At 59.9% G+C, this 54,606-nt stretch carries 57 protein-coding genes and 1 pseudogene (1 of these 58 only partly in view); 25 read left to right on the top strand and 33 right to left on the bottom strand.

What is annotated here, in order from left to right; all coding sequences use genetic code 11:
* The 6 genes from CDA63_RS02380 to CDA63_RS02355 form a co-directional block, all read left to right on the top strand.
* Positions 1–633, top strand: partial view of a CotH kinase family protein gene (locus tag CDA63_RS02380; protein WP_088462848.1) — the 3' end only. 1,077 nt of this gene lie to the left of the window's left edge; the window shows 633 of its 1,710 coding nt (coding positions 1,078–1,710); the start codon falls outside the window, past its left edge; it ends in the stop codon at positions 631–633.
* 508 nt (positions 634–1,141) lie between these two features.
* Positions 1,142–3,523, top strand: a complete 2,382-nt coding sequence (locus CDA63_RS02375) for a ribonucleoside-diphosphate reductase subunit alpha (protein ID WP_088462847.1) — start codon at positions 1,142–1,144, stop codon at positions 3,521–3,523.
* An 82-nt stretch (positions 3,524–3,605) separates the two neighbouring features.
* Positions 3,606–4,514: a TIR domain-containing protein gene (locus CDA63_RS02370; protein ID WP_088462846.1), complete on the top strand. Its 909-nt coding sequence runs from the start codon at positions 3,606–3,608 to the stop codon at positions 4,512–4,514.
* Between the two features lie 17 nt (positions 4,515–4,531).
* On the top strand, positions 4,532–5,230 hold the full coding sequence (locus tag CDA63_RS02365) for an adenylate/guanylate cyclase domain-containing protein (RefSeq protein ID WP_088462845.1): 699 nt from the start codon (positions 4,532–4,534) through the stop codon (positions 5,228–5,230).
* Between the two features lie 342 nt (positions 5,231–5,572).
* Complete coding sequence (locus CDA63_RS02360; RefSeq protein WP_088462844.1) at positions 5,573–5,974, top strand: hypothetical protein; 402 nt, start codon at positions 5,573–5,575, stop codon at positions 5,972–5,974.
* 423 nt (positions 5,975–6,397) lie between these two features.
* Entirely contained in the window at positions 6,398–6,622 is a 225-nt protein-coding gene (locus CDA63_RS02355; RefSeq protein WP_126546696.1) for a hypothetical protein, read from the top strand.
* Between the two features lie 216 nt (positions 6,623–6,838).
* On the opposite strand, the gene CDA63_RS02350 is transcribed toward CDA63_RS02355, so the two are convergent.
* From CDA63_RS02350 to CDA63_RS02290, 13 genes are all read right to left on the bottom strand, one after another.
* Positions 6,839–7,255, bottom strand: coding sequence for a hypothetical protein (locus CDA63_RS02350; RefSeq protein ID WP_088462842.1), 417 nt, complete (start codon positions 7,253–7,255; stop codon positions 6,839–6,841).
* A 258-nt stretch (positions 7,256–7,513) separates the two neighbouring features.
* On the bottom strand, positions 7,514–7,831 hold the full coding sequence (locus CDA63_RS02345) for a hypothetical protein (RefSeq protein WP_126546695.1): 318 nt from the start codon (positions 7,829–7,831) through the stop codon (positions 7,514–7,516).
* A gap of 186 nt (positions 7,832–8,017) precedes the next feature.
* A complete protein-coding gene (locus tag CDA63_RS02340; RefSeq protein ID WP_088462840.1) occupies positions 8,018–9,547 on the bottom strand; it encodes a bifunctional GNAT family N-acetyltransferase/carbon-nitrogen hydrolase family protein in 1,530 nt (509 codons plus the stop codon).
* A 245-nt stretch (positions 9,548–9,792) separates the two neighbouring features.
* Complete coding sequence (locus tag CDA63_RS02335; protein ID WP_088462839.1) at positions 9,793–10,098, bottom strand: hypothetical protein; 306 nt, start codon at positions 10,096–10,098, stop codon at positions 9,793–9,795.
* 310 nt (positions 10,099–10,408) lie between these two features.
* The gene (locus CDA63_RS02330; protein ID WP_088462838.1) at positions 10,409–10,822 is read right to left on the bottom strand and encodes a hypothetical protein; all 414 of its coding nucleotides are present in this window, start codon (positions 10,820–10,822) and stop codon (positions 10,409–10,411) included.
* Between the two features lie 88 nt (positions 10,823–10,910).
* Complete coding sequence (locus tag CDA63_RS02325; protein ID WP_126546694.1) at positions 10,911–11,207, bottom strand: hypothetical protein; 297 nt, start codon at positions 11,205–11,207, stop codon at positions 10,911–10,913.
* Positions 11,208–11,299: 92 nt separating this feature from the next.
* Positions 11,300–11,680: a hypothetical protein gene (locus CDA63_RS02320; RefSeq protein WP_088462836.1), complete on the bottom strand. Its 381-nt coding sequence runs from the start codon at positions 11,678–11,680 to the stop codon at positions 11,300–11,302.
* Between the two features lie 113 nt (positions 11,681–11,793).
* Entirely contained in the window at positions 11,794–12,525 is a 732-nt protein-coding gene (locus tag CDA63_RS02315) for a hypothetical protein (protein WP_088462835.1), read from the bottom strand.
* 105 nt (positions 12,526–12,630) lie between these two features.
* Positions 12,631–14,025, bottom strand: a complete 1,395-nt coding sequence (locus CDA63_RS02310) for a M56 family metallopeptidase (protein WP_088462834.1) — start codon at positions 14,023–14,025, stop codon at positions 12,631–12,633.
* Positions 14,022–14,408 carry a BlaI/MecI/CopY family transcriptional regulator gene (locus CDA63_RS02305; protein ID WP_088462833.1) on the bottom strand — a complete coding sequence of 129 codons (387 nt, stop codon included), beginning with the start codon at positions 14,406–14,408 and terminating at the stop codon, positions 14,022–14,024. The genes CDA63_RS02310 and CDA63_RS02305 overlap by 4 nt, the downstream gene beginning before the upstream one ends.
* Positions 14,409–14,615: 207 nt before the next feature.
* Positions 14,616–16,730, bottom strand: coding sequence for a M13 family metallopeptidase (locus tag CDA63_RS02300; RefSeq protein WP_088462832.1), 2,115 nt, complete (start codon positions 16,728–16,730; stop codon positions 14,616–14,618).
* A 213-nt stretch (positions 16,731–16,943) separates the two neighbouring features.
* Entirely contained in the window at positions 16,944–19,043 is a 2,100-nt protein-coding gene (locus CDA63_RS02295) for a M13 family metallopeptidase (protein WP_088462831.1), read from the bottom strand.
* A gap of 184 nt (positions 19,044–19,227) precedes the next feature.
* Complete coding sequence (locus tag CDA63_RS02290; RefSeq protein WP_088462830.1) at positions 19,228–20,292, bottom strand: NADH:flavin oxidoreductase/NADH oxidase; 1,065 nt, start codon at positions 20,290–20,292, stop codon at positions 19,228–19,230.
* A 162-nt stretch (positions 20,293–20,454) separates the two neighbouring features.
* On the opposite strand from CDA63_RS02290, the gene CDA63_RS02285 reads away from it, so the two are divergent.
* From CDA63_RS02285 to CDA63_RS02265, 5 genes are all read left to right on the top strand, one after another.
* Positions 20,455–21,312, top strand: a complete 858-nt coding sequence (locus tag CDA63_RS02285) for a pirin family protein (RefSeq protein ID WP_088462829.1) — start codon at positions 20,455–20,457, stop codon at positions 21,310–21,312.
* A 153-nt stretch (positions 21,313–21,465) separates the two neighbouring features.
* Complete coding sequence (locus tag CDA63_RS02280) at positions 21,466–21,930, top strand: Rrf2 family transcriptional regulator (protein ID WP_088462828.1); 465 nt, start codon at positions 21,466–21,468, stop codon at positions 21,928–21,930.
* A gap of 169 nt (positions 21,931–22,099) precedes the next feature.
* Positions 22,100–22,630, top strand: a complete 531-nt coding sequence (locus tag CDA63_RS02275; protein WP_088462827.1) for an efflux RND transporter periplasmic adaptor subunit — start codon at positions 22,100–22,102, stop codon at positions 22,628–22,630.
* A 39-nt stretch (positions 22,631–22,669) separates the two neighbouring features.
* Positions 22,670–22,930: a phosphopantetheine-binding protein gene (locus CDA63_RS02270; RefSeq protein ID WP_088462826.1), complete on the top strand. Its 261-nt coding sequence runs from the start codon at positions 22,670–22,672 to the stop codon at positions 22,928–22,930.
* A gap of 82 nt (positions 22,931–23,012) precedes the next feature.
* Entirely contained in the window at positions 23,013–23,582 is a 570-nt protein-coding gene (locus tag CDA63_RS02265) for a GNAT family N-acetyltransferase (RefSeq protein ID WP_088462825.1), read from the top strand.
* A gap of 57 nt (positions 23,583–23,639) precedes the next feature.
* On the opposite strand, the gene CDA63_RS02260 is transcribed toward CDA63_RS02265, so the two are convergent.
* Together CDA63_RS02260 and CDA63_RS02255 are read right to left on the bottom strand one after the other, a co-directional pair.
* On the bottom strand, positions 23,640–24,407 hold the full coding sequence (locus CDA63_RS02260; RefSeq protein ID WP_165768164.1) for a PPK2 family polyphosphate kinase: 768 nt from the start codon (positions 24,405–24,407) through the stop codon (positions 23,640–23,642).
* A gap of 156 nt (positions 24,408–24,563) precedes the next feature.
* Entirely contained in the window at positions 24,564–25,223 is a 660-nt protein-coding gene (locus CDA63_RS02255) for a hypothetical protein (protein WP_088462824.1), read from the bottom strand.
* A 236-nt stretch (positions 25,224–25,459) separates the two neighbouring features.
* Here CDA63_RS02255 and CDA63_RS02250 point away from each other — a divergent pair, with 236 nt between their 5' ends.
* Positions 25,460–25,840 carry an Hsp20/alpha crystallin family protein gene (locus tag CDA63_RS02250; RefSeq protein ID WP_088462823.1) on the top strand — a complete coding sequence of 127 codons (381 nt, stop codon included), beginning with the start codon at positions 25,460–25,462 and terminating at the stop codon, positions 25,838–25,840.
* Positions 25,841–25,950: 110 nt separating this feature from the next.
* Here CDA63_RS02250 and CDA63_RS02245 read toward each other — a convergent pair whose 3' ends face one another.
* Together CDA63_RS02245 and CDA63_RS02240 are read right to left on the bottom strand one after the other, a co-directional pair.
* The gene (locus tag CDA63_RS02245) at positions 25,951–26,274 is read right to left on the bottom strand and encodes a hypothetical protein (RefSeq protein WP_088462822.1); all 324 of its coding nucleotides are present in this window, start codon (positions 26,272–26,274) and stop codon (positions 25,951–25,953) included.
* A gap of 93 nt (positions 26,275–26,367) precedes the next feature.
* Positions 26,368–26,652, bottom strand: coding sequence for a VF530 family protein (locus CDA63_RS02240; protein WP_088462821.1), 285 nt, complete (start codon positions 26,650–26,652; stop codon positions 26,368–26,370).
* A gap of 131 nt (positions 26,653–26,783) precedes the next feature.
* Here CDA63_RS02240 and CDA63_RS02235 point away from each other — a divergent pair, with 131 nt between their 5' ends.
* The 3 genes from CDA63_RS02235 (at position 26,784) to CDA63_RS02225 (ending at position 28,324) form a co-directional block, all read left to right on the top strand.
* Positions 26,784–27,623 (top strand): glycoside hydrolase family 25 protein, encoded by an 840-nt coding sequence (locus tag CDA63_RS02235; RefSeq protein WP_088462820.1) that lies wholly within the window; start codon positions 26,784–26,786, stop codon positions 27,621–27,623.
* A 67-nt stretch (positions 27,624–27,690) separates the two neighbouring features.
* Complete coding sequence (locus CDA63_RS02230; protein ID WP_088462819.1) at positions 27,691–28,080, top strand: septal ring lytic transglycosylase RlpA family protein; 390 nt, start codon at positions 27,691–27,693, stop codon at positions 28,078–28,080.
* Positions 28,081–28,129: 49 nt separating this feature from the next.
* On the top strand, positions 28,130–28,324 hold the full coding sequence (locus CDA63_RS02225) for a hypothetical protein (protein WP_088462818.1): 195 nt from the start codon (positions 28,130–28,132) through the stop codon (positions 28,322–28,324).
* Between the two features lie 85 nt (positions 28,325–28,409).
* Here the strand turns inward: CDA63_RS02225 and CDA63_RS02220 are convergent, their stop codons facing one another.
* Positions 28,410–28,820 (bottom strand): DUF6799 domain-containing protein, encoded by a 411-nt coding sequence (locus CDA63_RS02220; RefSeq protein ID WP_088462817.1) that lies wholly within the window; start codon positions 28,818–28,820, stop codon positions 28,410–28,412.
* Positions 28,821–28,989: 169 nt separating this feature from the next.
* Here CDA63_RS02220 and CDA63_RS02215 point away from each other — a divergent pair, with 169 nt between their 5' ends.
* The 3 genes from CDA63_RS02215 to CDA63_RS21710 all read left to right on the top strand — a co-directional run bounded on the left by CDA63_RS02215 (position 28,990) and on the right by CDA63_RS21710 (position 32,069).
* A complete protein-coding gene (locus tag CDA63_RS02215; RefSeq protein WP_088462816.1) occupies positions 28,990–29,916 on the top strand; it encodes a DnaJ C-terminal domain-containing protein in 927 nt (308 codons plus the stop codon).
* A 45-nt stretch (positions 29,917–29,961) separates the two neighbouring features.
* Positions 29,962–30,288 carry a chaperone modulator CbpM gene (locus tag CDA63_RS02210; RefSeq protein WP_088462815.1) on the top strand — a complete coding sequence of 109 codons (327 nt, stop codon included), beginning with the start codon at positions 29,962–29,964 and terminating at the stop codon, positions 30,286–30,288.
* Between the two features lie 197 nt (positions 30,289–30,485).
* Complete coding sequence (locus CDA63_RS21710; RefSeq protein ID WP_088462814.1) at positions 30,486–32,069, top strand: OmpA family protein; 1,584 nt, start codon at positions 30,486–30,488, stop codon at positions 32,067–32,069.
* A gap of 467 nt (positions 32,070–32,536) precedes the next feature.
* Here the strand turns inward: CDA63_RS21710 and CDA63_RS02200 are convergent, their stop codons facing one another.
* From CDA63_RS02200 to CDA63_RS02175, 6 genes are all read right to left on the bottom strand, one after another.
* Positions 32,537–33,268: a ZIP family metal transporter gene (locus CDA63_RS02200; protein ID WP_088462813.1), complete on the bottom strand. Its 732-nt coding sequence runs from the start codon at positions 33,266–33,268 to the stop codon at positions 32,537–32,539.
* Positions 33,269–33,398: 130 nt separating this feature from the next.
* Positions 33,399–34,139: an SAM-dependent methyltransferase gene (locus CDA63_RS02195; protein WP_088462812.1), complete on the bottom strand. Its 741-nt coding sequence runs from the start codon at positions 34,137–34,139 to the stop codon at positions 33,399–33,401.
* Between the two features lie 174 nt (positions 34,140–34,313).
* Positions 34,314–34,739, bottom strand: a complete 426-nt coding sequence (locus CDA63_RS02190) for a hypothetical protein (RefSeq protein WP_088462811.1) — start codon at positions 34,737–34,739, stop codon at positions 34,314–34,316.
* Between the two features lie 69 nt (positions 34,740–34,808).
* A complete protein-coding gene (locus CDA63_RS02185) occupies positions 34,809–35,420 on the bottom strand; it encodes a hypothetical protein (RefSeq protein WP_088462810.1) in 612 nt (203 codons plus the stop codon).
* A 125-nt stretch (positions 35,421–35,545) separates the two neighbouring features.
* Positions 35,546–36,406 carry a carboxylating nicotinate-nucleotide diphosphorylase gene (gene nadC, locus CDA63_RS02180; RefSeq protein WP_088462809.1) on the bottom strand — a complete coding sequence of 287 codons (861 nt, stop codon included), beginning with the start codon at positions 36,404–36,406 and terminating at the stop codon, positions 35,546–35,548.
* Between the two features lie 137 nt (positions 36,407–36,543).
* On the bottom strand, positions 36,544–36,942 hold the full coding sequence (locus tag CDA63_RS02175; RefSeq protein WP_088462808.1) for a DUF4783 domain-containing protein: 399 nt from the start codon (positions 36,940–36,942) through the stop codon (positions 36,544–36,546).
* A 146-nt stretch (positions 36,943–37,088) separates the two neighbouring features.
* On the opposite strand from CDA63_RS02175, the gene gpmI reads away from it, so the two are divergent.
* Both gpmI and CDA63_RS02165 read left to right on the top strand, forming a co-directional pair.
* A complete protein-coding gene (gene gpmI, locus CDA63_RS02170) occupies positions 37,089–38,642 on the top strand; it encodes a 2,3-bisphosphoglycerate-independent phosphoglycerate mutase (RefSeq protein WP_088462807.1) in 1,554 nt (517 codons plus the stop codon).
* Entirely contained in the window at positions 38,635–39,210 is a 576-nt protein-coding gene (locus tag CDA63_RS02165) for a hypothetical protein (RefSeq protein WP_088462806.1), read from the top strand. The genes gpmI and CDA63_RS02165 overlap by 8 nt, the downstream gene beginning before the upstream one ends.
* Before the next feature lie 141 nt (positions 39,211–39,351).
* Here the strand turns inward: CDA63_RS02165 and CDA63_RS02160 are convergent, their stop codons facing one another.
* The 3 genes from CDA63_RS02160 to prfA all read right to left on the bottom strand — a co-directional run bounded on the left by CDA63_RS02160 (position 39,352) and on the right by prfA (position 42,647).
* Positions 39,352–39,774, bottom strand: a complete 423-nt coding sequence (locus CDA63_RS02160) for a secondary thiamine-phosphate synthase enzyme YjbQ (protein WP_088462805.1) — start codon at positions 39,772–39,774, stop codon at positions 39,352–39,354.
* A 107-nt stretch (positions 39,775–39,881) separates the two neighbouring features.
* The gene (locus CDA63_RS02155; RefSeq protein WP_088462804.1) at positions 39,882–41,390 is read right to left on the bottom strand and encodes a hypothetical protein; all 1,509 of its coding nucleotides are present in this window, start codon (positions 41,388–41,390) and stop codon (positions 39,882–39,884) included.
* Between the two features lie 186 nt (positions 41,391–41,576).
* Positions 41,577–42,647, bottom strand: a complete 1,071-nt coding sequence (prfA, locus tag CDA63_RS02150; protein WP_088462803.1) for a peptide chain release factor 1 — start codon at positions 42,645–42,647, stop codon at positions 41,577–41,579.
* 171 nt (positions 42,648–42,818) lie between these two features.
* Between prfA and CDA63_RS02145 the strand changes: the two genes are divergently transcribed.
* Together CDA63_RS02145 and CDA63_RS02140 are read left to right on the top strand one after the other, a co-directional pair.
* Positions 42,819–43,511: a c-type heme family protein gene (locus CDA63_RS02145; protein WP_088462802.1), complete on the top strand. Its 693-nt coding sequence runs from the start codon at positions 42,819–42,821 to the stop codon at positions 43,509–43,511.
* 100 nt (positions 43,512–43,611) lie between these two features.
* Entirely contained in the window at positions 43,612–44,895 is a 1,284-nt protein-coding gene (locus CDA63_RS02140; protein ID WP_126546693.1) for a protoporphyrinogen/coproporphyrinogen oxidase, read from the top strand.
* Between the two features lie 32 nt (positions 44,896–44,927).
* Here the strand turns inward: CDA63_RS02140 and CDA63_RS02135 are convergent, their stop codons facing one another.
* From CDA63_RS02135 to CDA63_RS02125, 3 genes are all read right to left on the bottom strand, one after another.
* Positions 44,928–45,698 (bottom strand): exodeoxyribonuclease III, encoded by a 771-nt coding sequence (locus CDA63_RS02135; protein WP_088462801.1) that lies wholly within the window; start codon positions 45,696–45,698, stop codon positions 44,928–44,930.
* 118 nt (positions 45,699–45,816) lie between these two features.
* Positions 45,817–46,179: a hypothetical protein gene (locus CDA63_RS02130; RefSeq protein WP_088462800.1), complete on the bottom strand. Its 363-nt coding sequence runs from the start codon at positions 46,177–46,179 to the stop codon at positions 45,817–45,819.
* A 2-nt stretch (positions 46,180–46,181) separates the two neighbouring features.
* Positions 46,182–46,559, bottom strand: a complete 378-nt coding sequence (locus CDA63_RS02125; RefSeq protein ID WP_088462799.1) for a carboxymuconolactone decarboxylase family protein — start codon at positions 46,557–46,559, stop codon at positions 46,182–46,184.
* Between the two features lie 155 nt (positions 46,560–46,714).
* On the opposite strand from CDA63_RS02125, the gene CDA63_RS02120 reads away from it, so the two are divergent.
* Positions 46,715–47,413, top strand: a complete 699-nt coding sequence (locus CDA63_RS02120; protein ID WP_088462798.1) for a ComF family protein — start codon at positions 46,715–46,717, stop codon at positions 47,411–47,413.
* Positions 47,414–47,582: 169 nt separating this feature from the next.
* Here the strand turns inward: CDA63_RS02120 and gldJ are convergent, their stop codons facing one another.
* From gldJ to CDA63_RS21520, 3 genes and pseudogenes are all read right to left on the bottom strand, one after another.
* Positions 47,583–48,830, bottom strand: coding sequence for a gliding motility lipoprotein GldJ (gldJ, locus tag CDA63_RS02115; RefSeq protein WP_199797479.1), 1,248 nt, complete (start codon positions 48,828–48,830; stop codon positions 47,583–47,585).
* Between the two features lie 68 nt (positions 48,831–48,898).
* Complete coding sequence (locus CDA63_RS21525) at positions 48,899–49,423, bottom strand: PorP/SprF family type IX secretion system membrane protein (protein WP_088462797.1); 525 nt, start codon at positions 49,421–49,423, stop codon at positions 48,899–48,901.
* 82 nt (positions 49,424–49,505) lie between these two features.
* Positions 49,506–49,964: pseudogene (locus tag CDA63_RS21520) on the bottom strand (type IX secretion system membrane protein PorP/SprF); the annotation flags it as partial.
* 273 nt (positions 49,965–50,237) lie between these two features.
* Here CDA63_RS21520 and CDA63_RS02100 point away from each other — a divergent pair.
* Together CDA63_RS02100 and CDA63_RS02095 are read left to right on the top strand one after the other, a co-directional pair.
* Positions 50,238–53,315: an AsmA family protein gene (locus tag CDA63_RS02100; protein WP_088462795.1), complete on the top strand. Its 3,078-nt coding sequence runs from the start codon at positions 50,238–50,240 to the stop codon at positions 53,313–53,315.
* A 114-nt stretch (positions 53,316–53,429) separates the two neighbouring features.
* Positions 53,430–54,284 (top strand): DUF4382 domain-containing protein, encoded by an 855-nt coding sequence (locus CDA63_RS02095; RefSeq protein ID WP_088462794.1) that lies wholly within the window; start codon positions 53,430–53,432, stop codon positions 54,282–54,284.
* Positions 54,285–54,606 lie beyond the last annotated feature (322 nt).

Here is a 54,606-nt window from a genome sequence, read left to right as displayed (position 1 = left end):
CCGTACTTCTATGTACCCTGGGACCTGGATGGGGTATTCGGCACTGACTGGAAAGGAGAGGTATCGACCACGACGGATGACCTGCTGACCAACGGCTTCTACGACCGGCTGTGGCAGGACTGTTCAGCCACGGGCTTCCGGGCCACGCTACGCACCCGCTGGGCCGAATTGCGCCAGAACGTGCTGACGGAAGACCACATTCTGACCAAGTTCCGCACTAACAACAACTATCTGATGCAGAACAGCGTGTACGAGCGTGAGCAGCTGGCCTGGTCCGACTTCCATCCCGTGCCCGACCAGCTGGCTTACACCGCCTCTTGGCTCAGCAGCCGCCTGCGCTATCTCGACGCCACCTTCGGCGCCCCGTGCAGCGTACTCACGGCCAACAGCCCGGCCGCCAACCCGGCGGTGCGCCTGTACCCCAACCCCACCACCGACGCACTGCGCGTGGAGGCCGGCACCGCCGCCACCACCGACTTCTGCCTGCGCGACTTGCGCGGCCAGGTAGTGCTGCAAACCACCCTGCGCGGCCCCCTGCACCAGCTCGATTTGCGCCACCTGCCCAAGGGCCTGTACGTGGCCACCCTGCGCGACGAGCAGCACGTGACCACCGCCCGGGTAATGCTTCAGTAACCAGGCTCAAGACTCAAGTTGCGGAGTAGGCGCTAGAAACTAGCGCCTACTCCGCAACTTGAGTTTGCTATAATGTAAGTGGTGGCTTGAAAATGGGGCCGAGGCTCTGACTTTCACCAGCAACTGACGCCCGGCCCAAAAGCCCGGCCTGCCCGAAACTGCTTCGGGCGGGCCGGGCTTTTTTTGGCTGGTTAGATTAGGCACTGGTTCCTGGCCAATACCACTTCCGCCGCAATCCGCCAACTCTTTTTTGCGGCGCCGCCCCCCTAACATAGCCCTACTGGAATACGGAAAAAGTGCCTGAACTGCACCGTTTTAGGCTTATGTGGAAAACTTCTGAAAAGAAGGTTTGTCCTAAAGGCCAGATAGAAATATCTTCCGGTATCAATGCCTGCGTCCGGTGCCTTGGCCCGGCTGGCTCAACCCGATTCTATGCCTCGGCTGACTGCCTGTAACGGTTAGCCGGGGCTCCTTTCTACTCCCTTCATCACCTCAACCCGCACCGCTTATGTTGGTAATCAAACGCGACGGCCGCCGCGAATCCGTGAAGTTCGATAAAGTAACGGCCCGCATCGAGAAGCTTTGCTACGGGCTCAACATGAACTTCGTGTCGCCGATTGAGGTGGCCAAGAAGGTGATTGATGGCATTTACGACGGCGTAACGACCATCGAGCTCGACAACCTGGCCGCCGAAACGGCCGCCTCGCTCACCACCAAGCACCCCGACTACGCTATTCTGGCCGCCCGCATTGCCGTGAGCAACCTGCACAAGGTGACCAGCAAGTCGTTCAGCAGCACCATGAAGCGGCTGCACACCTACGAAGACCCCAAGACGGGCGAAAACGCCTCCCTCGTGGCCCAGGACGTGTGGGAAATTGTGCACAAGCACGCCGCTACCCTCGATTCGGCCATTATTTACGACCGCGACTACAACTACGACTACTTCGGCTTCAAAACCCTGGAGCGCAGCTACCTGCTGCGCCTCGACGGCAAGGTGGTCGAGCGGCCCCAGCACATGCTTATGCGCGTGGCCGTGGGCATTCATAAGGAAGACATTGCCGCCGCCATCGAAACCTACGAGCTGATGAGCGAGCGGTGGTTTACGCACGCCACGCCTACGCTGTTCAATGCCGGCACGCCTAAGCCCCAGCTTAGCTCCTGCTTCCTGCTTACGATGAAGGACGACTCCATCGATGGCATTTACGACACGCTGAAGAACTGCGCCCTGATTTCGCAGAGCGCCGGCGGCATTGGGCTGGCCGTGCACAACGTGCGCGCCACCGGTAGCTACATTAAAGGCACCAACGGCACCTCCAACGGCCTCGTGCCCATGCTCAAGGTGTTCAACGACACGGCCCGCTACGTAGACCAGGGGGGCGGCAAGCGCAAGGGCGCTTTCGCCATTTACCTGGAGCCCTGGCACGCCGACATCTTCGACTTCCTGGACCTGAAAAAGAACCACGGCAAGGAAGAGATGCGCGCCCGCGACCTGTTTTTCGCCCTCTGGACGCCCGATTTGTTCATGAAGCGGGTGGAAGCCAACGGCGACTGGACGCTGATGTGCCCCCACGAGTGCCCGGGCCTCGATACCAGCCACGGCGCCGAGTTCGAGAAGCTCTACCAGAAGTACGAGCGCGAAGGCAAGGGCCGCAAGACCATCAAGGCCCAGGAGCTGTGGTTCGCCATTCTGGAAAGCCAGACCGAGACCGGCACGCCCTACATGCTGTTCAAGGACGCCGCCAACGGCAAGAGCAACCAGCAGAACCTCGGCACCATCAAGAGCTCCAACCTCTGCACCGAGATTATGGAGTACACCGACGAGAACGAAATTGCGGTCTGCAACCTCGCCTCGCTGGCTTTGCCCCGCTACGTGCGTCCCGACGAGGCCGGTAACCTGTTCTTCGACCACCAGAAGCTCTACGACGTTACCTACCACGCCACGCTGAACCTGAACAAGGTCATCGACATCAACTACTACCCAGTGCCCGAGGCCGAGCGCAGCAACCGCCGCCACCGCCCCATCGGGCTGGGCGTGCAGGGCCTGGCCGATACGTTCATCGCCCTGCGCATGCCCTTCGAGAGCGACGAAGCTAGCGGCCTCAACAAGGACATTTTTGAGACGCTGTACTTCGCGGCCATGACGGCCTCCAAGGACCTGGCCAAGCGCGACGGCCACTACGAAACCTTCCCCGGCTCGCCCCTGAGCGAGGGCAAGTTCCAGTTCGACCTCTGGGGCGTAACGCCCGACTCGGGCCGCTGGGACTGGGACGCGCTGCGCGCCGAGGTGATGGAGTTCGGTGCCCGCAACTCGTTGCTGGTGGCCCCCATGCCCACGGCCAGCACCGCCCAGATTCTGGGCAACAACGAGTCGTTTGAGCCTTACACGAGCAACATTTATGTGCGCCGGGTGCTGAGCGGCGAGTTCATGGTGGTGAACAAGCACCTGCTCAAGGACCTCATCAAGCTCGGCCTCTGGAACGAGCAGATGAAGACGGCCATCATTGCCGCCAACGGTTCGGTGCAGGACATTGCCAGCATCCCGCAGAACATCAAGGACCTCTACAAAACGGTGTGGGAGATTTCCCAGCGCCGCATCATCGACATGTCGGCCGACCGGGGCGCGTACATCTGCCAGAGCCAGAGCCTGAACCTGCACGTGCTGAACGTGAACTTCGGCAAGCTCACCAGCATGCACTTCCACAGCTGGAAGAAGGGCCTGAAAACGGGCATGTACTACCTGCGCACCAAAGCTGCCGCCGACGCCATCAAGTTCACGGTGCAGAAGCAAGCCGCCGAGACCCTGGAGCCGCTCAACGCCATGGCCCAGAACGCCTCAGATATGGCCTGCTCCCTGGACGATCCGGAAGGCTGCGAGGCTTGCGGGTCGTAAGCAAAGTAAATAATAATGGAAGCCATCAAGAACGGAGTATCTATTTCGTTTTTGGTGGCTTCTATTTTAGACAGGTTAAATAATGCTTGAAAAACTCAAGGGGAAAGACGGTAAGCGGCTTACTATTGACTTGTTGCGTCGACAGAAGCTAATAAATGGTTCATTATCTCTTGCTGAGCAGGTATATGAATTAGTAGAGTTAAGAGAGTTTCTGCTTGGCGAAATTTTAATTAAGCAAGATGCAGATGATACTGATATTTTACTAATCTTGTCAGGCTCGGTGAGCATTGAAGTACACGGAAGGGCAGTGGCAACGCGTCAGCACGGACAACATATTGGCGAAATGGCTCTTGTTGACCCTAGCCGGTCTAGGAGTGCTACAGTAATAGCCTCCGAAAAAACAGTATGCGCAATTTTATCAGAATCTGATTTTGCACTTCTTGCCAGTGCTAATAGTGAATTATGGCGTGTCTTAGCAATTGAGCTATCTGACAGGCTTCGTGAAAGAGGAAAGTTTTTAGCTCCTCCTAACGAAACCCCAGAAATATTCATTGGTTGCTCTCGCGAAATGCTAGCAATTGCACAGCAAATTCAACTTGCGCTGAATGGACAACCAATGCTTGTGACTATATGGACTGACAGTTTTTTTCGTGCTTCAAAAACAACAATTGAATCGCTATTAGAAGGATTCAATAAATTCGATTTCGCTATCCTTGTTCTGGGTAAAGAAGATTTGGTAACTAGTCGGTCAAAAACTAAACCAGCTCCGAGAGACAACGTGATATTTGAGCTTGGTATGGCTATGGGTGCATTGTCAAGGGAAAGAACATTCATGGTGTATGAACAAGATTTAGACACTAAAATCCCTTCTGATTTACTTGGTGTGACTCCAATGACATATAGAGAAGGTCCAGCTAATACTTTAGCGTCACGCCTTGCTCCAGTTGCAACACAAATACGTTTAGAAGTAGAAGAAAAAGGCCCTCATTAATCTAAAAAAACCAACTAATGTCACTTTCAACGGAGTTAAAAAAGACAGTAGCTGAATACTTTGCTACAAAATGGGTTACCAGAAATGGTCAGGTAGTACCAGAAGCGGATAAGGTTACACTAGGCAATGATGCAGTAAAACTCAATGGGGTAGTACTTTATGCGGATTTAGCTGAATCCACTAATCTAGTTCGCAATTATTCATCTGAAATTGCAGCAGAAGTATATAAATCATACTTACACTGTGCATCCAAAATCATTCGTAATAACGGCGGAGTTATTACAGCATTTGATGGAGATAGAGTAATGGCTGTTTATATTGGGGAAAACAAAGAAACTAGAGCAATGCGCACTGCTTTAGCTTTAAACTCTGCCGTTATAGACATAATAAATCCCGCTTTATCAAAAGAATACGGCGATAAGGTAAAAGGTTTAGTAATTAAACAAGCTGTTGGCATTGACGTTAGTGACTTATTCATCGCTAAAACCGGCGTAAGGGGGGCGAATGATTTAGTTTGGGTTGGTAATGCTGCTAACCATGCAGCGAAACTATGTGGTTTGAGAACTAGCAATTATGCATCTTGGGTCACTAAAGCGGTTTATGATGTTGCTGCTAATTCTGTTAAAAAATCTACTCCAGATTCCAAAGATATGTGGGAGTCGTCTACGTGGGAGGGGCGTACTGTTTATCGTTCATATTGGCGTTGGGACCAGTAAATTGGCTATTTGTGATTAGCGCTAGTTTAGCGCAACGTAATTAGTGACCAGCCTTAATGTGGATGGTGCACCCCAACTGCCGCCACACGGCAAACCGACACCGCGCCGCCTAGAGAAATCTGGGCGGCGTTTTTCGTACGGGCGGGGAAGGCACAGCCTCTCGACAGGACGCCGCCTGGGTTAGGTAGGCTCCCCTACCCACGAGCCAGCAGTAGCTGAAGAAGCTCCCTGGAGCACCGAACCATTAGCTTCCCAGCCGCTGCCGCCCCCGGTAGCGGCTGGTTGGCGTTTGGGGGCGGTTGCTGCTACCTTGCCGCCGTGCGTTACCGAACTGCTTCCGCTATGTCTTACGCCTGGCCCGTGCGGGTGGTGCTGGCCATCTACTCCGCGTGCTTCCTGATTGGCACCTATACCCACGCGGCGGGCATTTTGCGGCGGGGGCTGCTGGCCTCGCCGGTGCCGGTGGGTATTGGGTTGTTTTGGGACGCCCTGACGCTGCTCGACCCGCTGGCGGCGGTGCTGGTATGGTGGCGGCCGCGCCTGGGCCTACCGCTGGCCGTAGCCATTATGGCGGTTGATATCAGCGTGAACAGCTACGTGTACGTGGCGGGCTACTTCGGGCCGCCGGTAGCGGGACTGGTGCCGCTGAGTTTGCTGGAGCAGGCGCTGTTCGGGCTGTTCGTGTTCGTAACCGCCCCAGGGGTGTATCGGCAGGTGGCGCGGCCCAATGCATTGCCGGGCTAGCAGACAGCCGCCCATCTGGCACGCGGTCAGCGTAGCGCAACTCATGATCTGCTCTGAGGTAAAAGTTGTAATGCTACTGCCGCCAAGCAGCAAGCCTAAACCGTGCCGCCTGGAGAAATCCGGGCGCCGCGGCTTCGTTCGTTCGGCTGGGGAGGCATATCACGCTGAAGCTGTTTAAAGAGTCCAAAAAACGTCATGCTGAGCGAAGGCAGGGCCGGAGCCAAAGCATCGCTACCGCTTCGTTGAACGACTGCTACGAAGCGGTAGCGATGCTTCGACTGCGGCTCTGCCTTCGCTCAGCATGACGGTCTGATTGATTCCGGATTCTAAATAGCTTCACCATGAATTACGCACCTTTCCTAACCGAACGGAGAGGTAGCACGTTAAAAACACTGTCATTCATTTACGCTATACCCCACTACCATGAAACGACTTCTGCCATCCGGCGCTCTACTCCTATTCTTGGCCAGCGCCGCTTTAAGCTCCTGCCAGACCGATACAGCCGACCGGAATTACTACGATGCCAGCACGGAGGCAACGCCTGGCGTAGCCACCCCCCGCGAGTCCGACGGCTTGGCCCCCAACATTGAGTTACCGCCGGATTCCGTGTTTTCGGATACCATTCCGCAGCAGCGGCCGCTGCGTTAGTCACCATTACCGCCTGCCGACGCTCCTGAAGCGTCGGAAGTCTGGCCCGGCCCGCCGGTAGCACGAACGTTTGCGTCGTGCTACCGCGGGGCCGGGTCGTTTATCGGCGCACCAGGCGAATGGAAACACGCGCTTTTTAGCGGGCACTTCGGGGAGCCGCGTTTTTTCGCGGAGCCAGGCCAGTGCCTCGGCGCGGCGGGCGGGAGCGAGCCCCGGCTACGGGCGCTGCTCCCGGAGCCACGCCACGGCCGCACCCTCATCGCCGAAGAAGGCGACGCCGTGCGCCTGGCCGGCGTAGTCTTCGGCGGACACAAAACCGGGGGCAGCCATGATGCTTTCCAGCAGGCTGGGGCTGGTAAGGTAGGCCACCCGCAACCGGCCCCCGAGGCGGCGGGCCATGTCGGGGAAATACTCACGGAGCAGCCACTCCGTAGTGGCCGGGTCGTTGAGGGTGCGGCGGCGGATATCCTGGAGCCAGTAGCTGCACCCGCAGTCCTGGGCCGTGCGGGCCAGGTGCTGGTAGGCAGCCGGCAGCAGAACCGGATCGGGTTGGTAGCCCCAGCGCCCCACCAGCAGGTCGAGGTCGGCGCGGTAGGTGAGTTGGAGCAGATCGGATGTCTGGCTGGGGGTCATAGGCGGGCAAGGAGAAGGCGAAGTTACTCCAACGACAAGGGTTACCGGCCCGGATGCCCCGCGCAACCCCTCGGGGCCGACGGCAACGCAGTGAAGAGCGACACCGACGACGGCACCGTTGAAATGAAGTCGGAAGACGGCGCGAAAACCATCATCAAGTAAGCGGCCGAAACCTCCTCCAAGCCTAAAAAAGCACCGCCCCTACTCGGTTGAGCAGGGGCGGTGCTTTTTAGGGTGAGCCAATTATGGGTGAGCCGGCTATTGGCGGTTGCTACGGCCCCGCTTGCGCAATGGGCGCGTGGCGGGCACGGCGGGCTCCACTTGCACCGAATCGACGGTTACCTGGCCGGAGGGCATATAGGGCATGGCCAGCCGGGCATTGGGTTCCACGATGGGCACTGCCAGCGGTTCGGCCGCTGCCTGGCCGACGCCCGTAGGCAGCACCACCCCCGGCACCGGACTGATGCGCTCGGTAGGCTGGTGGCGGGTAGATGTAACGGGGGCGCGGTTCTGGGCCTGGGCGGCACCGGCACTCAGGCCGGTCAGCAGCAAGGCAAAGGTCAACAATCGGAACATAGGGCAGGGAGTCAGGGTGGAAAAAAGGGCTGGTTCCTAATGCCCGAAAGCACGCCGGCCAGCCGCATTAGTTGTTACGACTGGCCGGGTGGTATAGTTGGTTTTCTGCCGGATAGCAGAATAGAACAGCGTCATGCTGAGCGGAGGCGGAGTCGAAGCATGACGCTGTTCTATTCCTCTCGCTCCTTAGTGCTTGGGCATGAGCTCGGCCGAGCTGAGCTTGTACACGTCGTGGCGGCGGTTGCGCAGGTTTTGCACGCTGCCCTGCTGGCGTACTTTATCGAGGATGGAGAGGTCCACGTCGGTCACCAGAATCATTTCGGTGTTGGGCGTGGCTTCGCTTTTTACGCCGGTGTTGGGGAAGGCAAAGTCGCAGGGCGTAAACACGGCCGACTGGGCGTACTGGATGTCCATGTTCTTGACGCGGGGCAGGTTGCCTACCGAGCCGGCAATGGCCACGTAGCACTCGTTTTCGATGGCCCGGGCCTGCGAGCAGTGCCGCACCCGCGAGTAAGCCGTCTGGGTATCGGTGAGGAAGGGCACGAATAGGATGTCCATGCCCTGGTCGGCCAGCAGGCGGGCCAGCTCTGGGAACTCCGAGTCGTAGCAGATCAGTACGCCCACCCGGCCGCTGTCGGTGTCGAAGGTCTGGAGGCGGGCACCGCCCTTCAGGGCCCAGTACTTAGCCTCGTTGGGCGTGACGTGGATTTTCTCGTAGCGCTCGGTCGTGCCGTTGCGGCGGCAGAGGTAGCCTACGTTCATCAGCTGCCCATCCACGAGCTCGGGCATCGAGCCGGTGATGATGTTGATGTGGTACTTAACGGCCAGCTGGGTAAAGCGGCGCAGGATTTCGGGCGAGAACTGGCTGAGCTTCCGAATAGCATCAATCTCGCTCAGTTCGTTGGTTTCGGCCATCAGGGGGCCGTGGAACAGCTCCGGGAACAGAGCGAAGTCGGCGCGGTAGGCGGCCAGGGCGTCCACGAAGTATTCCACCTGCTGAAACAGGTCGTCGAGGCCGTCGTAGAGGCGCATCTGCCACTGCACCAGGCCCAGGCGCACCTGGGTTTTGGAGGCCACGGCCTGGGCGGGCCGGTCGTGGTAGAGCATATTGTCCCACTCCATGAGCAGGGCGTAGTCGCCGGAGGCATCGTCGCCGGGCAGGTAGCTGCGAATCACGCGCACCGGATGAAAGTCGTTGGCTAGCTGGAAGTTGAGTGCCGGGTCCATAATTTCACGGTTCTTCACCTTCTGCACGTACTCCTTGGGACTGAGCGTGCTCTGGTGCTCGTGGTAGCCAGCAATGCGGGCCCCAAACGTGATGGCGCGCAGGTTGAGCCGCTCACAGAGCTCCTTGCGGGCCTCGTAGAGCCGCCGCGCCAGCCGCCGCCCCCGGAAAGCAGGATCGACGAACACCTCAATGCCGTAAAGCGTATCGGCCGCCGGGTTGTGGGTATTAAAGGTGTAGTCGCCGGTTATCTGCTGGTACGTGTGCTCGTCGGAGAATTTGGCCCGCTCCACGATAATGGCCAAAGCGGCGGCTACTACTTCGCCGTTTACCGTCACCACCAACTGGCCTTCCGGAAACAGGTCGAGCAGCCGGGTAATAGACTCTTGGCGCCAATAGGAGCCCATTTGGGGGTAAGCCCGCAGCATGGCGGCTTTAAACGATTCGTAGTCGTCGGCACGCAGGTGCCGAATCTCAATTACTTCATTCATAAGGGCAAGGGAATTTACTTGACGCTGAGGGGAGGGTTTGCCCCCTCCATACCGCAACCGACCACCGCCAACAGCGGCCGGGAGCCGGAATCAGGGCCTGCACCAGCGGCACAGGATTTTTCATATATAACGATAATACCCGAATGGTTTGTTTTGGTTGTCGCACCGGGTAGCAGAGCCGGCCATAAAGCCACGAGCGCTTCCGGGAAGGAAGCGGCTCGTGGTGGGTAACACAGCGGCGGCGGTTACTTTTTCAGCACCCGGGTAGGAGCGCCGACGCGTACGCTAGGCACGCCGCGCGCCCGGCGCTTTTTAATGGCTTTGCGATGCAGTTTCCAGCGGCGAATAGTGCCAAGCTTTTTGGCTTTGTGCCGGCTGTTGCCATGGTAAGCTACGTAATTGGGCCGGCCCCGCTTGGGGCTGCGCCGGAACAGGTTGAGGCCCGCCGCCTCGGTGTTGGCAGCGGCAGCAGAATGGCCGCGTGCCAGCACCGCATCCGGTTCCAGCATCATCACAAAAGCCAAAATAAGGAGAAGTAGGGTTTTGAACATAGAAAGGAAGGAAGGTGGTGGAAGATCTTGTAGCTGCAGACATAAGTCCTAATAGGAACTGGTGTATCTAGCTAGTAATGAAGATATCGTATTTATTTATCATATAAAATTCATCTTTTCATGAATATTTTGCACCACTTATATTTATCAGTATAAATTGACTTATACAAATATCATCTATTTCCGCCTGAATCAATAAACCAACATTATACAAAAATCGAAAATTCTGACCAATGGGCTCGTTAAGGCACAAAAAACCCCTTTGCTACCTGGGCGGCAAAGGGGTGAGAGGGTAGAAACCGGCTGGGGTTCAGGTTCGGGAGCAGAGCCAGCGGACGGCTTCTCCTTCGTCGGTAAACTGGTTGAGCGAGCAATTGTCGCCGTGGGTGTGGGGCAGGGCCGGCAGGGTAGCGTCCTGCACATCGTCGAGTTGGTAGGGGGCTACCAGAAACGCCAGAAATACATGGCCGCCCATGTTGCGGCGGAGGGTAGGATAAAACTGCTCGGTCAGCCAGTGCACGTCCTGGGCATCTACCTGCACCCGGCGCCGCGAATCAATCAACCAGCGGTGGCAACCCTCACAGGCGCTGGCATGGTGCAACAGTCCCTGGTAGCCGGCCCGCAACTCGCCGGAACTAGTAGGCCGCAGCCAACGGGCGGTCACGATGCCTAAATCGGGACGGTGGGCAAGGTCGAGGTAGTCGGCAATGGTCGTAGGCGTCATGCAAGCGGGGCTACGTAAAAGCCCGGCAGGCCCGGGCAAGTCATCCCCATACGGGCATAAGGGCGCGGGTGTTGGCTAGGGCCGTAGTTCAGGGCCGTTGCTTGCGGCTGCGCTTGGGTGGCTCCGAGGAAAGCGTAGACGCTTTGGACCGGGCGGCCTTCACGCTCTTCAGGGGCTGGTTATCGTAGTCGGTAGTCACCCGCTGCTTGGGGGCGCCGGTCATGCCGGGGGCTACGTAAATGCCTTCTACCCTGTTGGTAGTGTCGGAGGGCGCGAGGTGGGTTTCGATTTTGGGGACGCTGGTTTCCGGCTGGTTGGTCTGGGCCGTCGCGGCGAAGGCCGTGCCGCAGCTCAGCAGTGCGGCCAATGTAAGATAGCGTAGCATGATATTGTCGTTCAAAAGGTTAAAAATCCTTTATACGAGAATTTCCCGCCGAACGATACCCCGCCGCTTGCGCGGGTGCAGTAACTGGTTGGTTAGTTGCGGGGCTGAGCGGGCGTAACCGGCACTGCTGGGGTTTCCAAGGGCCGGATGTCGTAGCGGCGGTTGAACTCGGCCACCCCCGCCGAACTCACGTTGCGTTTGGTTACTACAATCATGACGCCCTGGGCAGCTTCGGCCCCGAAAATCCGGACGGCTTCCGAGCCTTTTACCACGTTCACCGAGGCAATGGTGCGGCGGTTGAGCTCGTCGATGGTTTTTTTATCGGTACGCTCCCCATCCAGAAAATACAGGCTCGGCCCGATAGTAGGCTGCACGATAGTGGGAGCCACCAGAAACGGCCGGGCGGTAGCGGAGCCGGCCAGGCTCAGGGCGGCTGTTACGAGCACCGCGCCCGCAATTAGGGAAAACGACATAGGATAAGGAAAAGGTAAAGATGACGGGACTATACCCGCAGGATACCCACGCCAGCCACTCGGTTGCACGCGGCAACCCAGACGACGCTGGGATAAACGCTAAAATCAGCCTTTTATTTCGCGTGGTCCTTCGTTCCTACAGTAATCAGGCCTTTTTTGCCCCGCGCCCCATATTTCGCCTCCGATAGCGCCGTATCAGAAACCGAAAGCGTCGATACCTGGCCAGCCGGCAGGGCCCGCAGTTGCTCCGGCGTAGATTCTACCCAGTTGATCATGATCAGCCGGCCGGCTATTTCAGCGTCTGACAGGCCCTTGCCCTCTGCCAACTTGCGGTAGTAGTCGCGCAGGCGGTTGCTCTCGGCCACCGGCACGTTGCTCTTCCGAGGCAGCTTGATACTATACTTGCTTATAAACTCGCGCAGGGTGGGGTCGTTTTCCCCTCCCGCCGTCACAACCAATACAATACCGTCATCGAGCTTGCTACCGAAGTCGCGCCGCAAAGCTGCTTCATCGGCCGTGTTGCTTGTTCTATCCTCTCCTTTGAACAGGTACACGCTCCGGCCAGCGGAACCAAGTGCCTCCTGCTTGCCAACGGGCCGGCCGTCGAGGGAGTACCACATCTTATCAGCGGGAAACTCCGCTTTCTGCTGCTGTTGGGCGAGCGGCTGGGGCGTTTCGGTCATTTTGGGCGTGGCGCAACCAACCAGCAGCGCGGTTGCCAGCAGCGCGGTTGCCAGCAGCGAAATGCCGGCCGTACCATGCAGCAGATACCGTGGTAGGGGAGCGTTAATAGATGGGCTGTAATTTTTGAGAGGAATAATTAGGGTGTGTTGTAGAGTAAACACGGCGCTAAACCTTGTCTTTGAGGCAAATACCGCTGAGTAAGGAAGCACGAAAACGGGGCCGGGGCCGATAGTTTATCAGCCCCAGCCCCGTTTGTACGCTTCCCGCTACTTGGTTGTAATCACGACGGCGCCTTGGCGGGCCTTCTCGCCGTACTTTTTAGCGGCTCGCTCAGCATCCAGCACAAACACACCCTGCAGCTGGCTCTCGGCTATTTTCGATTTCTCCGCCGGAGCCTCCACGCCATTTACCAGTAGCAACCGGCCTTGCAAATCGGCGGCCGACAGGCCCTGGCCAGACGTTACGAGCCCAACGAGGCGCTGCACCTCGGGACTGGCCGGGGCAAGCCCGATATTGTATTTGCGCATGAAATCCCGGACCTGATCAGAGTTCTTGTTCTGCTTCGTGATGATGAGAATGGCCCCGTCGGCAGCGTCCGATCCGAAGGCTTTCTGGGCCTCCGCTCCTTTCAGCACGTTCATGCTTTCGATCAGCTGGGGGTCGAGCTTATCGAGCTCCGCCTGGCTAATGCGCTTGCCATCAAGAAACACCAGCGGACTGCTGGCCAACGGCTTCTCTATATCAGTCAAGGCAACAGTTGGGCTGGCGGCCGGGGCCACTACGGGGGAAGCAGTGGTGGCTGCGGTAGTTAGCAGCAAAACGGCGGCCAGCGGCACTACGGCTGCATAGCGCAGCAGCTGGCGGGCGGAGGATGGTTGGGCATTCATCATGGCGATACGGTTTTTAAGGAGTAGAAAAGAGAAAGGCGTAGTCAGGGCCGGCCCCTGGGTTAACGCACTCAGGCGCGCCAGGCTGTGTTGGTACTGCCGGGCCGGCAGCTGGTTTTCGCGCAGCACGGCGGCATCAGCAATAAATTCCAGGTTTTCCTGGGTGGCCCGCAGCCAGAGCCAAGCGGCCGGACTAACCCAGGCCAGCGCACGGTGCAGATGGCCCATCAGCACATCGACGGTGTGAGCCTGGCGCACGTGGACCCGCTCATGCAGCACCACCACCGGTAGCTCGGCCGGAGCGTGCTGGCCAGGATTGAGGTAGATGGCCCACCCGAACGAGAAGGGGCTCACGGCCGCATCTACCGCCCGAAAAGGCACCCCGTCGGTGTCGGCCGGCCGGGAGTGGCGGTGCAGCCGCCAGAGCGAAGTAGCCTGCACCAGCAGCCGGAACAGCATCAGCCCCACGCCTACCGCATACAGCAGCAGCAGCCCCGCACCATAATCGGGGCCGACGGCAATGGCGGCGGCTTCGGGCACCGGGGCGGCGGGCAGCAGCAGGGCCAGCGGCTGGGCAACGCGGGCCGCCGGGGCGGGTAGCAGGCCGCTTAGGTCGAGGGCCGGATAACTGGCGGCCAGCACCAGCGCCGCTAGCAGGTAGCCGCGGTTGAGCTGGTGGAAACTGAGGCGGCGCAGCAGCCCGTAGTAGAGGCCCAGCAACAGCAGCAGTGCCAGCTGCATCTGGAGCAGGTAAAGCACCAGCGCGGGTATCATGGCTGCGGGGGTTTCGGGGGCTGCTCGGGCCCCTGCTCAATCAGGCGCACAATTTCCTTGAGCTCCTCGGCACTGATTTTCTGCTCCTGGGCGAAGAAGGAAACCAGCTCCTTATAGGAGTTGCGGAAGTAGTCGCCCACGAACGTGCCCAGAAACCGCTTGCGGTAGTCCTCGGCCGCAATGGCGGGCGAGAAGCGGAAGGTATTGCCTAGCTTCTCGGCGCTCAGATAGCCCTTGCGCTCCAGGTTGCGCACCGTGGAGGCCAGCGTGGTGTAGGGTGGCCGGGGCTCGGGCAGCCGCTCCAGCACATCTTTGATGAAGCCCCCGTCGAGTTCCCAGAACACGCGCATGGCATCTTCTTCGGGTGAGGTAAGTCGTTCCATAGCAGTTACTACGATTGTTTCGTAATACTACGAATAATTCGTATATAGTGTTTATGTGGGTGTCATTTATTTTTTTGGCTGGACGCAAAAAGGCCGCCTACGCGGGGTGGGCGGCCTTTTTACAATTAGAATAATGTCATGCTTCATCTAACGTCCGCGAAGGCGCAGCCATAGTCGAAGCATGACGTTCTATCTACCAAGCAGCTACTACCAGATGCGGGCGCGCTGGTTTTCGGCGCGTACCATCTTGCCTTGCTCCTTGCAACCGAAGGCCTCGTAGAACTCGGGCATGTTCATGAGTGGGCCGTTGGTGCGGAACTGGGCCGGGGAGTGCGGGTCGGTAAGGACCTGCTGGCGCAGGTATTCGGGGCGGGCGTTGGTGCGCCACACTTGGGCCCAGGCCAAAAAGAAGCGCTGCTCGGGCGTGAAGCCGTCGTAACGGGGCGGCGGGGTGCTGCCGTACTTCTGCTTCAGCTGCTTTTCGAGGGCCGAGTAGGCCAGGGCCAGCCCGCCAAAGTCGGCCAGGTTCTCGCCCATCGTGAGCTTGCCGTTCACGAATACCGAATCCAGGGGCTGGAAGGCCGAGTACTGGGCGCCCACCATGTCGGCGCGCTTCGTGAACTCGGTGGCGTCGTCCTTGGTCCACCAGTCGCGCAGGTTGCCCTGGGCATCCGACTGGCGGCCGCGGTCGTCGAAGCCGTGGGTGATTTCGTGGCCGATTACCGCACCCATGCCGCCGTAGTTTACCGCGTCGTCGGCGTTGGGGTCGAAGAACGGGGGCTGCATGATGCCGGCCGGGAACACAATTTCGTTGAGCGAGGAGTTGTAGTAGGCATTCACCGTGGGCGGCGTCATGCCCCAAACCGAGCGGTCGATGGGCTTACCATAGCGGCTCACGTTGTCCTTGCCCTCCCACTCGCGGGCGGCCAGCATGTTTTTCAGGTACGACTCGCGGCTGATGTTGAGGGCCGAATAGTCCTTCCACTTGTCGGGGTAACCGATTTTCACGGTGAAGGAGTTGAGCTTTTTCATGGCTTCCTCCTTGGTCACCGGGCTCATCCACTCCAGCCCCTTGATGTGCTCACCCATGGCCTCCTTGATGTTGGCCACCATCTGCTGGGCCTTCACTTTGGTTTCGGGCTTGAAGGCTTTGTCCACATAAAGCTGGCCAAAGGCTTCGCCCAGCGAGCCGTCGGTGGCTCGTAGCATGCGCTTCCAGCGGGGCTGCTGCTGCTTGGCACCGCTCAGCACCTGCTGAAAACGGAACGACTCCTCCACGTAAGCCTTTGGCAAAGCCGAAGAAACCGACGAAACGAGGTGCCAGCGCAGGTAGGTCTTCCAGTCGTTCAGCGGCTCCTGCTTGAGGGCGGCGTTGGCTTCCTTCAGAAATTCGGGCTGGCCCACAATTACCTCTTTAGCCGAGGCCAGATCGAGGGCGGGCAGCATGGCGGGCAGGTTCAGGTTGGGAAACTGCTGGCTGGCCTCGGCCACCGTCATCTTGTTGTAATTGGCGTAGGGGTCGCGCAGGGCCACCCGGTCCTTGCTGGCCTTGGCCAACCGGGTTTCGAGGCGCATCACGGTCACGGCGTTTTTGGCGGCCGTGGTCGGGTTGTCGCCCAGCATTTTAAAGGTATTGGTGAGGTAGGTGGTGTAGGCCGCCCGGATGGCCTTCGAGCGGGCATCGTCCTTGAGGTAGTAGTCGCGGTCGGGCAGTGTCAAGCCGCCCTGGCTCATATAAAGGGCGTATTCATCGCTCTTCTTGCGGTCCTGGGCCACACCCAAGCCGAATACCGAGCGGGTCTGAATCTGCTGGGCCCGCACGAGGCCGTTTTGCAAATCCTTCAGGTTTTTGATGCCGTTGATGCGGTTCAGCTCGGGCTGCAGGTACTTCAAACCGGCCTTCTCAATGGCCATCGAGTCCATGGCCGTGGCGTAGTAGTCGCCCACCTTTTGCAGGTTCGAGCCCCGCGCCGCCGTGGTATTGGCGGCCGACTCCTCCAGAATCTGGCGCATCACGGCCTCATTCTGGTTGATGAGCCCATTCCAAGAGCTCCAGCGCGACTCGGCGGCCGGAATCGGGTTGTTCTTGAGCCAGGTACCCGAAGCGTACTGAAAAAAGTCGTCGCAGGCCGACACCGACTGGTCGATGTTCGCCGGATCGAGGCCCACGCCGGGCAGAATGGGGCCGAGTTGGGCGGTAGGCTCGGCCATTGGGGCGGTGGTCGTGCTGGCCGTTGTGGCCGGCGCGCTGGCCGCGCAGCCGCCCAAAGCCAGACCAGCGGCCGTGCCCAGGGTGAGCAGGAAAGTGCGTTGAGTCGTCATAGGTGGGAAAGGTTTTGGGTTGGGGGATTGGGGGTTAAGGAAGTTGCTGTTTTTAGAAACAGCTCCCCTCCTCATCTGAGGAGGGGTTGAGGGTGGTTGATAACCGCAGAACGGTTACTAGATCTAAGATTAGTTTCTAGCTGACGTTCGATTACCAAACCACCCCCAACCCCTCCTCATCTGAGGAGGGGAGCTAGTTGCTAGCTTTCGTTCTTACCAAATTACCGCCCGGTCGGCGTCGGTCCTAACCATTTTCTGGCCGGGCTGACAGCCGAAGGCCTGGTAGAACTCGGGCATGTTCATGAGCGGGCCGATGGTGCGGTACTGGCCGGGCGAGTGGGGGTCGGTGAGGATTTGCTGGCGCAGGGCCTCGGGCCGGATATTGGTGCGCCGCAGCTGGGCCCAGCTCAGGAAAAACCGCTGCTCAGGCGTGAAACCATCAATGAGCGGGCGGTTACCTTTGCCGTATTTCTGGTCGAGCTGCTTTTGCAGGGCGGCGTACACGATAGTGAGGCCGGCGAAATCGGCCAGGTTCTCGCCCATTGTCAGCTTGCCGTTCACGTTCACCGAATCGAGGGGCGAGAAGGCCGAGTACTGAGTGCCCACCACGCCGGCGCGCTTCGTGAACTCGGCCGCGTCGGCCGGCGTCCACCAGTCGCGCAGGTTGCCCTGAGAATCGTACTGCCGGCCGGAGTCGTCGAAGCCATGGGTCATTTCGTGGCCCATTACCCCGCCGATGGCCCCGTAGTTCACCGCGTCGTCGGCTTCTGGGTCAAAGAAGGGCGGCTGGAGGTAGCCGGCCGGGAACACGATTTCGTTCATCGGCGGGCTGTAATAGGCGTTGATGGTGGGCGGGGTCATGCTCCACTCGGTGCGGTCAATCGGCCCGCCGTACTTCTTGATGTTCTGCTGGTAGTTCCACTGCCGGGCGGCCAGCACGTTTTTCAGGTACGATTCGCGGCTGATGCTGAGGGCCGAGTAGTCCTTCCACTGGTCGGGATACCCGATTTTCACCCGCAACGCGGCCAGCTTTTTAAGGGCTTCCTGCTTGGTGGGCTCGCTCATCCAGGTGTTGGTCTGGATGTGCTCGGCCATCGACTCGCGGATGTTGGCCAGCATCGTCAGGGCCTTCTGCTTGGCGGCCGGCGGAAAGGCCTTGTCGACGTAGAGTTGCCCGAAAGCCTCGCCCAGCGTGCCGTCGGTGGCGCTCAGCATGCGTTTCCAGCGGGCGGGTTGCTGCTTGGCCCCGCTCTGCACCTGCGCGAACCGGAACGCCTCGTCGCTGAACGCCTTGGGCAACGCCGTGGGCACCGACGACACCAGCTGCCAGCTGAGGTACGTTTTGAGGTCGGCCAGCGGCGTCTGTTTGAGCACATTGCTGAGTTCCTTGAAGAACTCCGGCTGACCCACAATCACCTCCTGGGCCGCGCCCAGGCCATTGCGTTTAAGCAGCGCGGGCAGGCCCATGTTCGGGAATTGCTTATCGGCCGCGGCCACTGTCATCTTGTTGTAGCTGGCGTAGGGGTCGCGCAGCGAAACGCGGTCCTTGCTGGCCGCAGCCAGCCGGGTTTCCAGGCGCAGCACGGCCTTGGCCTTGGCGCTAGCGGCGGTTTCGCTCTCGCCCAGCAGCTTAAACGTGTTGGTTAGGTACTGCACGTAGGCCGTGCGCACGGCCAGCGAGCGGGCATCATCTTTCAGGTAGTAATCCCGGTCGGGCATGCTCAGGCCACCCTGGCTCATGCTCACGGCGTACTGGGCGCTGTTCTTGCGGTCGGGCGTAACGCCGGCCCGGAAGAAGGCCCCGGTGCCCAGCGTCTGCTGGCGGGCTATTTCGGCCTGTACGTCGGCCAGGTTTTTCAGGCCCTGGATGCGGGCCAGCTCGGGCTTGAGGTATTTGAGGCCGGCCTGCTCCAGCCCCAGCGAGTCCATGCCGGAGGCGTAGTAGTCGCCTACTTTCTGGCGGTTGCTGCCGGGCGTGGCGCTGGGGTCGGCAGCCGCATCTTCGAGCAGGCCGCGCAATGTGGCCTGGGTACGGTCGTTCAGCAGGTTGCGCGGGCCCCAGCTGGAGGCATAGCCGGGCACGGGGTTGTTGCGCAGCCAGTTGCCGCCCGAAAACTGGAAGAAGTCCTCGCAAGGCGACACCGACCGGTCGACGTCGGCCAAATTGATGCTGCGGCCCGGGCCCAGCTCCTGGGGAGCGGCCGGGGCGGCGGCGGGTTGGGTAGTGGCTACGGGCTGCGAGGTGGCGCAGCCGGCCAGGGTCAGCAGCAGCGCTGCCGCCCCGGCCCGGTGAGGAGCGGAAAGGTTTTTCATTCAGAAAGATACAGCGTACGGTCTTGCTGTAACGTCGCACTCCGCGATGGAAAGGTTGCACGTCGGGCAACGGCCGTTGTTACTGCACGGGGTAAAGGCGGGGCTCGCCTGGGCCCTCCGCCCAAATACAACCGTTGACCCTATGCGAACGGCGGGCAGCGGCAAGCCCCGCTCCTACCTCTTTCTACCGCTTCGCCCGCGCATACTGCTTGGGCCACTCCATCTCAACACCCAACTCCTGGGCAGCGTGGAGGGCGAAGTAGGGGTCGCGGAGCGATTCGCGGGCCAGCAGCACCACATCGGCCTGGCCGGCGGCCAGGATATCTTCGGCCTGCTGGGCTTCGGTGATGAGGCCCACGGCGCCGGTGGGCAAGCCGGTTTCACGGCGCACCTGCTCGGCAAAGCGCACCTGGTAGCCGGGGGCCACCGGAATATCGGCTTTGGCCACGTTCCCGCCGGTCGAGCAATCGAGCAGATCCACGCCGGCCGCCTTTAATAGTGCGGCCAGGCGCACCGAGTCGTCGCCGGTCCAACCGCCTTCGGTCCAGTCGGTGGCCGAGATGCGCACCCACAGCGGCAGCTGCTCGGGCATTTCGGCGCGGGTGGCCGCCACCACTTCCAGCAGCAGCCGGACGCGGTTTTCGAACGAGCCCCCGTACTGGTCGGTGCGCTCATTGCTCAGAGGCGACATAAATTCGTGGAGCAGGTAGCCGTGGGCCGCGTGCAGTTCTATCACTTCGAACCCGGCCGCCACCGACCGGCGGGTGGCCTGCCGGAAATCCTCGATTACCTGCCGGATACCCGCTTCGTCGAGGGCCTGGGGCGTCGGCTCGTCGGGGGTGAAGGGCAGGGCGCTGGGCGCCACGGTGAGCCAGCCACCCGCTGCCGGCGTCAGGGCCTGGCTGCCTTTCCAGGTACTGGCGTGGCTGGCTTTGCGGCCGGCGTGGGCCAGCTGGATACCGGCCACGCAGCCCTGGCCACGCATGAAATCGGTGATGCGGCGCAGGCCAGCTACGTGCTCGTCCTGCCAGATGCCCAGGTCGTCGGGGGTGATGCGGCCTTCCGGCGACACGGCGGCCGCTTCGAGCAGCACCAGCCCGGCCCCGCCCACGGCCCGGGAGCCCAAGTGTACCAGGTGCCAGTCGGTGCTGAAGCCGTCGTGGCTGCTGTATTGGCACATGGGCGAAATAGCGATGCGGTTTTTGAGCGTGATGCCGCGCTGGGTAAAGGGCTGAAAAAGATGGGTCATTCGTGTTGAGTGTTCAGTTATCGGTTTTGAGTAGTCAGTTGACCGCTGTCGTACATGACGGTATCGAACCGGAAGGGTTCATAACAAAAGCGGCGGCCAATGTTTTAGTTACCCCGTTAACCCGACTAACAGCGGACCACCCAAAACCGACAACTACCCAATATGCGCACCATCAAATCCCAGCACCGCGCCCAGAATGCGCCCATTGCCGATCTGACGACCTACCGGGCCCTGCCCACCAACTCGGTCGAGCACCTCGACCCCTTCCTGTTTCTCAACCACCACGGCCCCCAAACGTACCCGGCTCACAACCGGGGCCTGCCCTTCGGCCCCCACCCCCACCGAGGCTTCGAAACCGTCACGTTCATTCTGGAAGGCGACATTATGCACCAGGATTCGGGCGGGCACCAGAGCGTAATTGCTGCGGGTGGTATTCAATGGATGACGGCTGGCCGGGGCCTGATTCACTCCGAAATTTCTTCCGATGAGTTCAAGCAAACCGGTGGGCCGCTCGAAATCCTGCAGCTCTGGGTGAACCTGCCCGCCAGCCTCAAAATGACGGAGCCCAACTATATCGGCGTGCAGGAATCCGATATTCCGGCTGTTGCCCTCGATGAAGGCCGCGTAATTATTCATGCCGTGTCGGGCGAGTGGGCCGGCACCGCCGGGGCCGTGCAGCCGCTCACGGATATGAGCCTGGCCACCATTAATTTCCGCCAGGGTGGCCGCCTGAACCTCACGATTCCGGCCGAGCGCACCATTTTCTGCTACGTCATCCGGGGCCGCTTCCGCCTCAACGGTCAGGAAACCGAAATGCGCCGGCTCGTGGAGTTCAACGCCGACGGCGACGAATTTCAGGCCGAAGCGCTAACCGACGATGCGGTACTGCTTCTGGGCCACGCCGCTCCATTCAATGAGCCCATTGTGGCCGCCGGGCCCTTCGTGATGAATTCCGAAGCCGAAATCCGGCAGGCCTATGCCGACTACCGGGCCGGTAAATTTGGCACTTGGCAGGGGTAGACTGGCTGCTGCCAGGTGCCCGGACGTTGTTTTTTGGGCCGGACCAGCCCCTGAGCCAGTTTTACCGCTCTTTTCCAACTACTGTAAACAAAAAGGTTGTGCGCAATCTTTATAGCTCGTATATTTGTAACCAATTCTGTTACCTATTCCGCCATGAACACCCGCTTTGCCGTTGCAACCCACATTCTGGCCTACCTGGCGCACAACCAGGGGCAGCCGGTATCGTCGGAGGTGCTGGCTGGCAGCGCGGGTACGCATCCGGTAGTAGTGCGCCGGTTGGTAGGCACGCTCCGCGAAGCCGGGCTGGTGCAGAGCCAGCGCGGCTCGGGCGGCGGTACGCTGCTGGCCCGACCGGCCCCGGCCATTTCGCTGCTCGATGTATACCGGGCGGTGCGCGAAACGGAGCCCGATCTGTTTCAGGTGGGCAGCACCAACCCCAATGCCCGCTGCGACATAGGCCGGGTGATGCAGGAAACGCTCGAAGATTTGTTCGGGCCGGCCATCGAGGCCATGCACGCGGCCCTGGCGGCCGTTTCGGTGGCCCAGGTAACGGAGGCCCTTAGCCACCGACTGGCTGAGGCCGGCTGCCCAGGCACTGCTGCGGGTGCCACAGGCTAAGTCTTTTATTTCCCCCGAAATGTAACCATCACAGTTACTGTCGGTTTTTCCTTCGGCCGTCGGCCCTTGCTGGCCCATTGCGGCACTTATTTCCGGGCGGTGCCCGCGGCCGGTTCAGCCGGCCTTCTCCCAATGAAAAAAAAATCTACTTAGTGTCGGGTTCGTTGTAGTGGCTGCTTTCGGCAGTTTGCTCACGTTGCGGCCCACTCCACCAGTTACTCCGGCCGAGGCTCAGTTAGCTGTCCCGGCGGCCACTGCGCCCGCGCCCGTGGTGGCCGGGCAATCCGTAACGGCCCGGCAAACCGGCCGGCTGCACGAGCTGTATGCCCACGAGGGCCAGCACGTGCGCCAGGGCCAGCTGCTGGCCAAAATTCTCATTAAAACGGCCAGTGTGCCGCAGCAGCAACTCACCAGCCGCCTGAACCAGCAGCAACTGGCCTACGCAGCGCTCCTGGCCCAACGGCCCGCTTCTGCCCCAGCCACGTTAGCCGAGGCCCGGCAGCAGCTCGATGCTACCCGCCAGCAATTGGCCCGGCTCGTGCCCATGTTCAGCTTCGGCTACGTTGTGGCCCCGACCGACGGCCTCATTACCCGCACCCTGGTTCGGCTCGGCGACCGGCTTACGCCCACCTCGGCCGTTGTCAGGTTGGCTGATTTCCCGCAACCTGATACTACGCAACTGCTGACCCGCGTTGACTAACGCCTGGCCGCATCTTCTTTTTCTTCCACTTTTCTGCTCATGGAACACCTCATCCGCTATCAAGTGGAGCGTATGCTTCACCGCAAGCGCCGCAACCCAGCCCTCGTCATCACCCCTACCACCCGTTTGCAGCAAGACATCGGTATCGATTCCATCGACCTTGTGGAGTTGGCCATCAACTTGGAACTCCGCTTTCATATCGAGATATCCGACGCCGAAATGGAGGCCATGCGCACGGTGCAAGACATGCTCGACTGCGTAGACCAGCACCTGAGCACCCCGGTGGCGCGGCGGGCCTAAGCGTTGCGCTTGCGTTGGGGGCCGCAGCCTTTAGGGTAGCCGCCAGACAATCGTAATTCCTGCCATTGCGTATCTTTTTCGCATGATTCCACTTATTGCTTATACATCGCGCCTCACGCTGGTAGCCGCCAGCCGGGCACTACTGATTGCCGAAACCGCAAAGCCCCAGTATTTCCCGGTGCTACTTGGGGCGCAGCTGCCCGCGCACTGGCCCCCGGCCGAGTACGATGCCGAGGTGCAGCAGCATTTCCTGGAACAGCTCACGGCCGGCGGCCGCACCGCCGCGGGCTGGTACGGCTGGTACGCCTTGCTGCGGGCCGGAACCGAAGCGCCTGCTAACACGCTGGTCGGGGCGGGTAGCTTCCACGGTCCGCCCGTCGACGATACGGCTGAAATCGGCTTTGCCGTCGCCACCGACTGGCAGGGCCGGGGCCTGGGCACCGAGTTGGTGGACGGCCTGATTCGCCACGCCGCCGATACCGAGCTGGTGCGCTACCTCACTGCCCGCACGGCCCCTACCAATGAGCCCGCCCGCCGCGCCCTCGAACGCAACGGCTTCCGCCAAATCAGCGACGCGCCCGACACCGAAGGCCGCCACCTGTTTGGCCGCGATATCACGGAGGACGATAAAAGCCCAAAGAAGGAAGCGTGAAGGATTGAGAGTTGGGAGGAACGTCATTCTTCGCTTTGCTTTGAATGACGTTCCTGCTTACCTATCCTCCCACCTCTTCACTTTGCTAGCCGGGTACTGGAGGTCCATGGCTACCAGCGCATCGCGCAGGGTTTTGGCTACTACGTGGGCTTTGTACCAGTTCTGGTCGGCGGGCACGATGTGCCAGGGGCAACTTTCGGGGCTGCAATGGCGGAATACGTCTTCGTACACGTCGCGGTAAGCGGGCCACTGGTTGGCCTTCCGCTCGTCGCCGGCCTCGTATTTCCACTGCTTAGCGGGGTCTGTTACGCGTTCTTCCAGCCGCTCGCGCTGCTCTTTTTCCGACACGTGCAGATAGAATTTGAGTACCGTGGTACCGGCCTCCTGGAGCAGCTGCTCGAAGTTGTTGATGGCCTCGAACCGGCGTTGGGCCTCGGCGTCGTCAATCAGGTGCTCTACCCGCGTGATCAGCACGTCTTCGTACTGGGAGCGGTTGAACACCTGTATCATGCCCCGGGCGGGCGTTTGCTGGTGGATGCGCCAGAGAAAGTCGTGGGCCAACTCGCCCTCGGTAGGCTCTTTAAACGAATGCACCCGCACGCCCTGGGGGTTAATGCCGCTGAACACGCGCCGAATCAGGCCGTCTTTGCCGCTGGCATCCATGCCCTGCAAAATGATGAGCACGCTGCGGCGGTTTTCGGCGTAGAGGCGGTCTTGCAGCTCAATTAGCTCCTGCCGGATTTTTTTGGTTTGCCGAACAGTCGCCTCTTTGTGGCAGTCAGCCGGCGAACGGGTGGGTAGTTGGGTAAGGTCGAAATCAGCCATAGTTATAGTGGTTAGTGAGAGAAATGTCATTCAGCGTGAAGCGAAGAATCTTGCGTGAATTGCTGAACGAATGAGGCGGCGATTCACGCAAGATTTCTCATCGCCACCTGATGCGCGTTCCCTACACGCGGCACGTTCAACTCATTGGCTCCGATCCTACTTCCCTACCGTACCCAACGCGGCCAGTGTGAGCGGGCCCTCCGATACATAACGCTGCTGGGCACTCAGGCCGGCGTCGCGCAGGTCTTGGAGCAGACCGGCCCCGGCGGCTTCGGATGTAAAGGCTTCGGTGGTGGTCGAAATCAGGGTAATGGGCCGCTCGGGCAGGCCCACTAGCGTCGCCCGCCGGTCGATGGTGGCCGGAAAGATGGGCGCGTAGAGTAGCAGCCGGTCGTAGCGGGTACGGCCGCCAGCCAGCCAGCGGCAGGCCGCCGCCGCGCCGTGGCCGTAGCCGAATACCGTAACGGGCACGCCCTCGGGGCAGCGGGCCAGCACATCGGCCGCCAGATCATCGAGGTAGGTGGTCAGGTCGGCCAGGTCGGGCAACAGTGAGTCGGGCGCGAACCAGGTGGCGGCCGTGGTGGGGGTAGCCGTGCTCGGCTCCCCGGCACTGGTGGGCAGGGCATAGCGCGAAAGGCCCTCGGGCAAAACCAACAGCCGCTCGGGCGTATCGAAGTTGACCAGCTGGGCCGCGAAATCGGCTAGTGGCTGGCCTTCGCCGTGCAGGCAGAACCACACGTGCTGAATATCGGCTCCCGGTTCGCCGAGGCTGATGTAGCGGGCAGTGCGGACAGTAGGAAAGGACTGGGGAACCATGGGGCAAAGCGTAAGATGGAAAACTACGGTCGTGTACGGGGCAAACCCGTTTTCAGCCGGGACGGCAACCCGGGGGAGCAGCCCCTGAGCTCCAAGCCGCCACAATGACCGGATACCCGCGCAAAGCAACCGAAAAAGCAGACGTTGTGGCACTAGACGGCTACGTAGCACTAATTGCGAGCCTTGGTACGGCTTTTGAAATAGGGTAGGTACATCAATCAGAAAGGACCCATTACATGAACCTGATCAGCAAAGAATTTATCCGCAACATCGCTCCCCAGCTCGATCTACTCAATACGTTGGGTGGTGGTATGGCGCAGGCGCAGTTGCGGATCGACAAGCGGGAGAAAGGCGTCATTGTCCGCGTGGCCTTACCTTCGGTGGAGCCCGAAAATTTCCACGTGTTGCTCAATGAAAACGAGCTAACCGTGTACGCCGAATTCCGGCACTCGCCCGACGATAAGCTGGCGGCCCCACTCTTCAGCCGGATATTGAAGTTGCCCGCCGGCCTTGATGTCAACCGCATCGACGCCGTATTTGAGGGCGCTGAGCTGCTCGTCCGCATCCCGTACGCGGCCAACTCCGAATCGCGAGAAATCGACATCAAGCAGCGCTAAGCCGTGCTGCCTTCCTATACTGCCGGGACCGACCGGTACATGTCTCACCTGGCCACTGCCCCTCGCAGTGGCTTTTTTACTGCCCGAATTTCCGGGCGAAGCTCATGGGCTCAGGAAAATAACGGAATCAGGAGGCCGAACCCCATCAGCAGGGCCAGGTAAAACCAGCCCATAAGCTGCCCCCGGTAGCGGCGGGGCAGTTGATTGCTGAGTACCAGCACGGCCACTACCACCAGCGTTAGGTGCAGTAGCAGGAACACCACCGTTTTCACCCAGTTGCTTACAATGGTATTTTCGGGCTGCATCTGGTCGGCCATGCCGAGGCCCGAGGTAGCGAAACGCAACAGGTAGTACGCCACCGTTTCGAAAACCAGAAACAGCCCTGCGCCTATCAACAAGGCCATTGGCCCGCTCTTTTGCTTGATTTCGGCCATGTTCTGGTGAATGTGTAAATGCGCGACTCGGTGAATGAGTGAAGGTAGCAAAGGACCAGAGCAACTCACTCACGCATTCACCGAGTCACGCATTCACCGTTTGCCCAGCACTTCGGCGGTGCGGGTTTCGATATAAAGTGCCTCAACTTTGGCCCGGGCCCACGGGGTGCGGCGCAGGAAAACGAGGCTGGATTTGATGCTCGGATCAATGGAAAAGCAGTTGATGCGGATGCGCTCATCGAGCCCGGGCCACCCGTAGGCCGCCACCAGGTACTCCAGAATCTGGGCTAGCTTCACGCCGTGCAGCTCGCGGATGAGGTAGCCGGCTTCGTCGCGGGCGTCGGCGGCGGCAGTAAACGGGGGTATTTTATCGGGCATGGCGGGGGCGGGCAGAGGGGTAAAATTGCAAAAAAGCCGGCGGTTTGCCCACTGGCGGGGCCATTTTCCGATAGTGGGGCACCATCGGCCCCGGCCGTGGCGTTACCTTTGCCTACCCTGCCGTTGGTTGTATGCCCGTTGCTTCCCGTTTGCGCCCCCGTTCCCGCTCGCCGCGGCCCCGCTCCCGGCGCTGGGTGTGGCTGGTGCTGGCGGGGCTGCTGCTGAGTGGCGGCTGGTTCTATAGCCGCCATCAGGCCCAAGTCCACCGCTACGCCCGGCGCGCCTACGCCACCTTCGGCCAACGCTACCTCACGGGCCACGAAAAAACAACCATGCTGGCGGGCTACTCAGTCCACGGCATCGATGTATCGGCCTACCAAGGCCGCATCAACTGGCCGCTGGTGGCCAACCACCAAGTCCAGTTTGCCTTTATCAAGGCCAGCGAAGGTATTACGTTGCGCGACTCCCGCTTCCAGCGCAACTGGCGCGGAGCCAAGGCGGCCGGCATTTCCCGCGGCGCCTACCACTACTTCCAGCCCAACTACGATGCCGCCCGCCAAGCCAACCTGTTCACGCGTACCGTGCCACTAACCGCCGGCGACCTGCCTCCGGTCCTCGATGTGGAGCACGCCCAGTTCCACGACGTAGCCCGCATGCGGCAGGGAGTCGCCATCTGGCTGCGGCTGGTAGAGCGCCACTACGGCGTGCGGCCGATTCTTTACTCCAACTACGGTTTCTATCAGCGCCATTTGGCCGGCCACTTCGACGATTATCCGCTCTGGCTGGCCCACTACGACGTTAGCCAGCCCCGCCTGCCGGCCAGCCGCTGGCTGATCTGGCAGCACTCCGACGAAGCTTACGTGCCCGGCATCCGGGGCACCGTCGATTTCAATGTATTCCAGGGTAGCCTGGCGCGGTTGCTGGCCCTACGGATTCCGGCCCCAGCCCCAGCTAAATCAGCCAAGCGTTAAGAATTTATAATTTTACCTTGATTATCAGTTAGTTGATTTCTTCATTCGCTTTTTTTGCCTGCTGCCTATGTCCTCTTTCTCCAGATATGCCGCTCGTGCCATAACTGGTCTGCTTATGGTTGGGCTGCTCGGGAGCTGCGCCACTAGCGCGGCCTTCACCGAATCGGGCAAGGCCTCCTTCTACGCCGATAAGTTCGCGGGCCGCCGCACGGCCAGCGGCAGCGTATACCGGCCGGGCCAACTCACGGCGGCCCACAACACGCTGCCTTTCGGCACGAAGGTGCGCGTAACGAACCCCCGTAACCGCCGCTCGGTGGACGTGGTGGTTACCGATCGGGGGCCGCACGTGAAGGGCCGCATCATCGATTTATCGAAGAAAGCGGCCCGTAAAATCGACATCATCGACGCCGGCGTGGCGCCGGTCGAGCTGAAGGTTATTGGCAAAGCCCCGCGGTAACCGCCGTTTCCCCTATTATCTCCCGCTTCTCCCCATCTTTTCTCTTCCGATGCGCATCCGTAAGAAAGTACAGTGGTCTTCGCCGGCCACCGCCGACCGATTCGTCCAGCTCAGCGCCTTTATCGAGGCCGCCGAAGACCAGGGCTGGAACGAGGCCGAAGTTCAGTTCGTCATCACCGAAATCGTGGAAGCCGCCGATGAGGCCGAAGTCGCCCTTATTTTCCAGGATTACACGGCCCGGTAGCCACCCGCTCCGGTAACGTATCGGGCTCATGCAAAAGCCTCCGCCAGATAACCTGGCGGACTTTTGATGACAATTTCAGGAGCCATTATTTCTTCTTTTTGCCCTTGGCCTTCATCATCTTCAGCTGTTGCAGACTATCCTGCTCGGCCTGCCAGGCCCGGGTGGTCAGGCGGCCGGTCAGCGACATGTAGTCGCCCTCAGCGAGCCGGACAGTGGTGCCATCGGCCATCATAACGGTGCCGTCGGGCTGCACTTTGGTACCGTTGACGAGGGCTTCCTCCCGGCCCACGGCGCTGGTTTGGGCATTACGGGTAGCCATTACTTTGCCGTCTTTCATCAGAAAGCCGTCTTTCATGGTGGCGCCCGGTGCGGTGGCTATCCGGGCTTTTGGTGCGACTGCACCACGGCGGGCGGGCAGGGCTTTGGTCTGGGCCTGGGCCTGGAAGGCCACACCGGCCATCAGCAGGACTAGGCCGAGCTTAGCGTACTGGTTCATAGGAATAAGCAAAAAGGTGGGAAATAAAGACAAACTCAGGCCGGCCGGACTACTTCACCAGCAGCAAGGCAGCAACCTCGCCTTGGCCAGTTCCGTTTCAAAATGATGGCGCCCCGGTACGCACCAAAATCCGGGCCGGCTTTTCTCCCGCTTTCTGCCCCCTGCTCCCGTGGATTATAAAGACTATTACAAAGCCCTGGGCGTCGAAAAAACGGCGACCAAAGACCAGATCAAGAAAGCCTATCGCAAACTGGCCCGCCAGCACCACCCCGACGTGAACCCGGGCAACGACGCAGCGGAGCAGAAATTCAAGGAGATAAACGAGGCCAACGAGGTGCTCAGCGACGAGGAGAAGCGCCGCAAGTACGACCAGCTGGGGGCCGACTACCAGCGCTACCAGCAGGCCGGCGGCCCCCGCAGGGGCCAAGGCGGAAGTCCGGGCGGCGGCTTCGACTGGTCGCAGTATGCCCAAGGTGGTGGCGGGGCAGGCGGTCAGCAGGACCCTTTCGGCGGGGCCGACTTCTCCGACTTCTTCAGCTCGATGTTCGGCGGCATGGGCGGCGGAGGGGGCGGCGGCCGGCCCCGGGCTGGCCAGGACTATCAGGCCGAGTTAGAACTCTCGCTCGAAGATGCCTACCAGGGTGGGCCGCGCACGCTCACCGTCAATGGCAAGAACCTGCGCCTTACCATTCAGCCCGGTGTAGAAGACGGGCAGGTGATTCGGCTGCGCGACCAGGGTGGCCCCGGTCACCAGGGCGGCCCGGCCGGCTCACTCTACATCACACTGCGCATCCGGCCCGATGCCCGCTACGCCCGCACCGGTAACGACCTGACCATGGACGTGCCAGTAGACATCTATACGGCGCTGCTGGGCGGCGAGCAAACGGTTGAAACGCTGTCGGGCACCGTCAAAATCACCATCAAGCCCGAAACCCCGAACGGCACTCGTTTGCGGCTGCGCGGCAAGGGTTTCCCGGTATATCGGCAGGCCGGCCAATTCGGCGACCTGTACCTGCGCCTTTCGCTCACGCTGCCCCAGCACCTAACGGAGCCCGAGAAAGTCCTGATCCGACAACTGGCCGATTTGCGCCGGTAGGTTGGGGCCGCGCTGTCTTTTTAATCCTTTATCCCCTACTTCGCCATGGAAGCGCCCATCGTTACTATCACTTTCCACGAATGTGTAATTCGCTATGGTTTGAGCGAGGCCGATGTGCGCGAATTCGTGCAGTTGGGCTTGCTCCGGCCCGCCCCCGATTTGCCCAACGCCCTGCGCGAGCAGCCCGACCATGTGGCCCGGCTAGCCCGTCTGCACCAAGATCTGGGCCTGAGCAAGGATAGCCTCGATGTGGTGCTGGCCTTACGCGAGCAGCTCGAATTACTCCAGTTGGAAGTGCGCCGACAGCGGGCCCGGGTGCGGCAACTCGAAAATTTTCTGGGCGGCTCTACCCCGCTTCAGGACCTCGATTAGGTTTGCCTGACGCTGATTAATGCGCTACCCGGCAAGCTGAACCGTTAAATCTGAGCCATGGGTTTCTTGTCTGCTGAAAAAGTTCCTGAATTCGTCATATCATAATGCTGAAAGGGCAACATTTTCTATTATTAAAAGTATAGAAGTCCACCCTGCATTCGCAGAACGGTTTCTCCCTGCCACATTTCCCCTATTATATGCTTCCACGCATTTCCCTTTCAAAGGTGTTGGCGTTGGGTATTACGGCCTGTACCTTGGCCCCCCAACTCGCCCACGCCCAAACGTCGGACCGCAAGACGAACATCAGCGTGTACTACAACTGGCTGCAGTACCACGGCGACCTGGGGTCGGAGTGGTTCAAGCACGACAAGGTGGAATACGGCATCGGTGTAACCGTGAGCCGCTACGTAGCTAAGGGCCTCGATGTGGGCCTCGACCTGAGCTACGGCGACATGAAGTTCTCGGCCGACTACCCGAAGAACACGCGGTACGCCACTCGTCGCTTCGATGCCAACGTGGTAAACGTGGGCATCCCAATCAAGCTGAAGCTCAACAACGGTTGGGCCCTGAAAGAGGATGCGTTCATTGCGCCTTACCTGGTGGTACAGCCCGGCGTATTCTTCGCCAGCCCCGACCTCTACGACATCAACGACCGCCTCGTCAGCAATTCGGACGTGTACGCGTTTGATATCCAGGCTGCGGCCGGTATTAAATTCAACTTCTCGGAGGCCTTCGGCGTCTTCATCCAGACGGGTCAGCACTACCCGCTCACCGACCAGGTGGACGGTATCGCCGAGAAGGGTAACATCAACGACCGCTACCTCCAGCACAAGTTGGGCATGAGCTTCAACCTCGGCAAAATGGCCGATGAGGATGGCGACGGTGTAGCTGACAAGAAGGATAAGTGCCCCGGCACTCCCGCCGGCGTAGCCGTAGACCTGAATGGTTGCCCCCTCGATGGCGACAAAGACGGCGTTCCGGATTACCAGGATAAGTGCCCGACCGAAGCCGGTGTGGCCGCCCTCGAAGGCTGCCCCGACCGCGACGGTGACGGCGTCCGCGACAGCGAAGACAAGTGCCCCGACACCCCCGGCAAAGCGGCCCTCCAAGGCTGCCCCGATGCCGATAACGACGGCGTAATCGACCAGAACGACAAGTGCCCTAACACGCCAAGCGGTGTGCAGGTAGATGCTACCGGCTGCCCCCTCGACGGTGACGGCGATGGTGTTCCGGATTACCAGGACCGTTGCCCCGCCCGTCCGGGCCCAGCCTCGAACAAAGGTTGCCCCGAGATGAAGGTAGAGGAGAAGAAGCGCCTCGAAGAAGCCACGAAGTTCATTCAGTTTGAGTTCGACAAGGCGGCCCTTAAGCCTTCTTCGTACTCGACCCTCGACGCGCTGTCGAAGATCATGAATGACTACCCCGACTACAACTTGAGCATTTCGGCCCACGCCGACAGCAAGGGCGACGACAACTACAACCTGCGTCTGTCGGATGAGCGCGCTGCTTCGGCCCGGGCTTACATGCTGAGCAAAGGCGTTCCAGCCGACCGTATCGTATCGCACGGTTACGGCGAGTCGAAGCCGATTGCCAGCAACAGCACCGATGCCGGCCGCGCCCTCAACCGCCGCGTCGAGTTCGATGTGTTCCTGCCCGGCGACCAGAACCCCGCCATTGAGAAGTATGGTGAAGCACCTGAGATTCCAGCTGCTCCTGCCGTAACGCCCAAGGCACCGGTGAAGAAAGCCCCGGTTCGCCGGCCCGCTCCGCGCCGGAAGTAATTCCAGCGTACTGCGCAAACAGAAAGCCGCCCACTCAATCGAGTGGGCGGCTTTTTTTGTGGTGGTATTTCACTGGCTTCCCTTCCTTACCGCGGGGCGAGAAGCATCTGCTTTACGGATTGCTGCTAACCCGCGGCTTGCGCACTTGGCAGCTTTTTCAGCCTTTAAGGCCTAGTATACCTGTAGTTAAGAACCCTGCCCAACTGAGCACCGGAGTAGTAGCATAGCTGGCAGAAAGGGGGGCACCACACAGCAAAGCCTCAGTGGGGCAACTCAAACCGCGAAACAGTTTGAGTTTCCCCACTGAGGCTTTTGCACCCTCGTTACTACCGGCACTAACTGCATGCCACCTCGCTGGGATAGTTGCTTGGTAACGATACGCCTCCGCACAGGCCTGGGGTTCCGGCAAGAGTAGCAGGCAGTTAACTACCCCCGGTTGGCAGGCAGCTTTTGTTGCCCCTGCCCTGCTATACCAAATCGACGGCCAAGGCCAGCAGCAGGCCGGCCAGCGTGGCCAGCAACTTTCGCACGTTGAGGCGGTGATCGGGGCTGGTTTCGAAGAGAATGGTGGTAGAAACGTGCAAGAAATTACCGGCCACCAGGCCCAACAGCCCAGCGTAGAAGCTCCCGCTGAGCACCTGCTCCAATCCCACGAAGTTGCTGAGCACGATGCCCGCCGGCCCAGCCAGCGCAAATAGCAGCAAGTAGGGCACTGCCCGGCGGAACGAGCCCAGGCGGAGCAGCAGCATCGCCATCAGGGCGAAGGCGGCCGGGATATGGTGCAGGGCCACGCCCGTGAGAATAGCGTAGAAATTCTGGCTTACATCGCCAGCCTCCGGGTTTTTGATCAGGATGCTGCCCTCCAGAAAGGAATGCAGCACCAACGAAAACAGCAGCATGAAGGGCACCCGGCCGGCGTGCTCGGTGTGGTGGTGCACATGCCCGTGCTCAACGCCCTGCGAGAATACCTCCAGTATCATCTGCCCAAAAAATCCCCCCAACACGAAATAGCCCACCTGGTGGCCGGGCAGCATCTGAAGCGCCTCGGGCAGCAAGTGGGTTACGGTGAGCGTGAACAAGTAAGCCCCACTGAAGGCCAGCAGCGGCTTCATCCAGGTGGTGCGGGCCGTGGGCACGAAGCGAGTCAGCCACCCGGCCCCGAGCACCGTCAGAAACAGCGCAAAAACGGCAAACCACATACTAGTTGCTGTGCTGGTGATTGATTGTTTGGTAAGCGGTCGAATGGGCTGATACGGCAACAGTTGGCAGTTCCGCCACCCTGGCCGGACGATGGACCAGCAAGCCTAAGCACGCCGGTACCCACCCACCTTACTTTTTAAGCACGAAAATCATGCGGGGGCTGGTGGCGGGGTCGAAGGGCCCCAAGTGATAGTCGCCCAGGGTTTCGGCCAGGCGCAGGCCCGCCAACGCGAAGTACTCCTCGAACCGCTCTTGGGTAAGGGCTCGCACCCGCTCCTCGAAGCACTGCTCCTGTCCCTGCTCGTCCTCAAACCGAATTTCCTTTACGATGAAATCGTGCTGAAAATGGCGGTACAGGCGGAACTCGATTCCGTCCACGGTCTGAGTTTCGTGGGCCACCAGTTCCCGAATGGCCCGGTCGGTGTTCAGGAAATCTACCACCAGCTTCCCGCCAGGACGCAACGCGGCGGCGGCATTGCGCAACGCCACCACATTTTCGGCTTCCTCGGCGAAGTAGCCAAAGCTCGTGAATAGGTTCAGCACCAAATCGAAGGGACCATAGGGCATGGCATCGCGCATATCGTGCACGTGAAAGTGCAGGTGCTCGTGGGCGAACTGCCGGGCGTAGGCAATACTCTGGGCCGACAAATCGACCCCCGTCACGTCGTAGTGCTGTTCGCTGAGGTAGCGCGAGTGCCGCCCCTTGCCGCAGGCCAGATCCAGGAGCCGGGCCCCGGGTTTGGGATGCAGGTGGGTTAGAAGTCGCCCCAAGAACGCCCGCGCCTCGGCGTGGTCGCGGTGCTGGTACAGGCGGTGATAATAGGGGGAATCAAACCAGGTACTGAACCATTCGGAGGCAACGGCGGACATAAACACGGGCTGGAAAAGGCAGAAGGGCGTAGGTACGCCCTTCTGCCTTTTCGGAGAACAAATGAGCAGCAGGCCAGCAACCTTCCAAAGGAGAAGCCCCAGTGCCTGCGCCCGGGCAAAAAGAGCCGGCGCGGCCGCCCCGCAGGACTCACCGCACCGGCCCCGACCGCAGGGTTACTGCATCGGGCCGTTCAGGGCCTTAGTGGCCGTGGTGTCCGAGGGTTTACGTACGCTCCGGATGGCCTCGCGGCTGTTGGTCTGGGCGGCATCGGGGGCGTTGGCGGTGCGGGATTCTTCGGCCGTTACGTGCTTGCTCTGGTTGGTTTCGCCGAGCGTAACACCGGAGCCGACGGGCTCCTCAATGGCACCGCCCTTGGCCTGGTTGGGCATGTGGGGGTTAACTGACTCCGTTTTGCCATGGTCGACCAGGTCGGCAGTACCCTGCGTTTCGGGACCGAAATTCTCGTCGGAGCGGGTGCCGGGGGCTACCAGATCGAGGGATACTTTTTTATCGGGCCGCCAGTCCGACGGTTCGATGCTGCACGCGTTCAGGGCCAGCGTAACAAGGGCCAGGGCAGAGAGGGCAAATTGCTTGCTCATGGAAGAAAAGAAAAAACGATGAATCGGGAAGAAGCGGGAAGTTGAAATCGGCCGCGGGGCCAAAAGGTTTTATGCGGTGGCCGCGCCGCCGGGCAACAGACTTTTGCGCCGCAGCATAGCATCGAACAGCTTCTGGTCGTTGGCCGAGTTGAAGATGCGGTCGGGCACCTGCACGAAAATGGGCGTATCGAAGGTACGGGCCATCCAGCGCTTGAACCCGGTGAGGTCGGCGGGCAGCTCGGGCGTTTTCAGGGCCAGCAGGTAACCGTTGGCTTCGCGCTTCACGTCGCCAATCATGTCCCAGGTCAGGCGCATGCCTTCTTTTTCGTTGCGCCGAAGCACAATCTGCTTGTTGTCGAACTCGTAAGCCATTTTCTCGAACAGTGGCTTGGTTTGCTCCACCTGCGTAACGCCCGTTATCTGGGCCGAGCGGAAGAGCACGTAGAGCAGCGTCAGGCCGAAGGCCAGCGCCAGCCACCACCACGAATGCCAGATGATGGCCGGCAGCAAGCCCACCGCAAACGGAATCAGGGCGTACCACCACTCGCGGCGCCATACCCGGCCCAAAGCCAAGCGGGTGTAAACGTTGGTATCGAGCTTGTGCTTTTTGGTACGGATGGCCATCGGCGAAGCGCCCTGCTGCTGCTGGCGGTAGCCCCCGCGTTGGTTGGGTTGTTGCATTGGTAGTTAGGGCTTAGGAATTAGGATTTTAGGGCTTAGAACTCAGAAACAGCACTCTTAGTAGGTTAAATACCAACGGGGAAGTAATGTTATCTACGTCCTAAGACCTACTACTTAACCCTTTATTAAAATGCTTTCAAACTCATATCCAGGCTTTGGATGGAGTGGGTGAGGGCCCCGACCGAGATATAGTCGACGCCGGTGGCGGCTACTTCGGCAATGGTTTCCTCGGTGATGCCGCCGCTGGCTTCGAGCTGGAAGCGGCCTGCCACCAACGCCACGGCCTCGCTAAGCTGGGCGGGCGCCATGTTGTCGAGCATAATCCGGTCGACGCCGCCGGTGTCGAGCACCTGCTGCACCTCGGCCAACGTGCGGGTCTCTACCTCGATGGGCAGCTGGCGGCCCGTGCGCTCCAGGTAGGCCCGCGAAGCCTCGATGGCCTCCCGGATGCCCCCGGCATAATCGACGTGGTTATCCTTGAGAATAATCATGTCGAAGAGCCCGTAGCGATGATTAACGCCCCCTCCGATGAGCACGGCCCACTTTTCGGGCAGCCGAAAGTTAGGGGTCGTTTTGCGGGTATCGAGCAGGCGGGCCTTGGTGCCGGCCAACAGGCTGGCCAAATGGGCGGTGCGAGTGGCAATGCCGCTCATGCGCTGCATGCAGTTGAGCACCAGCCGCTCGGCCGTGAGAATGCTGCGTGCTCGGCCCTCTACTGTGAAGGCAATGTCGCCGTACTGCACCCGGGCTCCGTCTTCGAGGCCGGGGTTAAGCTGCAGGTCGGCATCCACGAACTCAAAAATATGGCGGGCCATCTCCACTCCAGCCAGCACGCCCTCATCCTTAATAAGCAGGTGGGCACGGTTGCGGGCCTCGGCCGGAATAGCCGACAGGGCCGAATGGTCGCCGTCGCCAACATCCTCGGCCAGGGCCGTACGAATGAAGGTGGACAGGGCTTCGGGGGTGAGGTAGGGAGGCGTTTGCACGGCGCAAAAATAGCAAAAACGGGCCGGTTAGCGGTGCCTTTCGCTTACAAGTACGCCTCCGGGGCCCAGGGGCACAAAAAAAGTACCGCGCCGGAGGGCGCGGTACTAGTTACAGGAGGTGGCAACGAAGCCGGTGTCTATTCCTTGGTGAAGTCAATGGTCGCGATTTTAGGTCCACCGTCGGCCTGCTTCATTTTCACAAACATGCGGTAGGCGCCGTCTTTGCCAGTGTATTTGCCCACGGCGTAGGGCGTACCGTCGTTGCTGCCGCCGTAGTGGATGAAGTCGAACGAGGCGGGGGAATGCTTGGCGAAGAAGTCCTTCATCACGAACTCGGCCTGGGTGGCGCTGTAGCTCTGCTTGTCGCCGTCGAAGCTCAACTCCACATTGGGAGCGAAGAACTGGGCCAGCTCACGGGAGCTGCTATTGCGGATGGCACTGCGCACGGGACCAAAGGCTTCCCCCTGCGCTAGGGCTCCCACTGACAGCAGCAGGCCACACAACAGCACGAAGGTTAAAAAGAAGGTGCGTTTCATAAAGAGGTGATAAGTTCGTTGGGAAACGCACTAAAATGGTGCCAAGCTACTGAGTGGTTAGTCCGCTGCCGGTTCGGCCGGGTTTCCTGACAGCCAAGTTAGGGAAAAGGCCGACGTTTCGCCCCCCAAGGCTTATCTTTGCAGCCATGAACAAACAGGTATTGTTGGTTATTCTGGATGGGTGGGGCCTGGCTCAGAATAAAGAGGTATCGGCCATCGACCAGGCAAATACGCCCTTCGTCGATTCGCTTTTTCAGCGCTTCCCACACAGCAAGCTGCAAGCCTCTGGCGAAGCCGTAGGCCTGCCCGAAGGCCAGATGGGCAACTCCGAAGTGGGCCACATGAACATTGGGGCCGGCCGGGTGGTGTACCAGGATCTGGTGCGCGTGAATAAGGCCATCCGGGAGCGGAAGCTGGGCACGGTGCCCGCGCTGGTGCAGGCCCTCGAATACGCCCGCCTCAACAACAAGCCCGTGCACCTGATGGGGCTGCTCTCCGATGGCGGCGTACACTCCCACATCGAGCACCTCAAGGCCCTGTGCACTATCGCCCACGACCAGGACGTGCACAATGTGTTCATCCATGCCTTCACCGACGGCCGCGACACCGACCCCAAGGGGGGCGTGAGCTACGTGAATGATCTGGAGCAGCATTTACAGCGCGGAGCCAGCGGCAAAATCGCCTCCATCGTGGGACGCTACTACGCCATGGACCGCGACAACCGTTGGGAGCGGGTGAAGGTAGCCTACGACCTGCTGGTGAATGGCGTGGGCACGCCTTCCCAGAACCTGATCCAGAGCATGCTCGACTCCTATAAGGAGGGCGTTACTGATGAGTTCATGAAGCCCATCGTGAAAGTCGGCGACGATGGTACGCCGCTGGCCACCATTGCCGAGGGCGACGTGGTTATCTGCTTCAACTTCCGCACCGACCGGGGCCGGGAAATCACGCAGGCCCTCACCCAGCAGGATTTTCACGCCTTCCAGATGCGGCGCCTCAACCTGCACTACCTCACCCTGACCAACTACGACGCCACGTTTACCGGCGTCGTGCCCATCTTCGAGAAAGACAACCTCGAACATACCCTGGGGCAGGTGCTGGCCGAAAACCATAAAAAGCAGCTTCGGATTGCCGAAACCGAGAAGTATCCCCACGTCACATTCTTCTTTTCGGGGGGGCGCGAGGTGGAGTTTGAAGGCGAATCGCGTATTATGCGCAACTCGCCCAAAGTGGCCACCTACGATCTGCAGCCCGAGATGAGTGCCTACGAGCTGCGCGACGCGCTGGTGCCGGAGTTGCTGGCGAAGTCGGCCGATTTTGTGATTCTCAACTTTGCCAACACCGACATGGTGGGCCACACCGGCATCTTCGCCGCCGCCGTGAAGGCGGCCGAAGCCGCAGACGCCTGCACCCAGGGCGTGGTAGAAGCAGCCCTGGCCGCCGATTACGCGTGCATCATCATCGCCGACCACGGTAATGCCGACATGATGGTGAACCCCGACGGCACGCCCAACACGGCCCACACCACCAACCTGGTACCCTGCATTCTGGCCAGCAACGACTACGTGGGCACGCTCACCGACGGCAAGCTGGGCGATATTGCCCCCACCGTATTGAAGCTCATGGGCCTGCCCCAACCCGCCGCCATGACCGGCCAGAGCCTGCTGCAACCTCAGCCCCAGCTAGTTCCGAATGCGTAAGGCCGCGCGGTATTTAACGGCGGCGCTGGGCCTGCTGGCTGCTTGCGGACCCACCGAGCCAGCCCCCAACCCAGCCCTGCGCCAAACGAGCTACTTCAACTTAACCGGGTTTCTGCGGGAGTTGAGCGCCCAGCTCAGCCGCACCCAGCCAGCCGTGGAAAAGCAAGTGCTCCTACTCGATGGCCAGCAGGAAACCACCCGCGTCGCCAACCCCGACTGGACCAAGGAGCTCCAGATTTTTCAGCAGGCCGATATCGATAAGCCCGCATTGCGCGGCCAGTACCTCGTCGATTCGGCTGCCACGCCCGGTGGCGGTATGCGCCGCACCTACCGCCGCCGGCCCGGCGTCAGCCACCCGGTCGAGCAGCTCACCGTCATCAGCCAGGGCAACCAAGTGCAGCAGTTGCGGGCCACCGTGGCCCAGGACAACCCGCTGGTGTACTCGGCCAAACGGCTGGAGCTGAATTGCCAGAACGGCCAGCTCACGACCTATCGCGTCCGGGGCGTGCAGAAGCTGATTCTGTTCGATTCGGTACAGTACGCGGTACGGGGCGTGGTTGGTCTTTAGCTTTTGGCTAATAGTAAGTCGCAAAAACGATTGTCATCCTGACGAAGGAAGGACCTGGAGAGAAGCCCTCAAATGGGAACAGCTTTTTTCCACGTCCTTCGTCAGGATGACAGTCGTTTTTCCGCGCACTGATTATCAAATTCAGCGGCCCATCAACGTGGCTACCACCCAGCGCCGCCCGCCGTGGGTTCGATGCTCACCCAGGTAAATACCCTGCCAGGTACCTAGAGCCAATTCACCCCGGCTGATAGGGATGCTCACGGCGTGGCCCAGCAGGCTGGCTTTTAGGTGGGCCGGCATATCGTCGGGGCCCTCCTGGTTGTGCTGGAAGTAAGGGCCGTTTTCGGGTACCAGCCGCCGAAAGAACGCCTCGAAATCGTGGCGCACGGTGGGGTCGGCGTTTTCGTTGAGACTGAGGCTGGCGGAGGTATGCTGGATGAAAAAGTGCGCCGTGCCCACTTCCAGCTGCTCCAGTTCGGGCAATTCGGCCACCAGCAGATCGGTAATCAGATGAAAGCCCCGGCTAACCGCCGGCAGCCGCAGCCGTTTCTGGAAGAAGTGCATGCTTTTAGAAGTGGGATGGTGAGACGTAAGAAGTGAGACTACGTTATGGCAACAGAAAGGACATGAAACACAGTCTCACTTCTCACCTATCAATACTCACTTCTACATCATGGATTCACCCGCTCGTAGGCGCCGATATCAGGCGTATTAGGGTCGCGGGAAAGGTTGAGCAGGTCGGTGGTGATGCCCGGCAGGGGCAGGCCCTTGTTGCTGGCTGGCGAAAGAGTATCGAGCTGGAAGTTGAGCTTGGTACCCCGGAAACGCACAGGGCTGCTCTTAAACAATGGCCGCTCGAACTCATCGGGGTTGATGATGTTGCCGTTTTTCTGCTGGCCCAGCACGCCCGCATTATCGTACTTCTTAGTTTTGAGGATGCTATTGCGGATGCTGATGTTGCCTGCATACTGCTCGCCATCCACGAATTCCAGCTCGTCGCCGTCGCGGATGGTACCCCACAGAATGGAGTTGCGCACCGTCAGGCGCGGGGCTGCGGGGGGGCGCTGCTTGCCGTTGATTTCAATAGCCGGGGCCAGCAGCACCGAGGGTGTCTGGCGATTGTTCTGCAGGTAGTTGGCCAAGGTACAATAGTCGAGCTGGTATTGGCTGCCCTGCACCCCAAACACGGCGTACTGCTCGCAGTTGGTGATGAGCGTATTGCGCACCACAAAGTCGCCCGAAATACCCAGCAGCGCCGCCCCTTCTAAATTGTAGCCGCCGTTGAGAGTCGAGATATTGCTCAGCACCGCATTTTCGACCTGGACCCGGGGATGGGGTTGGCGGTTGAAAGGGTTATAGATGAGCAGTCCGAAAGCACTATTCTTAATCTCGGTGAAGCGCAGCACGTTGTCCTGGCTGCTGGCATCGAACTCCAGCCCGCCCCACTGCCCGGGCGTATCGGCGTATTGCTTTTCGCGTCGGTCGCCCTGAAAGCGCACGATGTTGGGGTCGTCGGGCTTGATGGGGCCGGTGGGCCGGTAGGTGGGGTTGCACAGCAGCCGCCCTCGCACCACCAGAAACGAGCCGGCGTGCGAGTAAATCCGGGCCCCGGCCTCAATGGTAAGCGTCGCTAGCGAATCGACCAGCACCGAGTTATACACTACGTGGGGCTTATCGGCTTTCCAGGTGGTGTTCTTCGTGATGACTTCGTTGTCGTGGAAATAGGCGTTCTGGCCGTAGCTGAGCACTTTCACGGCCTGGTCGTTGCCGTTGGTGCGGAACCGCAGATCGTTGACCACCAGAAACGGCTTGGCGTCGCCGGCCGTGGGGTCAACAGTGGCACTCACCAGCACCAACAGGCTGTCTTTACCCCGGATGGCAACGTCGCGCACGGTCAGGGCCTTGTCGCCGTTTACCAGCAGGCTATACGTCACGCCGGGCTGGCTCTGCAGGCTAATTTCCGACACCTTCACGGCCCGGGAGTTGCGGTTGTACACCCACAGCCGCTTGCTCACGGTACCCACCGACACGAAAACCGTATCGAACTTCACCGTATCGAGCGAGAACTCCAGCTTGGCGCTGCTGTCAGTTGTCAGCAAGTCTTCCTTCGGCTCGCACCCCGGCAGCAATACCGTGGCCAAGGCCGAAAGAACAAGCAGCAGCGGGAAGAGGTAGCGCATTGGTTGGTTTTAACGACTAATAACAGAACGTGATGCTGAGCGCAGCCGCAGGCGGAGTCGAAGCATCTCTACCACTTCGTAGCAGTCGATAGAGTTACTACTGCGGTAGAGATGCTTCGACTCCGCCTCTGGCTGCGCTCAGCATCACGTTCTCGTATTGTTCGAACGCTCAGCAGGCCAGAAAAATTACCCTACACCTTCCTGCAACCGCGCGGCGCTTTCGGCCAAGCGCAGCTGCTCCACGAAGTCGTCGATGTTGCCGTCCATGACGTTGGCTAGGTTGTGCACCGTGAAACCGATGCGGTGGTCGGTAACGCGGCCCTGGGGGTAGTTGTAGGTGCGGATTTTGTCCGACCGGTCGCCGCTGCCAATCATGCTTTTGCGCTGGGCACCTTCGGCTTCGTTCTTCTTGGCCAGCTCGATTTCGTAAATCCGCGAGCGAAGCACGCCCAAGGCCTTGTCGAAGTTCTTGAGCTGCGACTTCTGGTCCTGGCACTGGGCCACGAGGCCGGTGGGCAAGTGGGTGAGGCGCACGGCCGAGTAGGTCGTGTTCACCGACTGGCCGCCGGGGCCGCTCGACATGAACAGGTCCTTGCGCACGTCGTTCATGTCAATCTGCACGTCGAGCTCTTCGGCCTCGGGCATCACCACAATCGAAGCCACGGAGGTGTGGATGCGGCCTTGGGTTTCGGTGGCCGGCACCCGCTGCACGCGGTGCACACCGCTTTCAAACTTGAGCTTGCCATACACGTCCTCGCCCTTGAGGGCCAGGATAATTTCCTTGTAGCCGCCCGAAGTGCCCTCGGTGGCGTCAATCAGGTCCATTTTGAGGTTGTGCTTTTCGGCGTAGCGCATGTACATGCGCTGCAGGTCGCCGGCAAAAATGGCCGCCTCGTCGCCCCCGGCTCCGGCCCGGATTTCCATGATAACGTCCTTGCTATCGTTGGGGTCCTTCGGAATCAACAGTTCCTTGATAACGGCTTCCAGGCGTTCCTCCTCGGGGTAGAGCTCTTCGAGCTCGTCCTTGGCCATCTGGCGGAAGTCCTCGTCCTTTTCGGTAGAAATGACCTGCTTGGAGCTGGCGATGTTGGCCAGCACGTTCTGGTAGGCCTTATACTCGACCATGATTTTGCCCAGGTCCTTGTATTCTTTGTTGAGGGCCTTGAAGCGTTTCATATCGCTCATGGCTTCGGGCTGGGTCAGCTCCTCGCTCACGTCCTCGTAGCGCCGTTGGATGGCCTCCAGTTTATCTAGCATTTTGCCTGCAGAAATTGTAGTAAGGCTACAAAGATACGGAAACCCAAGCCGTCTGAAAACAAGGACTTCCGACCCGGTAGCGGTGGCCGTACCGCCCCAATAATTCGCGCCAGGCCAGTTGGCCAGAGCCGATAGGTCGTATCTTTAAGCATTCCGTTAACTGCCCTGCCCATGCGCCGCCTCCTGCCACCCCGCGCCCTGCTGCTGCTCTTGCTGCTGCCCCTGCTGACCGCCTGCAACTCCGACCAGGTAGAGCACCTGAGCAACACCAAGGAACTGGCCGTGGAAGCGGCCAACTGGGAGGTGAAGCGCATCATGCCCGCCGATTTGCTGCGGGCCACCGCTTGGGCCGGCGACTCGCTCACGCGCACCGCCGAACGGGAACTGCGCCAAGTGATGGCCCAAAAGCTGGCCGAAGGTGGCGTGGCAGCGGCATTGCCTTTCTGCCATCCCGAGCAACTCCCCCGCACCGATTCGCTCGCCCGGGTGCTCAAGGCCACGTTGAGCCGGGCCAGCAACCGCCCCCGCAACCCCAGCAACCAAGCCACGCTGTCGGCCTACGCATTAAACCCGGCCGATACGACCCGCCTCGTAGCCCGCCCCAGCCAGGAGGTTTTCACCTACCAGCGCCCCTTGGTGCTTTCCGACCAGTTGTGCCTGCGCTGCCACGGCGTAGTCGGGCAGGATATTGCGGCGGCCGATTACGCGCTTATCAAACAGAAATACCCCCGCGACCAAGCCACCGGCTACCAACTCGGCCAACCGATGGGCGTGTGGCGCGCGCGTCTGGAACGTAACGGCATAGCTGAGTTCTGGACGATGAAAACCCGCAAGGTGATGAAAAAGCGCAAGCCCTTATTTTGAGAAGTCAGGAGTTAGAAGTCGGAAGCGAGTTATTCATCATGGCGTTGGTTGTTAGCTTCTCAAAAACAACCTTCCCACTAGTTTTCAGTTTGGAGTTGATATGACAACTGCCGATTCTACCCCGCAACTGCCCGTACTTATTATCGGCGCCGGTATGGCTGGCCTCTCGTGCGCCAATTACCTGCACCGCGCCGGCCGGCCCGTGCTGGTGCTCGAAGCTGCCGACGCCGTGGGCGGCCGGGTTCGCACCGACCACACCGACGACGGTTTTCTGCTCGACCGGGGATTTCAGGTTCTGCTCACCCGCTACCCCGAAGTGGAGCGCCTCATCGATTACGGTGCCCTCGATTTGCAGGCTTTCCGCTCGGGGGCCGTTATCCGGCTGCCCGATGGCAAGCAAACAACCTTACAGAATCCGCTGCAACAGCCCACGGCAGCCTTTTCGGCCCTTACCTCGCGCATCGGTACGCTGCCCGACAAGTTGCGCATTCTGAGCCTCGTGCAGCATGTGCGGCGTTATACCAGCGGGCAGCTGCTGAGCCGCAACTCCACCAACGAACAGAGCACCCTCGAATTCCTGCGCCACTACGGCTGGAGCGAGCGAATGATCGACAACTTCTTCCGGCCTTTCTTCGGCGGCGTGTTCCTCGACCGTAGCTTGAGCACGGCAGCCAACTTCTTCGAGTTCGTGTTCCAGCAGTTTGTGGAGGGAGAGGCTGTAGTGCCGGCCCTCGGTATGCAGCAGATTCCCGAGCAGCTTGCCACCCGCCTGCCGGCCGGGGCCGTGCGCCTGCACACGCCGGTAGCAGCCATTGAGGGCACTACTGTCCGGCTGCAAAACGGCGAAACTATTGAGGCCGCCGCCGTGGTAGTGGCCGTTGATGGAGAGGCCGCCGCCCGCCTGCTACCCGCCGCCGAAGCACCCACGGCCCTAAGCTGGCGGCGCACTACCTGCACTTACTTCGCCGCCCCCACTGTACCCGGCCGGCCCGATAAGCTGCTGCGCCTCAATGCCGCGCCGACCAGTTTGGCCCACAATGTAGCTTTCCCGTCGGATGTGGCCCCGGACTACGCCCCCACCGGCCAGCGGTTGGTATCGGTGAGCACCCACGGCGAGCATGGCCTGTCGGAAGCCGACCTCACCGCCCGGCTCCGGCAGGAACTCGCTGCCTGGTTTGGTCCCGAGGCGGCTAACTGGCGACATCTACGCACCTATGCCCTGCCCTACGCCCTGCCCGAGTACCCCGCTGGCCAACCCGCCCGCCAATCGCTCAAGCTCACCAACACGCTTTACCGCTGCGGCGACTACGCCGCTTACCCGTCCCTGAACGCCGCCCTGGCCTCCGGCCGCGAAGTGGCCGATATGATATTGGTGAGCGGGTAGATTGGTTGCTGGTTGTTAGTGTCAACTGACAACTAAAACCCCAACTCCAACTGCGCCGGGCAGTGGTCGGAATGCACGATGTCGTGAAGCAGGTCGGCGTGGCGGATGTGGGGCGTGAGGCAGTTGTCTACTAACAGGTGGTCGAGGCGCCAGCCCACGTTGCGGGCGCGGGCCCCGGCCCGGTAAGTCCACCAGGAATAGCGGTGGGGGGCATCGGCGTGGTGGTGGCGGAACGAGTCGGTGAAGCCGTCGGCCAGAAAATCGCGGAACCACTGCCGCTCCTCGGGCGTGAAGCCGGGGCTCTTCTGGTTGGCCTTGGGGTTGTGCAGGTCGAGTTCCGTCTGGCAGCAATTGAAGTCGCCGGCAATAACCAGCGGCGGTACTCCGGCGGCTTGTAATTCCCGCACGTAGCGCCGGAAAAAGTGCAGCCACTCCACCTTGAACGCTTGCCGTTCGGTCCCGCTTGTACCCGAAGGCATGTAGGTGTTCAGCACCGAGCAGTGTTCGAAATCAAGCCGCAGCACCCGACCCTCGGTATCGTAGAGGTCCTGCCCGCAGCCTTCAGTCACGGCTCGCGGCTTCTCCTTCGAGAAGATGGCCACGCCGCTGTAGCCGGGCTTCTGGGCCGGATGCAGGTAGGCGTGGTACCCCAGATCGGTAAGCGGGGTAACGTCGAGCGCCTCGCGGCCGGCCTTTATTTCCTGCACGCAAAGCACGTCGGGTCGGGCCTCAGCCACCCAATCGGCCAATCCTTTACTAAGGGCCGAACGCAGGCCATTAAGGTTGTAGGAGATGATATTCATGTTCGGTAATTGTCAAAATAAATAGCCGCCAGGACCGGAGCGCCAAGCATCTGCCTTGCGCTCCGGTCCTGGCGGCTGAGCAACTTCGTTTTGCGTTGCATGATGTAAACGTCAGGCGCTACTCCTCCGCGTTCTGCTCGTCGAAGTACTCTAGCACGTGCCACTTAAGCATCCGCTCCTGCTCCTTGAGGTTGGAGAAGGGCAGTGCCTGCGACAACTGGTAATGGGGCCAGCCCTCCTCATCCACGCGCTCCAGCTCGTAATAGCCCGAAATGCTGAACAGCCGGCAGGTGGCAATGTGCATCAAGTCCTGCTTCTGCTCTTTGGTGAACGGGCCCGCGCCCTGGCCTAACTCCTGCACGCCAATCAGCAACAGCAGGGCGTTGAGGTCGGGTTTCTTGCCGAAGCGGGTCCGCATCTCGTTCATCAGCTCCCACCAACGGTGCTCGAACTGGGCCTCGGTTTCCTGGGGGTCGAGCATGGTTATGCCTCGTGGGGGTGTACAGAGGGCGGGGTCACCGATTCCTCTTTGAGGGCCTCCCAGTACTCCACGGCCCGGCGGAAGTGCGGAATCACGATGCTGCCCCCGATCAGGTTGGCAATGGCGAACACCTCGTAGATTTCCGCCTCGCTCACGTTCTCCTCGTAGCACTTGCCCAGGTGGTACTTGATGCAGTCGTCGCAGCGCAGTACCATCGAGCACGACAGGCCCAGCAGTTCCTTGGTTTTCACATCCAGGGCGCCCTCCTGGTAGGTGTTGGTGTCGAGATTGAAAAACCGCTTGATGACCTTGTTATCGGCCGCCAGGATTTTCTCATTCATCCGCTGGCGGTAATCGTTAAATTCGGTTACGAGGCTCATGAGTAGGCAAGTAAAGAGAAGAGGAACTGCTTCCGGCCACCCGGCATAAATTACGGGCGGGGCGCAGCTGAAATTCGGGTTTAAAACCTAAAATTAGGGAGAAGTTCACCAGCGTCCACGGCCACTGCTTCCCAATACCTGTTTCCTGTTCCGCTATGCCCTTACCCGCTATGTTTTCCGATTTCGTGGGCCTGCTGTTTCCGCGGGTATGCCTGGCTTGCCAGGAGCCACTGGCCCGGGGCGAAGACCACGTCTGCACCGACTGCCGGGCGCAGTTGCCCTACACCGACTACCACCGCCTCGCCCCCGCCGCTAACCCCTTGGCCCGCCGGTTCTGGGGCAAGCTGCCTATCGCCCACGCCCTGGGTTACCTCACTTTCCAGAAGCACGGCCGGGTACAGCATTTGCTTCACCAGCTCAAGTATGGCAACCAGCAGGAGGTAGGCCGGGTACTGGGCCGCTGGTACGGGCAGGAGCTACTCGAAACCGGCTACGCCGCCACCTTCGATCTGGTAGTGCCCGTGCCGCTGCACCCGCGCAAGCTGGCCAGCCGCGGCTACAACCAAGCCGATAGCTTCGCCGAGGGTCTGGCCACCGGCCTAACCTGCCCGTGGTACCCCGACGCTCTGCGCCGCACCGCCCACACCAATTCGCAAACCCGCAAGACGCGCTTCCAACGCTGGCAAAACGTCGCCACCGTGTTCGAGGCCGCCCGCCCCGACCTTTTCGCCGGCCAACATGTGCTGGTCGTCGATGACGTACTCACTACCGGAGCTACGTTGGAAGCCTGCGCCGCCGTGCTACTCGCCGCAGGAGCCCGTCATGTCAGCATCGCCACCATCGCCGTCGCCTGATCACGAATTAGCGCGGGTTTAACGGATTTCACGGATTTTGTAATTGGCCCTGCTGGCCTTCCTTCGCCGGCAGCAAACGTAAAAGCCACCTCGATTGAGGTGCTTTTACGTTTTTGATCGACTACAAAACCGTGAAATCCGTTAAAATCCGCGCTAATCCGTGATCTGATTAACGGTTAGAACCGGCGTTGATCATGGCGCAACGGAAACCGATGGTTGCCGTGGCCGAGTCTTCGGCCATGAAGCGGCGCGTACCGGGCGAGAGCCAGTAGGCCACATCGCGCCACGAACCGCCTTTGTAGACGCGTACGTGGTCGTCAATCAGCGACTGGTAACCTTTCTTGTCGTACTTCTCCGATGGATCGAGGTAGCCGTTGCGGCGGAAGGGGTTCAAATCCTCCACGTCTTCGTAGGAAAGTGGACGGTAGATATCCTGCACCCACTCGTTCACGTTGCCGGCCATGTTGTAGAGGCCGTAATCGTTAGGTGGGTACGAGTAGATGTACTCCGTAATCATGGCCCCGTCGTTGAGCGAGCCGGCAATACCGGCATAGTCACCGCGGCCACGCTTGAAGTTAGCCAAGAACTGGCCCTGCTTCTTACCGTAAGGATTCCGTACCTGCCGGCCATCCCAAGGATAAATGCGCTTGTTTTCCTGGTTTTCGTTGCCAGTTTCCTGGGTTCCGATCAGGGCTTGGGCTGCGTACTCCCACTCAGCCTCGGTGGGCAGGCGGTAGTTAGGCAGGGTGTTACCGTTCTCGATGGAAATTTTGTTGCCGCCATTGTCGGAAGTTCCTTCGGCCGCATCGCCGCCTTTGTTCTTCCGGCTGAACAGACCTTTTTTCTTGGTGCTACCGCCGTTGTCGGCCTCACCGGCCAGCCCTTCGTTTACCTTCGCGGTGCGCCAGGTGCAGAAATCGTTGGCTTGCAACCAGCTCACGCCCACCACTGGGAAGTAGCGGAAACCGGGGTAACGCAGGTAGTAATCCACGTAGGGGTCGTTAAACGACAGCTCCCGGGCCCATACGGTGGTATCGGGCAGCGCCGACATATAAAACTCCTCGGCCGAATCCTTGCGCACATAGTGCAGATATTCGAGCCAGTGGATGTTGGCCACCTCGGCTTCATCCATATAGAAGGAGGCCAGCGTCACGGTCCGTTCCAGGTTGTCGTGGGTCATGGCTACGTCCTCCTCGGCAGAGCCCAACACGGTGCGGCCACCTTCGATGAATACCAGTCCCGGACCGTCGGGGATACCCTGATAGTCAGACACCTTCATGCCCTCCTCGGTATTGTACTCAATACCTGTGGTGGAGCTGTACTTACCCGGCTTAGTAGCCGTGGGGGGGCCGCTCTTACAGGCAGCCAGCGTGCAGGCTCCTACTACAGCAAAGCGCAGGTACTTGGAAAAATTCATGATCAAGTTGAAACTACCTGTTAGAAAAGCGTTTAGACAAGGCAAGTCAGCTGCAATAATACAAAAAATTAAAACGAGGGACAAGGAATCTTCGGGTAATTCCGCCGTTTCAATCGGCGCCAGGCAGCCTCCAACGAATCAAACTCCCGCAGGGTCAAGGAAAGTTCGTGGGCCCCACCTAAATCGGCACTGAACTGACTAAGGCTGATATCGTAGCTATAACCGAGCCGAAAACTGCCCACGCTCAGGCCAGCCAGCGCCGTGAGGACCTGCTGGGGCTGGGGCGCACCAGGTAGCGGCACACCCCGATATACGGCCCCGAGCGTCAGCGGAGTCGTGGTAAAGTACAATCCAGCCTCCGCCCGTTGCGACCCGCCCTGGCGGGTGTAGCTGGCCGTCGGGGCCAAGCTAGTTTCGCGTTGTTCGCGCACATTGTTTGTGCGCGCAAAATACACCTTGTATCCCCCGTGCAGGTTCAGGCGCAACGGTAGCTGGGTTTGGGTGATAAAGCCCAAGTTGGGCTGGTTGAGATGGTGGGCAGAAGCCCCAAACCAGAATTGTGGGCCGTAAAGTAGCGCCCCCCCCCCCGGCAGTTAGGTAGTTTACGGGAAGATAGTCAGTGGCTTCCTGGCTGAGGTCGCGCACCTGCCCATCGTCGGAGAGCTGGTCGCCGAACACGAGGTTGCCGTAGCTAACCCGCTGGCGGCCGTAGCTCAGCGATGCGCCCCCACTCAGGCCCAGTGCCTGCCCCAGCCGCACATGGTAAGCATACACGCCGCCCGCTTCGAGGCGGGTATAGCCCACGGCCCCCGACCTATCCTGGCTGATGAGCAGGCCCACGGTGCTGTGCTGGTCGCGAAAGCGGTAATCGGCTGCCAGTTGAGTAGTTTGGAACGTGCCAGCAAGGGTAGGGAACTGATTGCGGTAGCTGAGCGTGATACTGTAATCGTCGAGTTGGCCGGCGTAGGCGGGGTTGAGCTGCATCCGGTTGGCGTAAGGTTGGGCGAAATACAGATCCTGGGCGACAGCCGGAGCCTTGGCTACCAAGCACAAGGCGGCCGCAGCCGCCCATCGGCCCGGGCAGAAAGCTAGCCGGCCGGTAGTAATCGTATTACGGAACCATGTGCGTCGCATACCTAGGGTACTAACGACCCGGCGCAGGCGTTTGGTACGCTGGCCCGGCCCGTAGAAACTTAAAAATGCTGTTTTCTTTATTCATTGCCCCGCTTAGGTTCGGCACCAGACTACTTCGGACTGCCCGGCAGGCATCCTCGTTGGCCTTGACCAACGTCCTGCTCCCGGCGTACGGTGGGGTTTCTGACTACTTTTACCCTTGCTGGTTGGCTCCCTGAGCGTTTTGATGTTCAGCCAAGCAACCAGATTTTACTCTCTTTCTTTCTCTTTATTATGCGTAATTTTTTTGTCGGACTCGGGATTTTCCTGGTAGTGGTGCTGGCCGCCCTGGCGTTGGCCCCGCTACTGTTCAAAGATAAAATTAAAGCGGCGTTCGATCAGCAGTTGGCCCAGCGCGTACGGGCCGACGTGCAGTACGACCCGGCCAACGTCGACGTAACGCTACTCAGCACCTTCCCTGACCTGGCCCTGCGCATCAACCAGCTCCGTATCATCGGCCAGGATTCGTTCTCGCGCGACACGCTGGCCTACCTGCCCGAAATGCGGGTGGGCTTGAATCTGATGAGCGTTATCAGCGGCGACCAGATGAAGATCAATAGCGTGGTGCTAGAAGAGCCCGACATCAGCATTAAAGTGCTTAAAAGCGGACGGGCCAACTGGGACATATTCGTATCCGACTCGGCCGCTGCTACCAAAGGCCAAGACACTACGGCCGTGAGCTTGGCCATTAAGGGCTGGAAAATAAACGATGGCCGCCTGCGCTACGACGACCGTAGCATCCCGTTCGGCATGGAGCTCCAGGGCATCAACCATATTGGCTCGGGCGATTTCGAGCAGAACATCTTCGATATGGTGAGCCAGACGACGGCTGAAAGTGCCTCGCTGAGCTACGACGGCGTACAATACGTGAGCAATAAGAAGCTCGACGCCGACGTGACGGTAGCCATGAACCTGGAAAAGATGCTCTTCACCTTCAAGGAGAACAAGGTGAAGCTCAACGATTTTCCGGCCACCTTCCAGGGCACCATCGGCCTGCCCAACGCCACCGACATCACCTACGATCTGACCTTTAAAGCCCTCGAAACCGATTTCAAGAACATCCTAAGCCTGGTACCCGGTGCGTACAACGCACAGTTTAAGGACATCAAGGCCGATGGCAAGGTGGCCTTTGAGGGCTACTACAAGGGGGTGCAGAACGCCCTGCAAATGCCCGGCTACGGTGTGAACCTGCAAATCAAGGACGGCAGCTTCAAGTACCCCTCCCTCCCCGACCAGGCCCGCAACATCAACGTAGACATGGTAGTGGATAACCCTTCGGGCTTCACCAATAATATAAAGGTAAACGTGAAGCAGTTTCACCTCGACCTAGGCAAGAACCCTATTGACGGCAACGTGACCATCGACGGATTGGAGCCGATGAAGGTGGATGGCCGCGTGAAGGCCAACGTGGACTTAGCCGAAATGCTGAAAGTTTACCCCGTGCAGGATTTGTTGTTGCGCGGCAAGCTGTTCGTGGATGCCACGGCCAAGGGCGTGTACTCGGCCACCCGCATGCCCGTCATTCAGGCGAAAATGAACCTGACTAATGGCTACGTGAAGAGCAAGCAGTTCCCCGCGCCCATCGAGAACCTGACGCTCAACGGCACTGTCACGAATCCCACGGGCCAGATCAACGATACCCGCGTGAACATCCCACAGTTCCGGATGCTACTAGACGGCGAACCGCTGGAGGGCCGCGTGGCCACCCAAGGAGTGGATAAGCTGGCATTTGATGCTGATGTAAAGGGCATCATCGACCTGACCAAACTCACCAAGATTTTTCCCCTGGAGGGCATGACGGTTACCGGCCGCCTCAACGGCAACGTGGCCGCCAAAGGCAACATGGCCGATATAGAAGCTGGTCGTTACCAGTCGGTAGTAGCGTCGGGCACTGTGAAAGCAAACAATATTACTTACAAGAGTCCCGATTTGCCCCAAGGCATGAAAGTAACCACGGCCACGGCCACCTTCAACAACGACCAGATTGTGCTGCGTGACATGAAGGGCTTCGTGGGTTCCTCGGATATTGCGGCGGCGGGCACCATCAGCAACTACATGGCCTACCTATTCGTGCCGGGCCAGCCCCTGCGCGGCAACCTGACGGTGAACTCAAACCGTTTTAATGTGAATGAGTGGATGGTGGACGAGGTAAGCGCCAAGCCCACCACCGGGGCAACGGCTGCCACCAAAACGCCCACCGCCGCCACCCAAGCCGATGGCGTCCTTCAGATTCCGAAGGAATTTGACCTGACCATGAACACCAATGTCGGGCAGGTTATCTACGACAACCTCAAGCTCAGCAATGTGAAGGGTACGGTACTAGTACGAAACGAAATTGCCACCCTCCAAGGCCTTACGTTCAATACGTTGGGCGGCAGCTTCGCCACCAACGGCTCGTATAGCAGCCAGAACCTAGCTCACCCAAAATTCGATTTCGGACTTAATATTAAGAACCTGAATTTCCAGAACGCCTTTGCAGCCTTCAACTCCATTAAAACGCTGGTGCCGCTGGCAGCCAACCTAGAAGGAATTTTTTCTACCAACTTCAATGTGAGTGGCGAAATGGGGCACGACATGATGCCTAAGTATAGCACGCTCACGGGCAAGGGGATATTTGACATTGTAAGGGCCGCCGTAACCAGTTCGCCGGTACTGACCAAAATCAGCTCCCTCACGCAGCTGCAAGACTTGAAAAATTTTGTGGTTACCAACAAGGACGTCGCCGCCGAAATCATCAACGGCAATTTCGTAGTCCAGCCCTTCGATCTGACTGTAGGCCAGATCAAGATGACGGTGGGTGGCTCCAATAACATCGACAGTGGTGGCCTCGAATATGTGGCGGCCCTAAATGTGCCCACGGGCCAGGTCGGCAATGCCCTCAACAGCCAACTAACCCGCCTCACCGGCGTGCAGGACATCAAGGGCACCGAACGCGTGACGCTGGGCCTGAGCATCGGCGGCACCATCAGCAACCCCCAGGTGAAGCTCACGAGTGGCAGCGTGCAGTCACAAGCCAAAGACGTAGCCAAAAGCCTTGTCACGAGCATCGTGCAAAGTAAGCTCAACGACTCGAAAGCCGGGTTGGCTGCCAAGGCGTTGCTTTCACAAGATAGCCTGAAGAAGGAAGCGGGGTTGAAGCGTGAAGAACTGGAAGCGCGGGCTCAGCAGGAAATAGAAAAGAAGAAGCTCGAAGCCCAGGCCAAAATCCGGGAGCAGGCTACCAAAGGGCTCAATAATCTGTTTGGCAAGCCTAAAGCGCCCGTCAAGCCGGCTCCCAAAGCCCCCGCCGATACAACCAAGACGAGTGATTAATTTTCATCATCCGTCATAAATACAATTTATGGCCGGTTATTTGCGCCACTAGACTGGTTGTTCGCGCGTAAGTGCAGAACAACCAGTCTTTTTTTCACTTTACCTCTCAGCCGCATGAAGCGCTTTCAACGCCCACTCTCCTACGCCCTGTTAGTTGCGCCGCTCGCGTTGGCCGCGTGCAGCAGCGGTAACTCCGACGACAACCTACCGACCAATAACTTGGAAATCCGTCTGCAGGACGCTCCCGGCGACTTTCAGTCCGTAGTACTCGATGTGCGGCAGATTGAAATTCATCAGAAAGAAGAAGGCGACCCTGATGGATGGCGGTTGCTGCCATTCCAAGCCCAGCCCATCAACGTGCTCGACTATGTGAATGGGCGTTCGGCTTTACTCGTGAGCACCGATTTCGATCCAGGCAAGCTGAAGGAAATTCGCTTGCTGCTAGGGCCCGACAACTACGTGGTGGGCCGCGATGGACAGCGCTATGATTTAAAAACGCCCAGCGGCCAGAGTTCAGGTGTTAAGCTCAAGCTAAGCAAGCAAAGCCTGCATCAGCTACCCGGCACCTACCAGTTGCTGCTCGACTTCGATGTAGCTAAGTCTGTTGTGGAGCGGGGCAACTGGAAGCCCGGCAACGATAAAAAGGAGCGCTACCTACTCAAGCCCGTTATTCGGGTGCTGGCCCAAGACATTAAAGGAGGCTTGCGCGGCACCGTAACGCCGGCCGCAGCCCTTCCTCAAGTGTTGGCCATCCGTTCATCCATCACCCCGGCAGATACCTTCAGCACGAGTGCCGATGTGGCCGGAGCTTATCAGTTGGGCGCGTTGCCCTCCGGCACCTACCGGGTCGAGTTCTTCCCTTCCACAACTGCGCCCACCAACCAAGCTAGTTATAAGCGCATCACCCGCACCGGCATCACCGTCACAAATGATCAGGTAACTGATTTGGGGAGCACTAGCCTACAATAGCTGCTCATTGGAACAAAGCCAAAGCGCCCCTTCCAGCTATGGGAGGGGCGCTTTTATGCGGGCCAGGTTGGCCCTGACTGGCTGCGGGCTTGCGTAAGCCAAACAGCGACCCGGCCGTGAGGCCACCGGCAGACCGCGGGTCCGCGACGGGCCCAGGCCCGGCTAGTCTCCTGGTTCCCCTGGCACTTTTCCCCTGGCACTGGGGCGGGCATCAACGCAAGTTGCCCCGCGCATCCGGCTCCCCAAGTGGGGACGCTGGACGCCGCGGGGCGACTTGTAGATAAGGTTGGCGGCGACCGACTCTCCCACCGGTGAAGGCAGT

Origin of the sequence: Hymenobacter amundsenii (genome assembly GCF_002204745.1) — a bacterium.
Lineage (GTDB): Bacteria > Bacteroidota > Bacteroidia > Cytophagales > Hymenobacteraceae > Hymenobacter > Hymenobacter amundsenii.
The sequence above is the reverse complement of the archived record's forward strand: the minus strand, read 5'-3'. Positions and strand labels throughout refer to the sequence as shown.

What these genes read in the sequence shown, in the direction of transcription:
- CDA63_RS02375 (WP_088462847.1), top strand. Translation starts at nt 1,142, where the DNA reads ATGTTGGTAATCAAACGCGACGGCCGCCGCGAATCCGTGAAGTTCGAT.
- CDA63_RS02370 (WP_088462846.1), top strand. Translation starts at nt 3,606, where the DNA reads ATGCTTGAAAAACTCAAGGGGAAAGACGGTAAGCGGCTTACTATTGAC.
- CDA63_RS02365 (WP_088462845.1), top strand. Translation starts at nt 4,532, where the DNA reads ATGTCACTTTCAACGGAGTTAAAAAAGACAGTAGCTGAATACTTTGCT.
- CDA63_RS02360 (WP_088462844.1), top strand. Translation starts at nt 5,573, where the DNA reads ATGTCTTACGCCTGGCCCGTGCGGGTGGTGCTGGCCATCTACTCCGCG.
- CDA63_RS02355 (WP_126546696.1), top strand. Translation starts at nt 6,398, where the DNA reads ATGAAACGACTTCTGCCATCCGGCGCTCTACTCCTATTCTTGGCCAGC.
- CDA63_RS02350 (WP_088462842.1), bottom strand. Translation starts at nt 7,255, where the DNA reads ATGACCCCCAGCCAGACATCCGATCTGCTCCAACTCACCTACCGCGCC.
- CDA63_RS02345 (WP_126546695.1), bottom strand. Translation starts at nt 7,831, where the DNA reads ATGTTCCGATTGTTGACCTTTGCCTTGCTGCTGACCGGCCTGAGTGCC.
- CDA63_RS02340 (WP_088462840.1), bottom strand. Translation starts at nt 9,547, where the DNA reads ATGAATGAAGTAATTGAGATTCGGCACCTGCGTGCCGACGACTACGAA.
- CDA63_RS02335 (WP_088462839.1), bottom strand. Translation starts at nt 10,098, where the DNA reads ATGTTCAAAACCCTACTTCTCCTTATTTTGGCTTTTGTGATGATGCTG.
- CDA63_RS02330 (WP_088462838.1), bottom strand. Translation starts at nt 10,822, where the DNA reads ATGACGCCTACGACCATTGCCGACTACCTCGACCTTGCCCACCGTCCC.
- CDA63_RS02325 (WP_126546694.1), bottom strand. Translation starts at nt 11,207, where the DNA reads ATGCTACGCTATCTTACATTGGCCGCACTGCTGAGCTGCGGCACGGCC.
- CDA63_RS02320 (WP_088462836.1), bottom strand. Translation starts at nt 11,680, where the DNA reads ATGTCGTTTTCCCTAATTGCGGGCGCGGTGCTCGTAACAGCCGCCCTG.
- CDA63_RS02310 (WP_088462834.1), bottom strand. Translation starts at nt 14,025, where the DNA reads ATGATACCCGCGCTGGTGCTTTACCTGCTCCAGATGCAGCTGGCACTG.
- CDA63_RS02305 (WP_088462833.1), bottom strand. Translation starts at nt 14,408, where the DNA reads ATGGAACGACTTACCTCACCCGAAGAAGATGCCATGCGCGTGTTCTGG.
- CDA63_RS02300 (WP_088462832.1), bottom strand. Translation starts at nt 16,730, where the DNA reads ATGACGACTCAACGCACTTTCCTGCTCACCCTGGGCACGGCCGCTGGT.
- CDA63_RS02295 (WP_088462831.1), bottom strand. Translation starts at nt 19,043, where the DNA reads ATGAAAAACCTTTCCGCTCCTCACCGGGCCGGGGCGGCAGCGCTGCTG.
- CDA63_RS02290 (WP_088462830.1), bottom strand. Translation starts at nt 20,292, where the DNA reads ATGACCCATCTTTTTCAGCCCTTTACCCAGCGCGGCATCACGCTCAAA.
- CDA63_RS02285 (WP_088462829.1), top strand. Translation starts at nt 20,455, where the DNA reads ATGCGCACCATCAAATCCCAGCACCGCGCCCAGAATGCGCCCATTGCC.
- CDA63_RS02280 (WP_088462828.1), top strand. Translation starts at nt 21,466, where the DNA reads ATGAACACCCGCTTTGCCGTTGCAACCCACATTCTGGCCTACCTGGCG.
- CDA63_RS02270 (WP_088462826.1), top strand. Translation starts at nt 22,670, where the DNA reads ATGGAACACCTCATCCGCTATCAAGTGGAGCGTATGCTTCACCGCAAG.
- CDA63_RS02265 (WP_088462825.1), top strand. Translation starts at nt 23,013, where the DNA reads ATGATTCCACTTATTGCTTATACATCGCGCCTCACGCTGGTAGCCGCC.
- CDA63_RS02260 (WP_165768164.1), bottom strand. Translation starts at nt 24,407, where the DNA reads ATGGCTGATTTCGACCTTACCCAACTACCCACCCGTTCGCCGGCTGAC.
- CDA63_RS02255 (WP_088462824.1), bottom strand. Translation starts at nt 25,223, where the DNA reads ATGGTTCCCCAGTCCTTTCCTACTGTCCGCACTGCCCGCTACATCAGC.
- CDA63_RS02250 (WP_088462823.1), top strand. Translation starts at nt 25,460, where the DNA reads ATGAACCTGATCAGCAAAGAATTTATCCGCAACATCGCTCCCCAGCTC.
- CDA63_RS02245 (WP_088462822.1), bottom strand. Translation starts at nt 26,274, where the DNA reads ATGGCCGAAATCAAGCAAAAGAGCGGGCCAATGGCCTTGTTGATAGGC.
- CDA63_RS02240 (WP_088462821.1), bottom strand. Translation starts at nt 26,652, where the DNA reads ATGCCCGATAAAATACCCCCGTTTACTGCCGCCGCCGACGCCCGCGAC.
- CDA63_RS02235 (WP_088462820.1), top strand. Translation starts at nt 26,784, where the DNA reads ATGCCCGTTGCTTCCCGTTTGCGCCCCCGTTCCCGCTCGCCGCGGCCC.
- CDA63_RS02230 (WP_088462819.1), top strand. Translation starts at nt 27,691, where the DNA reads ATGTCCTCTTTCTCCAGATATGCCGCTCGTGCCATAACTGGTCTGCTT.
- CDA63_RS02225 (WP_088462818.1), top strand. Translation starts at nt 28,130, where the DNA reads ATGCGCATCCGTAAGAAAGTACAGTGGTCTTCGCCGGCCACCGCCGAC.
- CDA63_RS02220 (WP_088462817.1), bottom strand. Translation starts at nt 28,820, where the DNA reads ATGAACCAGTACGCTAAGCTCGGCCTAGTCCTGCTGATGGCCGGTGTG.
- CDA63_RS02210 (WP_088462815.1), top strand. Translation starts at nt 29,962, where the DNA reads ATGGAAGCGCCCATCGTTACTATCACTTTCCACGAATGTGTAATTCGC.
- CDA63_RS21710 (WP_088462814.1), top strand. Translation starts at nt 30,486, where the DNA reads ATGCTTCCACGCATTTCCCTTTCAAAGGTGTTGGCGTTGGGTATTACG.
- CDA63_RS02200 (WP_088462813.1), bottom strand. Translation starts at nt 33,268, where the DNA reads ATGTGGTTTGCCGTTTTTGCGCTGTTTCTGACGGTGCTCGGGGCCGGG.
- CDA63_RS02195 (WP_088462812.1), bottom strand. Translation starts at nt 34,139, where the DNA reads ATGTCCGCCGTTGCCTCCGAATGGTTCAGTACCTGGTTTGATTCCCCC.
- CDA63_RS02190 (WP_088462811.1), bottom strand. Translation starts at nt 34,739, where the DNA reads ATGAGCAAGCAATTTGCCCTCTCTGCCCTGGCCCTTGTTACGCTGGCC.
- CDA63_RS02185 (WP_088462810.1), bottom strand. Translation starts at nt 35,420, where the DNA reads ATGCAACAACCCAACCAACGCGGGGGCTACCGCCAGCAGCAGCAGGGC.
- CDA63_RS02175 (WP_088462808.1), bottom strand. Translation starts at nt 36,942, where the DNA reads ATGAAACGCACCTTCTTTTTAACCTTCGTGCTGTTGTGTGGCCTGCTG.
- gpmI (WP_088462807.1), top strand. Translation starts at nt 37,089, where the DNA reads ATGAACAAACAGGTATTGTTGGTTATTCTGGATGGGTGGGGCCTGGCT.
- CDA63_RS02165 (WP_088462806.1), top strand. Translation starts at nt 38,635, where the DNA reads ATGCGTAAGGCCGCGCGGTATTTAACGGCGGCGCTGGGCCTGCTGGCT.
- CDA63_RS02160 (WP_088462805.1), bottom strand. Translation starts at nt 39,774, where the DNA reads ATGCACTTCTTCCAGAAACGGCTGCGGCTGCCGGCGGTTAGCCGGGGC.
- CDA63_RS02155 (WP_088462804.1), bottom strand. Translation starts at nt 41,390, where the DNA reads ATGCGCTACCTCTTCCCGCTGCTGCTTGTTCTTTCGGCCTTGGCCACG.
- prfA (WP_088462803.1), bottom strand. Translation starts at nt 42,647, where the DNA reads ATGCTAGATAAACTGGAGGCCATCCAACGGCGCTACGAGGACGTGAGC.
- CDA63_RS02145 (WP_088462802.1), top strand. Translation starts at nt 42,819, where the DNA reads ATGCGCCGCCTCCTGCCACCCCGCGCCCTGCTGCTGCTCTTGCTGCTG.
- CDA63_RS02140 (WP_126546693.1), top strand. Translation starts at nt 43,612, where the DNA reads ATGACAACTGCCGATTCTACCCCGCAACTGCCCGTACTTATTATCGGC.
- CDA63_RS02135 (WP_088462801.1), bottom strand. Translation starts at nt 45,698, where the DNA reads ATGAATATCATCTCCTACAACCTTAATGGCCTGCGTTCGGCCCTTAGT.
- CDA63_RS02130 (WP_088462800.1), bottom strand. Translation starts at nt 46,179, where the DNA reads ATGCTCGACCCCCAGGAAACCGAGGCCCAGTTCGAGCACCGTTGGTGG.
- CDA63_RS02125 (WP_088462799.1), bottom strand. Translation starts at nt 46,559, where the DNA reads ATGAGCCTCGTAACCGAATTTAACGATTACCGCCAGCGGATGAATGAG.
- CDA63_RS02120 (WP_088462798.1), top strand. Translation starts at nt 46,715, where the DNA reads ATGCCCTTACCCGCTATGTTTTCCGATTTCGTGGGCCTGCTGTTTCCG.
- gldJ (WP_199797479.1), bottom strand. Translation starts at nt 48,830, where the DNA reads ATGAATTTTTCCAAGTACCTGCGCTTTGCTGTAGTAGGAGCCTGCACG.
- CDA63_RS02100 (WP_088462795.1), top strand. Translation starts at nt 50,238, where the DNA reads ATGCGTAATTTTTTTGTCGGACTCGGGATTTTCCTGGTAGTGGTGCTG.
- CDA63_RS02095 (WP_088462794.1), top strand. Translation starts at nt 53,430, where the DNA reads ATGAAGCGCTTTCAACGCCCACTCTCCTACGCCCTGTTAGTTGCGCCG.